Genomic DNA, 57,671 nt, shown 5'->3' on the forward strand with positions numbered 1-57,671 from the left:
ACACCCCCGCCCAGAGCGCGTCCTCATATCGTGCCATGCGATTTTCGATCAGGCCAACGATCCTGTCGCGTGAGGCTTCAAACCGCTGCTGTACTTTGATTTCGGTTTGATGCTTTGTGTATTGCCAAATGGTAAAGGTCACCGAAAACGACAAGGCGATGACGACAAGATGCAGCGGCGTAATCTGGCCACGATGAGGTTGCATTTTCATAGCAACGAGTCCGAACAGGTTGTTGGATGAGAATACATTTCCGCAGGATAAAGAGCAGAAGATAAGAAGCGGTTAAGTGTTTGCAGGGATCTTGGTGACCTGTGGGCGTAGCGTCTCAAAGGGGCGCTGACTGAGGCGTTGGCTGGCGGCATTACCAAAATGACACGGGCATCCGTGACGCTTGTGTGACTATCCTGCGTAGCCGAAAAGCCGGGGCAGCCAGAGGACGATGTCGGGCCAAATGACCAGCCCCATTAAGGCCATCAGAAGCGCGATCAGAAACGGCCAGATTTCGCGGATGATTTCGGAGAGAGGAATACGCGTTACCGCATTGAGAACGAATAGCAAAATACCATAGGGTGGCGTGATCAGGCCAATCATGCAATTGACTACGGCGACAACGCCGAAATGCACCAGATCAATGCCCAATTCGCGACAGGTTGGCAGGAACAGCGGAATGATCACCAGGATGATGGTGGTCGCATCCAGCACGCATCCCAACAGCAGGAACAGCAGGTTCACACCCAGCAGGAACAGCAGAGGATCGACGTCCAGACCCACCAGTTGCTGGGCCAGAACGCTGGGGATGTTTTCGGAAGCGACCACGTAGTTGAGGATCAATGCACCGCCGATGACGAGGCCCACGGCGGCAGAAGAACGCGCGCTTTCCACCAATATCCCATAGAGCGCGTGAAAGCTCAGGGCGCGGTAAAACAGCGCCGCCAGCACCAGCGCATAGAAGGCCGCCACGGCTGCGGCCTCCGTGGGCGTCGTGACGCCGCCGTAGATCCCGTAAAGCAGGATCGCGGGCATCAGGAGGGCGGGGAAGGCGTTGATTGTACGCCCCGGTAATTCAGAGAGGGGCACGGGATCTTCGAGCGCAAAGCCGCGCCGGTGGGACAGGAAGCTGTTCATCGCCATCAGAACCAGGCCCATCATCAGGCCGGGGATAATGCCGCCCAGAAACAAATAACCGATGGAGGTGTTGGACACCAAAGCATAGAGCACCATCGGGATTGAGGGGGGGATGATCGGGCCGATTGTAGCGGAAGCCGCCGTGATCGCAGCGGCGTAACCGCGGGTGTAATGGCCGGATTTGGTCATCATTTCGATGATGATCTTGCCGATCCCCGCCGCATCGGCGACAGCCGAGCCTGACATGCCCGAAAAGATCAGCGAGGCGACGACGTTGACATGCCCCAACCCGCCCCTGAAGCGACCGACCAGGGCGACACAGAACGCCAGCAGCCGGTCGCTGATGGTGCCCGCGTTCATGATGTTGGCCGCAACGATAAAAAGTGGGACGGCCAGCAGGATGAAGCTCTGATAAAGCCCATCCATCAGGACTTTGCCCGCGATACCAATGCCCTGACCCGATACCGTCAGATACCCCATGGAGGCGATCAGAATGGCGTAGGCAATCGGCGCACCGATCCCGGCCAGAAAGAACAGCAAGCCGATACAGACCAGAAATTCAGTGCTCATGCGCGCGGGTCTCGCGCTGGTTCTTCGACGCCGTAGCGGATGGCGCGGTAAACGGCCCAGGCGTATCGGAGCGACACGGCGATGAGAAAGAGAATATAGATTGAATAGATGTCGCGCATGCGGATCCAATCGCCAAGGATCGAGGACAACGTGGCGGTCTTTTTCAACCGCAGGATGTGGAATTTCGCCAGCGTGGGTTCGATGGAGGCGATCAGGCCGATTGAGATCGTCAGCCCGGAGATGATAATAAACCAGCGCCGCAGCGCGGGGCGCACATTCAGGAATATGATATCGAAAGTGACGTGATCGCGGTCCCGGACCACAAAGGCATTGCCCCAGAAGATCAGCCACACCCAGAGCAGCAGGCAAAATTCCAGCGTCCACCCGTAAAGTGAGGGTTCCAGCAAAGGAAAGCGCGCGGGCAGCCATTCCAGACGCGCAGAATAGCGCACTGTGATCTGGAGAATGAACGTCAGAAACATCAGCGCCATCATGCTGGCGGCCACGGCTTGTGCCATGTGGCGCAGGGCGGAGGTGAGTGACGTCATTGAGTATCCGAAAGCGAGGGCGCGGGGATCACGCCGGACAGGAGGTGCGCGTCATGCGCCCCTCCCTGGTTTTATTTGGCCTTATCAATTGCCAAGTGCATTGATCTTGTCGAGCGCGCCCTCAGGCCAGCTTGCCGCCAGTTCTGAGCCTGCGTATTGGCCCTGAACATGGGTGCGGAACGCCTTGAGGTCCGGTTCATAGACGGCCAAACCCTGCTCCTTGAGGAAGGACACGAGGTCTTCTTCTTTCTGGAGCTGTTTGTTGCGCCCGCTTTCAGCGGCGGCATCGGCGGCTGCCTGAACCTGTGCTTGCTGCTCCGCGCTCAACCCGTCCCAAACCGTCTTGGAAAATGCCACGTAATTCAGGTCGACCAGATGCGAGGTCAGGGCGATCTGGTTTGTCACCTCGTAGAATTTCGCATCTACGACTGTTGGTAAGGGGTTGTCCTGCCCATCCACGGATCCGGTCTGAAGCGCGGTGTAAACTTCGGTAAAGGACATCGGCGTGGGGTTCGCACCCAGCGCCTTGCCCAGGAACTGCCAGGCATCCGTGCCGGGCATCCGCAGGTTGACCCCGGCCAGATCGGCGGGCGTCATGACGGTCAATTCGTCTTTGGTCTGGCGCAGGTTCACATGGCGCCGTCCCAAATACATGACAGACAAAAGCTTGACGCCAAGCTCGTCTTCGGCGGTTTGCTTGAAGGAATCCATCAGCGGGTCATTGAACACCGCCACCTGATGCGCTGCATCCTGATGCACGTAACCGGTCGCAAAGATCGAGAATTCCGGGAAGAATTGTGCCAGTTCCTGCGCCGAGGCAATCGACATTTCCAGATCCCCCGAGGCGATGGCCTCAAGCTCTGAGCCCTGCGCGATCAGCGAGCCGTTGTAATGCGGCTCATAGGTGGCAAACCCCGCAACGGCGGGCGCGAAAACCTCTGCCAGCGCGACCGAGCGTTGATCGGTTTCGGACGCGGGGGTCGACATGCGCAGTGTGATCGTATCTGCCGCATAGGCCGGCAGGGCGATGGTTGCGGCTGTCAGGGCCATCAGCGCGCGTCTTGTGAATTTCATCATGGTAAGGTCTCCTCCGTTTAGATCGCGGTGTTGCAACCGCTTGTTTATTCGCGAGGCCACGCCCCGTCGAAATCTGTGTCACATCCCCAGGGCGCGCCTTTTTGCGCTGTCGACATGGGTGTGGATGGCGGCGATGGCGGCGCTATTGTCCCGCGCCTCCAGCGCCGCGCAGATCGCCAGATGTTCATCCAGCACCGGCACCACCAATTCGGGTAACATGCGGGTATCTGAATTGCGGATCAGTCTGATTTTGATCGCATTGACCCGGTGAATGTCCGAAATGATCGCATTGCCCATCGCGTCGATGATGCGGTCATGAAAGGCCCAATCAATCTGCTGTGCCCTTTGCAGGACCTCTGTTGTGACGCCTTGGGTGGCCTGCGCGCGGATCTCTTGATGCTCTGCCAGAAGCTGTGCGATATCTTCGTCGCTGGCAGTGCGGCAATAGATCGAAACGGCCTCACCCTCGATGATATGGCGCAGTTGGAAGGCATTGCGCACGAGCTCCAGATCAATGGACAACACCTGGAGTCCGCGTTTTGGGACGGTTTTGATCAAGCCATCCGCCTCCAGACGCGGGATCATTTCGCGGATCGCTCCGAGCGGCATACCCGTCAGAGCGACCAATTCGCGTTGCGATACGATCTGGCCGGGATCGATGTCGCGCGCCAGCAGTTTCTGGGTGAAGTTGGAATAGGCGTGATCGCGCAGGCGCAGGGGCGTTGAGGGCGTCACGCCAGCACCTTTCCCGCAAAAGCCGACAGGATTGCGGCGCGCGCCTCCCCGCGTAAGGGCTTTAGGGGCGGGCGGAGGCGCGCCCAATCCGCGTTGTCGCTGCGCTGTGACGAAATCAGTTTCAACGCGGGGATGACCGGTACAGAGACAATATGTGCAACCTCGGCGGATAAGGCTTGATCCTCATTTTGCGTTTCAAAAAGCCGCGCCATGCGTTCGGGATAGAGGTTCGCCATGCCGCAGATGGAGCCCACCGCCCCCAGCGCCGCCGCCTTGTGCAACAGGCGTTCATCCCCTACCAGCACCGGGATTTGTCCGCTTTCAATAAGGGCGCGCGTGTTATCCCAACTTCCTGAACTGTCCTTGATCGCCATGATCCTCTCCGGGAAGCCCGCGCTCAGGCGCATTACCAGATCGACCGGCAGGGGCGCATGGCTGACTTGCGGAATGTGATAGAGAATAAAGCGGGCGCGATGATCCGCTGCGTTGAAAAGCCGGGCGTGCCAGTCAAAAAGCCCGTCCTCTTCAACGCATTTGAAGTAGAAAGGCGGGAGCAGCAGGAAATCTGTGATCCCCGCGTCGATGCCCTGCTGTATCTGCGCAAGGGCATCATCAAGCGCGCTGCTGCTGACACCCAGAGTGATTTTTGACGCAGATATGCCGGAGGCCAACAGTGCTGATATGGCCGCGGCACGCTCTTTCAGGCCGATGGAGGCACCTTCGCCCGTTGTGCCAAAGGCCGTGACCCCCTCTATGCCGCGTTTCAGAAGGTCACGCGCATGGGTGCAAAACAGCGAAAGGTTGATGCTGCCGTCTGCCCCAAATGGCGTTAGCAAGGCCGCCGAAATCCCAAAATGCGCCATATCACCCCCATGTTGGTCTGTCCCACGACGCCAATCTTCATATGGAGGTTAAAGAATACACGTTGACTGTCAATCTGACATGTCAGACCCTTGATAAGATTTTTACGCCGATCTGTGGAGGTTGAAACCGCATGGCAAGGGTTCTGTGCGCGGGGTTGATCGCGGCTGATCTGGTTTTTGATATGCCCTCCTTTCCAGTGGAGGGCGACAAGCACCGCGCGCGCGCCTCGCATTTGATCGGGGGTGGTGGGGCGTTGAATGCGGCCTGTGCGATTGCAGCACTTGGTGGTGAGGTCAGCCTTGCCGGCGCTGTTGGAGCGGATGTTTTCGGCATATTCCTGCGTCAAAAGATGCACGACCGAGGGATTGACGACACTCTGGTGCGCGACGTGCCGGGGGTTACCACGTCGCGCTCCACGATCCTGCTCTCGGCGGGAGGGGAGCGTACGATTATCAATCACCGGGAGGCCGCGCTTATGCAGGGCGATGTCGAGGTGCCAGAGACGTTTTCCCATGACGCGATGCTCGTGGATACGCGCTGGCCGCAGGGTGTGGTGAAAATCGCCCAGATGGCCCGGCGCGCAGGCAAGCCGGTTGTCGTGGATGGCGAAGCCCCCGTGAAATTGGCGATGCAGGTCCTGAAAACGGCAAGCCATATCGTCTTTTCCCAGCAAGGCCTCAAGGATTTTGCCGGATCATATGATGCGGATGCGCTGCAAAGCGTGGCCACAGATTTGGGCGTATGGTGTGCGGTGACGCGGGGGGCCTTGCCAACCGTCTGTTGCGTCGGCGAGGGGATCATGGAAATTCCGGTACCCGCTGTTGAGGCAAAGAACACCCTTGGCGCCGGGGATGCCTGGCACGGGGCGTTTACGTTGGCTTTGGCGAAGGGATACGCGGAACTGCAGGCCGTGCGATGGGCCAATGCTGCGGCCTCTCATAAGGTCCGTTTTGCGATAGAAACCGAAACCTTCGCAAGTACTGCGCAAACCGACGCTTTGATGGCGCAAATGCGCGATTGAAAATACCGAAAGGCACCGGCATTGAAGGCACCGGCATGGAAGGCATCGTTCCCAGTCTCAACACGCCCTTTGCGCAGGATGGATCGGTGGATCATGCATCCCTGCGCCGCTTGGTCGATCACACCGTTGCGGCGGGCTGTGGTGGCATGCTCGGGCTGGCCGTCGCGGGCGAATATGCGATGTTGGGATTTGAGGAAAAGACCGCGATGATCGAAACCATCGCCGCGACAAATTCAGATCGCATTCCCTTCATTGTGAGCGTCACTGCGCCGGATTTGGCGGAGACGCTTGACCTTTCATCTGTTGCGCGCTCGGCGGGTGCGCGAGGCGTCTGCGTACAGGTGCCCGCCGGTTTCGCGCGCCATGAAGCACTGGTGTTTCTCAACGATGTTGCGGCGCGCGGGCCCGGTTTGCTGATGGTGCAGGATCTGGATTGGGCAGGTCCGGGCAGGACGCTTGAAGATATCGTGTTTCTGCATGAAAACATCGAAGCGTTTTCATGGCTAAAGATCGAAACATCACAGGCCGGGGTGAAATATACCGCTGTCTTAAACGCCACAAACGGTGCCTTGAACGTCTGCGGCGGGTGGGCGGTTACGCAATTGATGGATGCCCTGGCGCGCGGGGTGCAGGCGTTTATCCCGACGGGGATGGAGCGTATTTACGTCGCCATTTTTCGCCGGTTCAAATCGGGTGATGTCGCGGGTGCACGGGCGCTGTTTGAGCGCGTTTTGCCGGTCCTGAATTTCTCAAACCAACATATCGACATCAGCATTCGGTTCTTTAAGGAACTCAGAAAAGCCGAGGGCCTGTTTGAGAGCGGTAAGTGTCGGCAACCGGGGGCGGTGTTTGATCCGGTGCAGGAAAGCGAAGCGGCGATTGCGATGGGCAGAGCGCTTGTTTTGGCAAGAGAGATTGACATGGACGTGGCTGGCCTGTCGTCCTAGCATTGTGCCGCTTTGAGGATGGTTTTGGAGATGACAACGGCGTTCAGAACAGGAAAAGCCCGGCAAATGCGGCACCGAACCCGAAACAAATCAAACTGGCCCGGCGCAGGATGCTCCCGCGTCCGATCAATCCGTAGGACATGCAGGACAACCCGGCACCCACATGCACAAATGCGATGAGCGCCCCAAAGGGTTCCGTGGAAAGCCGGATCAGGGCGGGGCTGGCGATCATGCTGAGCGGGATGATGTAGAGACCCAGCCCCAGAGCCATGGCGGTCAGGGCGACCTTGAGCCAGTTTTCCTCGATCATGCCAGCGGCGATGAAGACCGCGCCGCAAACGGGCGGTGTGATGGTGGAGAGAAGGGCGAACCAGAAGACAAAGAGATGCGCTTGCAGCGGTTCCAGGCCCAGATTGATCAAGGCCGGTCCGGCAACGGAGACGCAGATGACATAGGCCGCCGTGGTGGGCACCTCCATCCCCAAAAGCAGGCAGGCAAGGGCGGTTAACAGCAGCGCAGGCCAGAGCGCGCCGCCGGAACCAGATAAGATCACGGAGGTGATTTTAACGCCCAAACCGGTGATGCCCAAGACGCCGATGATGATCGAGGCACACAGGATAATCGCCGCGATCATGGCGACTTGTTTTCCGGCGTTGATCATCGCGCTGCCCAATCGCTCAAAGCCCTGCGCGATGTTGATCCGAGGCGTGGCGTCACAGAATAGCGCGAGCGTGGCGGCGAAGATCGCAAGGGCGGCGGCATATTGCGGGGTGAAGCCGAGAGCAAACATGGCGAACAGCAGGACCGAGAATGGCACCATGAAAAAGCCGGAGGTGATCAGCACCGCACGGCGTGTCGGACGTTGGTCTTCGGGGATGGCTTTGAGGTCATAGCGCTCTGCATAGGCGTTGATGCCCATCCAGACCGCCAGAAAATAAAGGATCGCGGGCAAAAGAGCGGCCAGCATGATCTGCGCATAAGGCACACCGGTCAGTTCTACCATGACAAAGGCCCCGGCCCCCATGAGGGGGGGCATGATCTGGCCGCCCGAGGAGGCGACGGCTTCCACCGCCGCCGCCAGTCGTTTGGGATAGCCCAGTTTTTTCATCGCGGGCAGGGTGATCGCCCCCGTCGAGGCCACATTCGCCGAGGCAGACCCGGAAATAGAGCCAAAGAGAGCAGAGGATAGCACTGAGACCTTGGCCGCGCCGCCCTTGAGGCGCCCGGCAGCGGCGGAGGCGACATTCATGAAGCCCTGACCGGCTTCGCCGGCGTTCAGCACCGCGCCAAAGATCACAAAGATTGCCACGACGCCAACCGACACCCCCGTGAGGCTGCCCCATATGCCGCCCTCTGCCACGACCAATGTGCCCAGAAAGCTGCGCAATGGGGTTCCGGCGTGACCGAATTCACCGGGGATATATTGGCCATAGAGCCCGTAGAGCAGTGCGGCCAGCGCCACCATTGGCAGGGGCCAGCCGATCATGCGCCGCGCGCCTTCCATGACAATCAGCAGGAGGGTGATGGCGAGCGCGACCTGAAAGCGGTCCTCCAGAAACCCATATTGATTGCGCAGCATCTGGTGATTGAGCGCGATCCACAGGCACCCTGCAAGGCCCACCGCCGCGATCACAGCGCCGGACAGGGTGGCCAGACGCGAGGTGCTGCCGAAGACAAACACCCAGGGCAGGATCAGCGCCATATGCAGCGGGCGCGCCACGAGATTTGGCACCAGACCATAGAAGATCAGCCCGATATGGAACACACAAGAGAACGCCCCGAGGGCAATCCATCCGTGCCGCGCAGAGAGGTTTTGCATTGTTGTAAGCCTTGATGCGCCCGGTCCCGCCGATCACGGAACCGGGCAGCGCATTACATGTGAGCGTCGTTCAATGCCGCGCCGATTTCTTTGTAATAGCGGATCGCACCGGGGTGGATCTGCGTGGTGATGTTGCTGAGCATGTCAAGTGACACGCCTGCCCACCAGGCGGCATCCCCGGCCATATCGGCTTTGGTTTCCCAATAGGTTTTGGTCAGAAGGTAGGCGGTGTCCTCGTCCATCTTTTCCGTCGTATAGGCGACAACGGGCAGCGATGTGGTGGTGATATCGCCGTCCTGACCGGTATAGGTGCCTGCGGGGATGATCAATTCGGTGCGCTTGGTCTGCGCGATCTGATCTGGGTCCAGCGACAAGACCGTCACACCGGTGGATGCGGCCGCTTCGATCACATTTGGTGCGGGGTAGGAGCCTGCGGTCACGAAGCCGTCGATCTGCCCGTTCTTGAGGGCGTTCACGGCGTTGGACAGTTCGGAATCCGCCACTGTGACCTTGCCTTCCAGCCCGAAGAGTTCGATGTATTTCGCCCCTTCACGCGCCCCAAAAGACCCGCTGCCCAGAAGCACCGTCTTGCCTTCCATCTGCGCGAAGGACGTCACCCCGCTGGCCTCTGACATGACGAAATGCATGGTCAAGGACGGAATCGGGAAAAGCGCGCGGATGCCTTCAAAAGAGGGGTCGGATTTACCCTCGAACATGGCTTTGCCACCCTGCGCCAGACCGATCAGGGCGGGGGGCGTGGTAAAGACGTAATCGCCGCCCCGCGCGCGCACTTCCATGACGTTTTGCACGGAGCCCTGGCTTTCCTCCACTGTGACGGACACATCGCCACCGGTGCCTGCTTTCATGGCTTCGGCGAATTGCACGGCCATCTGGAAGTAAGAGGAACCTGCCTTGGCCGATTTATAGGTTACGCGAGTTTCGGCGCTGGCCGCGGAGCCGAGCAGCATCACGGTTGCGGCGATCACGCCGATGGATTTGAAAAATGTCATAAGATGTCTCCCTGAAGTCTGTGCGCACAGTCTCTTGTTATGAGTGGAAGCGCAAGATTTCTTGTAAACCGATAGATTGGAAAACCGGGCGAAATCCCATTGGGGTCAAGGTGCAAAAATCGACCATAAACAGGGCCCGTTTGCGCGAGTGCATGCCTCTGTGGAATCGGCGGATCTTTGGGGTCTGAGCGCCGGGCTCGCCCCAAACACGCAATCGCCTGCGCGATACCGGGCCTTGTTTCGCAGGCCCGTGCCGTCATTGTCGGGTGAGCGGCGTCAGGTTTTGCCGTTGAGCGGCAATGTCACCCGCCCCATCTGCGCCAGCGTTAAACCGACTTCTTCTGTGATCAAATTCCAGTATTGTGCCAACCCGGCTTCGCCACCAGCGGCGATCGCAAATTGCAAGGCGCGGCCAAAGAAAACGTAACTCGCCCCCATGGCATAGGCTTTCACGACGTCTTCGCCCGACCGGATGCCAGTGTCGTAGAACAGCGGATAATCATCGCCGAGCGCCGCGCGGATTTTCGGGAGCGCCAAAATCGGGGGCGGGGCGCTATCCAATTGTCGCCCGCCATGGCTCGAGACCTGAATGGCATCGACGCCTTCTGCTTTCAGACGCTTGGCGTCCTCGACATGGGTGACGCCCTTGGCAACCAGGTTCCCGTCCCAGCTGTCGCGCAATTCCTTGAGGAAATCCCAATCCGCCAGCGCGCGGCTTTCGGTGCGATCAAAGGTGAAGCCATCCTGCTGAAAATTCGCCAAATCAGGCGCGCCCGCAAGTAGGCTGGAAATCGACCATTGCGGGTGCAGCGCGAAGTCGATGAATTGCATCGGCCCGATGCGGAATGGCATTTTGAAACCCCGGCGCAATTCACGCGGACGGCGTCCGACTTCAGGCACGTCGAGCGTCATCACAAGGGTGCGGTAGCCTGCGGATTTGGCGCGCTGCACCAGCTTTTTGGTGCCACTGCCGTCGCCGCTGAAATAAAGCTGGAACCAGGCGTGACCCTCGGCCACCTCGATGATTTTTTCCAGCGTGGTGGAGGCGACGGTCGACACGCCATGCGGCACCTGATGTTTCGCGGCCATGCGCGCCAGCATGAGATCGGCACCGGGACCAGAAAGATTGCACATGCCCATCGGGCTGATCCCAAACGGGGACACCCCCGCATGATCAAACACCGGCACCCGCAGATCGCGGTTGGTCACATTGACGAGCACGCGCGTCTGCAATTCAATCTCGCGCAGGGCGGCGAGATTGCGCGCTTCTGCAACGCCGTTTCCCGCCGCCCCGTCGATATAATCAAACACCATCCAGGGCAGACGCCGGCGCGCGAGGCGCCGGGCGTCGTCGTACGAATGGATGGCGCTTGCACCCATGATGGCTATGCCTGAACCGATTTCATGAAGCGATCCCGGATCACGACAGGGTCCATGGTGATGACCGGCAGCTTGATGTTGCCGCTGTCACATTTCACCACGATCACGGTCATCTTCTTGCTGTCGATGGCCGCTTGCAGCACCTTGCCGGTGTCCACGTCCTTGCAGGTGACGACGTTTTCGCATCCGCACGCAGCAGCGACGGCTTCGAGCTTGGTCTTCTTGCCCGCATAGGTGGGCTGATCGCCGGTCGAGCCATAAGAGCCATTATCGATGATCATCAGGATGTAGTTATCCGCCACGTTGTTGGCAATCGTGGGCAAGGTGCCAAGGTTGGTCAGAACCGAGCCGTCCCCATCAATGGAGATCACGGTTTTGTCTTGCGCAAGCGCCAGGCCAAGACCGATGGAGGAGGATAGACCCATGGTGCCCAACATGTAGAAGTTGGTGGGTTGGTCATCAATCATATGCAGCTCTTGGCTGGGCAGACCGATGTTACAGACGACCAGTTGGTCACGCAGGATAGGCGCGATTTCGCGCAGGATTTCAGAACGTATCATTGGTCGCCGTAGCCTCCCCAGAAGGACGCATCCGTCAGGATCGCCACAGGTTTGTTGCACATGAAAGTGTATTTCAGGATCGCGTCCATCTCATCCGCGTCCGATTCCTTGTGGAAATGATAGGTCGGGATCAGCATCTGTTGCAGCAGCGCCTTGGTATGCACGGCCATTTCGACCTGGCACGCCACCGGCTCGCGCAATTCCCCGCGATAGGAAATCAGCATCGGCAAAGGCATACGGTAGTATTGCGTCAGCGTCGCCAGCGTGTTGATCGTAACCCCGATGGCGGTGTTCTGCATGATGATCGCGGGGCGTTTGCCCCCCATGAAGGCCCCGGCGCATAGGCCCATGCCCTCGTCTTCCTTGTTGGAAGGAATATGGTAGATCTCCGGGCGCGCTTCGACCTCGTCAATGACGCCGGCCAATTGCTTGCAAGGCACGGTGGTGATGAAATCGACGCCATTGGCGACAAAGTCATCCACAATTTTAGTGCTGATGGACACGTGTATACTCCTCGTGTGCGTGAAGTGAATAAAATCAGTATGTTGTCGTGTAAATCTAACGTATTACGTAAACCGAGCAGGGCGCATGGCGTACCACCCGGGACGATGTCGAGCCCAGAAAGTAATCGCTCAATCCTGGCTTGTGAGATCCGATAATGATGCAATCGGCATCGATTTTTTCGGCGTATTCCGTGAGCGTGCGACCCGACGGACCTTGCAGCATCACCGCCTCCACATCACGCGTCCCGGCAATGCGTTCCGCCAGTTTCTGTTTGGCGGCACCAAAGGCATTTTGGATCGCGTCTGCGGGGATAAAGGCGTTGACGGAACTGCTGGGGGCCTCGTGAACGTGAACAGCCAGGATTTCGCCATCATCACCGCGCAGATGGCGCGCCATATCCAGAGCCTCCTTGCTAATGCCATGATCAAGCGCGAGGGCTACGATGATTTTCTTATGCATGTTCGATCCTTTTTTCGTCCGGTTGGGAGCAGTTTACGTCAGCTGGGGTCGGGGGTCAGGATGACTTTTGGGGCTGCGACAGCACCGGCGCGGATGTCCCTGAAAGCGGCGTGACCGTCGCAAAGGGGCCGTTCCTCAATCCAGTCCAGCGCTCCGAGACGACCGTCGAAAATGGCAGCGGCAGTCGCGGCGAAATCCGCCGCAGTATAGGTATAGGTGCCGATGAAGGTGATTTCCTGGAGCGTCATGCGACGCACATCAAGACCGCCCGTCGCTTCGCCCAGACCGATATGCGCGATCACGCCGCCAGTGCGTGCAAGCGCGCTGCATGTCGCACGGGTCGCGGCAAATCCGACGCCATCAATGACAAAATCCACGGACCCCTCTTCGGGCATTGCCGCTTCATCGGGCGCGCAGACTTCAAACCCGGCCACATCCGCAAGGGTCGAGCGGCGCAGCTCGTTTGGTTCCACCACGGTGATGTCGCGCGCGCCCTGAGCGGCCAGCGCCAGAGCCGCACCGACACCGATTGCACCCCCCCCGATGACCGCGCAGCGCAGATGCGACATGTCCCCGCCCAGCACCGATTTGCCCAAACGCACCGCATGCCAGCCACAGGCGATCGGTTCGGACAGCGCCGCATGGGCGAGGGGGACGTGATCCGGGACGGTGATCAGGTTGCGCAGCGGCATGGCGACATATTCGGCAAAGGCCCCTTCGCGCGGTTGCATCGAGATAATCTGGCGGTTGGGGCAGAGGTTTTCGCGTTTGCTGCGGCAAAATTCGCAGGTTTGGCAGGCCACGAGCGGGTTGATCGTGACGCGGCGCCCGTCTTCAGGTCCGCCGGAAATAACACCCGCCGCTTCATGGCCCAGGGTAAGAGGAAAGGGGCGGCGCGCATCATGGCCGAGATAGGCATGCATGTCAGAGCCGCAAATGCCCGAAGCCATCACGCGCACCAGCGCCTCGCCGGTTTGGGGGTCGGGCAGGGGGCGATCCATATAGGTCAGCATCTCGACATCGGTATACACTAGGGCTTTCATTTGGCTGTAAAACCTCCATCGACAAAAAGAGTTTGCCCGGTCACGTAATCGGACGCTTTCGAGCAGAAAAACATCAAGGGTCCGTCCAGATCGCTAGGCTCGCCATTGCGCCCGATGCAGGTTTGATCCGCATTGCGTTGCGCCAGAACCGGGTCGGCAAAAACCGGTCCCGTCAATTCAGTTCTGAAAAAACCGGGTGCAAGGGCGTTGGCGGTGATGCCGTCGCCGGACCAGGCTTCGGCCATGGCGCGTGTCATCTGTTCCACGCCACCCTTGGAGGCTCCGTAGCTGATCCCGCCCGGAAAGGCGCGGCGCGATTGCAGCGAGGCAAAATTTATGATCCGTCCCCACCCGTGATGTTTCATACCCACAGCCATCGCCTGCGCCAGGAAAAACGGTGCAGCCAGGTTGAGGTTCAGCGTCACATCCCAGCCCTCATCCGTTACATCATCGGCTTTCTGGCGGGTGTTGATCCCCGCCGCATTGATCAGGATGTGGATGTCACCAAACGGCTTGGCGGCGTCGCGTGCCACATCGCGCAGGATTTTGCGGTCCGATAGATCCGCAATCAGGCTGGCGGTGTCACCCGGCGTATTTTCACGCCAGCTTTCCAGTTCCTCACCGCGCCGTGCCAGCCCAACAACACGCGCCCCGGCACCGGCCAAAAGACTGGCCGCCTGGCGACCCAGGCCACTGCTGGCCCCGGTCACGCAGACATTCAACCCGGTGATATCAAAGAGCGGTTGCATGGTCTCAATCTTCCGGCGAGAGGTCGAAATTCTCGTTCGGGAAGTATTTATGCAGCCGTGCATCGGCGGTGCGTGCATGGCCTTCCATTCCTTCAAGACGCGAAATCCGGGCGGTGGCCACGGCAACCGGCTTGGCACCATCGCGGGTTGCGCGCTGCCATGTCACGATTTTCATGTATTTGTGCACAGACAGACCACCAGTGTATTTGGCCGATTGCGAGGTGGGCAGCACGTGGTTGGTCCCGGAAGCCTTGTCGCCGAAAGCCACGGTGGTTTCCTCCCCGAGAAACAGCGAGCCGTAGCATTGCAAACGTTCCAGCCACCACGGCAGGTCTGCGGCTTGCACCGTCAGGTGCTCGGGGGCGTAATCATCCGAACAGGCGGCCATTTCTTCGCGGTCCGCGCAGACGATGACTTCGGCGTAATCGCGCCAGGCCGCTTCGGCGTTGGTGCGGTTCAATTCGGGCAGGTCCGCGATCAGGCCGGGCACAAGTTCCATGACCTTCTCTGCAAGCGCGCGGCTGTCGGTTACCAACCAGACGGGTGAATTATACCCGTGCTCTGCCTGGCCCACCAGATCGGTCGCAGCGATGAAGGGATCCGCGTCCTTATCCGCAAGGATCAGGCTATCGGTGGGGCCTGCGATCATATCAATGCCGACGCGCCCAAACAGGATGCGCTTGGCTTCGGCCACAAACTGGTTGCCCGGACCGACCAGGATATCGGCCTTTGGCAGCCCGAAAAGGCCGAATGTCATGGCGGCCACACCCTGCACACCACCCATAGAGAGGATGTTATCGGCACCGCACAGGTTTGCAGCATAAACGATCGCGGGGTTGATACCGACGTCCGGGCGGGGCGGGGAACAAGCGGTGATGTGCTGGCAGCCGGCAACCTTGGCAGTGGTCACGGTCATGATTGCGCTGGCGATATGGCTATACCGTCCACCGGGGACATAGCAGCCAGCGGCCCGGCAAGGGATCGCTTTTTGACCGGCGATAAGACCGGGAACGATCTCCAGTTCAACGTCCTTCATGGTGGATTTCTGGGTTTCAGCGAACCGGCGCACGTTGTCATGCGCGAAGGCGATATCGTCTTTGAGCTTTTGGGACACCAGATCAGAGGCCGCTGCGATCTCTTCTGCACTCAGCAGGATGCTACCCTGATAATTATCAAATTTCTCGGCGTATTTCAAAGCTGCCGCGTCACCGCCCGCCTCGATGTCGTTGAGAATGTTCTGAACGGTTTCACGCACATCACCGGCGTCTGTCATCGCGGTTTTGGCGGCTTTTTTAAGATACTCACGTGCCATCGTCAGGGGTCCTATTCATTTAGTTCGTTTGGAAGGTGATTTGAAAAACGTTTTCAAGCGCTTGGGAAGGCCGGATTGTCAGGGTCCGAGTCCATGCGCCCTGTCCGGCGCGTCGTTGATAAAAGCTGCACGACAGACCATCTGGGAAACCATATTGATCTGGCGTCCGATCGCCTAATGCGCATGGCTGAGATCGAAGGTGCGATCCAACGCCCTTCACGGCTGGTTTCTCTATGTATTCTAGGGTTTGCAAGTCCAGAGTCCCATGTCTTTGAAAAGGGTCGGCGTCGCATTTATTATCTCTTCGTTAATCTTCTGTAAGCGCTTACATCGATTCTTGCAAGAGATTTAATTTAGTGTTTTCCAATTAGAGGGGAAGCGCATAAGCTGGCTCGACCGGGTCAGGATGGCGGGAGGCGACACAGCCGATGAACAAAAGAACTGCTCCCACTCTCGAGGATGTCGCGCGGATGGCGAAGGTGTCCACGGCGAGCATTTCACGCGCCCTCAATGATCCGGACAAGGTCTCCAAAACCACGCGGGAGCGCATTGAAAAGGCGATTGACGCGCTGGGCTATACGCCTCATTTTGGCGGACGCGTGCTGGCCATGAGCCGGACCAACACGGTGGGTGCGATTATCCCCAGCATGGCGAACGCCATGTTTGCCAGCGGCTTGCAAGCCTTTCAGGAGGTTCTGGCGGAGGCCGGTGTGAACATGTTGGTGGCGAGTACCGGCTATGATCCCCAGCAGGAATTGCGTCAGATCAAATCGCTGATGGCGCGCGGGGCGGATGGGTTGTTGTTGATCGGCAGTGAGCGCCCGCCCCAGACGCGGGACTTCTTGATGAAACGTCATGTGCCCTATGTCCTGTCATGGTGTTTCAAGCCGGGTGATGATCAGCTTTGCGTCGGTTTTGACAATCATCAAGCCGCCTATGATGCCACCTCGCAGGTCCTGGCCAAGGGGCACCGGCGGATAGCGATGATTTGCGGTGTGCGCGCGGGCAATGACCGGGCGCAAGATCGGTATGATGGCGTCCGCACAGCGATTGAGGATTTTGGTGCGCCGGCTGCTTTGGTCCAGGTTTGTGAGGCAAAATACCGCCTTGAATATGGCGCGGAGGCTTTTGCGGCGATCATGTCCGGCAACAGGGCGGCGACGGCAGTGATTTGCGGCAATGACGTTCTGGCGGCAGGTGCTTTGATGCGGGCGCGTGATCTTGGCATTGATGTGCCGGGGCAGGTGTCGTTGATTGGGTTTGACGACATCGGATTGGCCAGCGTCGTCACCCCGCCGCTGGCGACGGTGCGTGTGCCACAAATCGAAATGGGGCGCCATGCCGCGCGGGTTTTATTGGCGCGTCTGTCCGGCGGCACCCAGCCGGAAAGCGTCCAATTGCCCGCCGATTTTATCCACCGCGCCTCGCTGGCCGCGCCCCCGGATTGAAATCCGTCCTGAACGGTTCGATTGCGCGCGCCTTGGCTTGACATAACGGCGTTCTGGCTTTCTGTGTGGGGCAAACATATTGAAGGATGATTGTTATGCGCACCCGAGCTGCTGTTGCTGTTTCTGCTGGCCAGCCATTGGAGATCATGGAGGTGAACCTTGAAGGTCCGCGTGCGGGCGAGGTTCTGGTGGAGATCAAGGCCACGGGTCTGTGCCATACGGATGAATTCACGCGTTCGGGCGATGATCCTGAGGGGATTTTCCCGGCCATTCTGGGCCATGAGGGCGCGGGCGTGGTGATCGAGATCGGCGAAGGCGTCACCAGCCTGGAGGTGGGCGATCACGTGATCCCGCTTTATACGCCGGAATGTCGCGAGTGTGACTATTGTCTGAACCCCAAAACCAACCTCTGCCAGTCGATCCGCAGCACGCAGGGTCAGGGGCTGTTGCCCGATGGCTCCACGCGGTTTTCGATGCTGGATGGCACGCCGATCCACCATTACATGGGCTGCTCGACCTTCGCCAATCACACGGTTGTGCCCGAAATCGCGCTGGCCAAAGTGCGCAAGGACGCGCCTTTTGACAAGATTTGCTACATCGGCTGCGGCGTGACCACGGGCATCGGGGCGGTGATTAACACGGCAAAGGTTGAGATTGGGTCAACGGCGGCTGTTTTCGGGCTGGGCGGCATCGGGTTGAACGTGATCCAGGGTCTGCGGCTGGCGGGCGCGGATCAGATCATCGGCGTGGATCTCAACGATGCCAAGATCGAGATGGCGACGCATTTCGGCATGACCGATTTCGTGAACCCGTCCAAGGTGGAGGGCGATCTGGTCGCGCATCTGGTCGAACTCTCGGGCGGGGGCTGTGATTATACGTTCGACGCAACCGGCAATGTGGGTGTGATGCGCACGGCTTTGGAGGCCGCGCATAAGGGCTGGGGCGAGAGCATCATCATCGGCGTGGCCCCGGCGGGGGCGGAGATTTCGACGCGTCCCTTCCAGCTGGTGACCGGGCGCAGCTGGCGCGGCACGGCGTTTGGCGGGGCATCGGGGCGCACGGATGTGCCCAAGATTGTCGATTGGTACATGGACGGCAAGATCGAGATCGACCCGATGATCACGCATAAGCTGACGCTCGATGAGATCAACCACGGGTTTGATCTGATGCATAAGGGCGAGAGCATCCGGGCCGTGGTGGAGTTTTAGGGATGGAATTCCTGCCCACCGGACGCCGTCGGCTGAGAGGCCATAAACATGGATCTGATTGTCAATGGCATTGCGCACTGCGGATGATATGCGGCTCTGGCCAGGCGGCGGGCAACCCGGTTGGTTTGACTGATTCTACACGCTCACAAGGCCAAGGCCGGACACGGCCTTGAGCTGATCCAATACCGCGTCAACGCCCTCGCCGTGGCGCAATGCGGCAAAGACAAACGGCCGTCCCGCGCGCATTTTCGTCGCATCCCGCGCCATGACCTCCAATGATGCCCCGACATGGGGCGCAAGATCGGTCTTGTTGATGATGAGGATGTCCGAGCGGGTGATCGCAGGCCCGCCTTTGCGCGGGATTTCTTCGCCCGCCGCCACGTCGATCACATAGAGCGTCACATCCGCCAGTTCCGGCGAGAAGGTCGCGCTCAGGTTGTCACCGCCGCTCTCGATCAGAATGGCCTCGATGTCGGGGTGACGCACTTGCATTTCGGCGACGGCGGCAAGGTTGATCGAGGCATCTTCGCGGATCGCCGTATGCGGGCAGCCGCCGGTTTCAACGCCGATGATCCGGTCACGCGGCAGGATTTGCATCCGCATCAAGGCCTCGGCGTCTTCCTGCGTATAGATGTCATTGGTGATCACGCCGATGGAATGCTGCGGGCTCAGCGCGCGCGCCAAGCAGGCGGCCAGCGTTGTTTTGCCAGCCCCGACAGGACCACCGATACCGATACGAAGAGGGCCGTTCAACTGGGTCATGTGCGAAATACCTTTGAGTATTGGGTTTCGTGCTGCATCGCTGCGATGTCCCCGGCAAAGCAGTGAGAGGCCAAATCGCTCAGAGGTGTGTCGACAGCCTCTTGCGCGGTGGATTGGATGAGCGGTACCAATCTTGCCAGCAATGCCTGGCCCTCGGTTTGACCCAGCGGGATCAGTCGCACGGCGGCGGAGATCAGATTGGCCGCAAAGGCATGCAGGTACATGCGCGCTGTAAGGGCAAGCGGGATGTGATGGATGCAAGCGGCATGTCCCACAGCCACGGGATAGGTCAATGCGCCAAGCTTGGTGTTCCAGACCGCATCAAGGGTTCGGCAAAACGCGCCGCCCTGTTGATCCGTTTCCAGCAGGCGCTCGGCGCTGGCGGCAAAGGCGCGAGACACTGTATCGGCTTCATGCGTCACATTGAGATCGAGGCTATAGGATGCGGATAATAATACGATATCTGTTCTGCCACTGCCGTGTTTGATCAGATCGACAAGCCATATTTCCAGATCCTGGATGGAGCGTATTTCACCCGTTTCGATCACAGTTTCCAGCCCGTGGGAATAGGCGAAGGCACCAACCGGAAAGCCGGGGGACAGCCATTGCGTCAGGGTCATGACCGCATCAGTGCTCATGCGAATGCGCTGTATCGGGTCCGTGTTGCGCGCCGTGATCATGCCCATGCGTGCGACCATGCCCATAGGCACCACCCTCAGGCGTGAAGGGCAAAGTGACCGCGCGAACATGCGCGCCCAATTGCGCGAGCATCTGCGCCATGACGTGGTTTTGCTGGATGAACAGGCGTGTGTCCTCAATCTGGCAAGGCGTGTGGCGATTGCCGATGTGCCAGGCGATGCGGTGCAGACCCTGCCCGGTGATTTCCAGCAAGGGTTCGGGTGCCGCACAGATACCTATCCGTAAACCATCGTTTGTTTCCAGCGCATCGCCATCCATCAGCGAGGTCGTTTTGGGCAAATCGACCAGAACCTCCAGACCGCTTTGTGTCTTTAGCATTTTGCGGCGCAGAAACCGCGCGTCGTAATCGAGCGTGACGTGGTCCGTGACGTCATGGGCGTTCGGAACCACCTTCTGTGCTGTCGGTATCATTTCAGGCCTCAAAACAGGAAATAGCGTTGCGCCATAGGCAGGATTTCAGCGGGCTGGCAGGTCAATAATTCACCATCCGCGCGGACCTCATAGGTCTCGGGATTGACCTCGATCTGGGGCAGGGCGTCGTTCAGGATCAGGTCCTTTTTGCCGATGTTGCGCGTGTTCTTCACCGCGATCACATCCTTGTTCAACCCCAATGTCTTGCCGATCCCCGCGGCTTCGGCTGCGGCACTCACAAAGGTGACGGCGGAGCGCTCAACCGCCCGGCCAAAGCTGCCAAACATGGGGCGCGTATAAACCGGTTGCGGCGTCGGGATGGAGGCATTGGGATCACCCATCTGCGCACAAACGATGGTGCCCGCCATCAGAACCATCTCAGGCTTCACCCCAAAAAACGCGGGGTTCCAGAGCACCAGATCCGCGCGCTTGCCCACTTCAATCGAGCCGATTTCGTGGCTGATCCCATGCGCAATCGCCGGGTTGATCGTATATTTCGCAATATAGCGGCGCACGCGGAAATTATCGTTTTCGCCGACCTCCTCGGCCAGACGCCCGCGTTGCTTGCGCATCTTATCCGCCGTTTGCCAGGTGCGGATCAACACTTCGCCGACGCGGCCCATCGCCTGGCTGTCCGAGGCGATGATCGAAAAGGCCCCCATATCATGCAGGATATCTTCGGCGGCGATGGTTTCGCGCCGGATGCGGCTTTCGGCAAAGGCCACGTCCTCGGGGATGGATTTATCCAGATGATGGCAGACCATCAGCATGTCCAGATGCTCTTCGAGTGTGTTTACGGTGAAGGGGCGGGTTGGATTGGTTGAGGAGGGCAAGACATTGGCATCACCGCATATTTTGATGATGTCCGGCGCGTGCCCCCCGCCCGCGCCCTCGGTGTGAAAGGCGTGGATCGTGCGGCCCTTCATCGCGGCCACGGTGTTCTCCACAAAGCCGCTTTCATTGAGCGTATCGGTGTGGATCATCACTTGAACGTCCATGTCATCGGCCACGGAGAGACAGCAATCAATCGCGCCGGGGGTGGTGCCCCAATCCTCGTGCAGCTTCATCGCACAGGCACCGCCCTCAATCATTTCCACCAATGCTTCGGGCTGGCTCGCGTTGCCCTTGCCCGACAGGCCGATGTTCATTGCGAACCCGTCAACCGATTGCAGCATGCGCCCGATATGCCAGGGGCCCGGCGTGCAGGTCGTGGCCAATGTCCCATGTGCCGGACCCGTGCCACCGCCCAGCATTGTGGTCACGCCGGAATGCAGCGCGTCCTCGATCTGTTGCGGACAGATGAAATGGATGTGGCTGTCAAACCCGCCTGCGGTCAGGATTTTGCCTTCTCCGGCAATGGCTTCGGTGCCGGGGCCGATGATGATATCGACACCCGGTTGCGTGTCCGGATTGCCTGCCTTGCCGATTTTATGGATGCGCCCGTCTTTGAGGCCGACATCGGCCTTATAGATGCCGGTATGATCCACGATCAGCGCGTTGGTGATGACCGTATCGACCGCGCCGCCTGCGCGCGTGACTTGGCTTTGGCCCATCCCGTCGCGGATTACCTTGCCGCCGCCAAACTTGACCTCCTCGCCGTAGGTCGTCAGATCGCGCTCGACCTCAATCACTAGGTCGGTATCGGCCAGGCGAACCCGATCCCCGGTCGTGGGGCCGAACATGGCGGCGTAGCTGGAACGCGAGATCGTTGCGGGCATACGGATCAGTCCTTCTTGAATTCAGGATCGATGGGAACTTGAAGAGCGTTGACCAAACCATTGGTTTGCATGGCTATTCCGATCACGCTCAATAACTCACCATATTGCTCGGGTGTCATACCCTTGGCCCTTGCGGCGGCTGTGTGAGAATGTACGCAATACTCACAGCCATTTGCCGCAGAGACCGCAACATAGATCATCTCCTTAACCAGCGGGTCGAGCGTCCCCGATCCCATCACGTGTTTCAACCGGTCCCAGGTGGCCGCGAGCAAGGCCGGATCATTGGCCAGCGCGCGCCAGAAGTTATTGATGAAATCCGTGCCGCGCGTGGCTCGGATGTCGTTGAAGACGGCCAGCACCTCTGCGCTGGCCGTATCGTCGGATATCAACGAAACTGTTGCCATCATACCATCGCAAAGATGCGCGCGGGACCACCGGTGCCACCGACGTGGTTTGGCGCGCCAACGACCAGCGTTGCCCCCGCGGCGGGCACTTGATCCAAACCGGCGAGGTTTTCGATGCCATAGCGACCCGCCGGCAACCACGCGTAATGCGTCGCGAAATCGGGCGAGGGGCCGTGATCGAGCGACAGCGTATCGACCGCCATGGCCGCTGCCGTGGTTTCTTCCAGCAACATCTGAGTTGCCTCAACATGAAAACCGGGGAAATGCTTCACGCCGTCGGCGTCATTGCCCACATAATCGGGGCTTGCAGTCTTGCCCGCCCAGCCGGAATGCATCGCGATACAGGCGCGGTCGGGGATTGCGCCATGGGCGGCAATCCAGGCCTTCAGATCATCCGGTGTTACCTGCGCATCAGCGTTTTCGGCGGATTTGGCGGCGATGTCGATGACGCAAAGCGGCACCACCAGATCGCTTACCGGAATTTCATCCACCGAATTGCCATCCGCCGAAAAATGCAGAGGCGCATCGACATGGGTGGCCGTGTGCTCATTTATGCTCAGGTTCATCAGGTTGAAACCATGTTCGGCAAAATTGAACTGCTGCTCCATCGAGATGCCGGGGACGCCGAAAAACGTGGGGAATTCGGGGCTAAGCTTATGGGTCATGTCGAACACGCCGCCGTGGCCCGCCGCCATCGCCGCGGGTGCCGTCGCCATGCCGCCCAGCGTGGCCGCCGCTCCGACCGCAGCGCTGGCCTTGAACAGGTCGCGCCTTGAAAGCATACGTTCTTTCACCGAATTGATCACACAGATATCACACATGGTCGTTCCTCCTCCAAGGGGCGGGCGATCTCAAAGATCTCCCATGACGTGTTGGTTGAAGCCAAAAACGCGACGTTTCCCCGAAAGCGGGATCAATTGAACCTCGCGCCGCTGGCCCGGCTCAAAGCGTACCGCCGTCCCGGCTGCAATATCAAGCCGCATGCCGCGCGCCGCTGTGCGATCAAACTCCAGCGCCGGGTTGCTTTCGGCGAAATGGTAATGGCTGCCGACCTGCACGGGCCGGTCGCCGGTATTGGCGACCATCAGGGTGATGACTTGCGCGCTTTCGTTCAACGTGATGTCGCCTGTTGCGGGCATGATTTCACCGGGGATCATCGCGGCCTCCTATCGGATCGGGTTGTGGACGGTCACCAGTTTGGTGCCATCGGGAAAGGTCGCCTCGACCTGCACATCGTGGATCATCTCCGGCACACCTTGCATGCATTGATCACGGGTGATTACGGCGGCCCCGGCCTGCATCATATCGGCGACGGATCGCCCGTCACGTGCACCCTCGACAACCGCGTCCGTAATCAGGGCAATGGCCTCGGGGTAGTTCAATTTCACGCCGCGCGCCAAACGCTTGCGGGCAACCTCGGCGGCCATGGCCACCAGCAGCTTGTCTTTTTCACGCGGGGTCAGTTGCACGTTTTACAGTCTCCAGCTTTGGGGCAATTTGTTGTCGCTGAGCCGATCAAGGATGGGCAGCAGGGTTTTGCGCAGCCCATAGCCGTCCTCGCCCAGCAAGCGCGCGACCAGAACGCCGGGGCGCAGCAGGCTTGCGCCCCCCTTCGGCCCCAGCATGTCGCGCACCGGTGCGAGATGGCCCTCGGCCTCTGGCGTCACGAACACGATGCTTGCCATGGCGCCTGCGCCGCCCGCGATGGCCGGTCGCTCCAGCATCGCCGCCACATCACCGTGCAAAGACAGACCGTCGCGATAAAGGATGTCGCCCGCTTGCCGGATGCTGATCCGATCCTCAAAACGCACATCGTGCAGCTCTTCGCCCATCGCGCGGCGTCCGAACAGGATGGGTTCAACCATCAGGAACCGCGCGCCTGCGGCCAGATCAACGTCGAGGCTGCGGCGTAGCGCGCAGCCCTCAAAAAGGATGGTTTCCTGCGGCAACCAATCAAGCCGCGCATCCGCCGCAACCTTTAATCGGGTGCCCAGATGTCCGGTCTGGCCCGGTTGGGAGCGATAGGCGCGCTCGGCTGCTTGCGTCGTCACGCAAAGATGTGACCCATCCCCGGCCGTCGCGGATAGGGTAAAATCATCGCCACCGGTAATACCGCCAGCCGTATTGATCAGGATCGCCTCAAGCGGACCGGCGCGGCGCGGGAACAGCAGTTTGAACGCACCGGATTGGTGCAGGTCATCGATATGCGAATGACCGGCGCGCTGTTTGCTGGATACCATCGCGGTGCCAATCGCGCGGGGCTGGTCCAGCAAGGTGGGGGTTCGCATCAGCACAGCTCAGGCCTTGATCATCATGAAAACATCCGCAAAACGTCACATGCGCCGAAGGTGTTGGCTATGGCTGCGGGCACCATCGGTGATCCGCTTCCAGTATTTGCTCGAAACTTAAGCGTTGTGCCTGCGAAAGCAGCAGCTACGGTTTTGAGGCCGCCGTGCAGGGTGTTGTAATTTGCGCGTCAGAATGCCCCGCTACTGACGATCACCCTGGGTGTGTCCGGGCCGTGATCCAGCCGCCAGATATGATCGGCCATCGCACGCGGAAAAGCTTTGGTCACCAGCGGATCATGACCCGGCACGATTAATTCGCGCTTTGAGGCCAACCGCGCCAGAATATCGAACCCATCGAGCATGTTTTGCAGGTCCACAACAATCGGGAAGGGTTTGCGGGCAAAGACGTTTTCGTAATAATGCGCCGCATCCGAGGCCAGCACCATCCAACCCGCAGCCGTGCGCACCCGCACCGCCTGCAAACCGCGCGAATGACCCCCGATGCAATGCACGCTCACCCCTTCGGCCACCGCACCGTCCCCCTCGTGAAACACCACCTGGCCCGAATAAAGCCGCTTGACCGCCTCACAAATATGCCCCGCCGTAAAAGGCATGCGCAGCGTGTCGTGACACATGCAAGGCCCTGTGGCATAGGCCATCTCCGCCACCTGCATGTGCAATTTCGCGTTGGGAAAAAGATGCAAGCCGCCCGCGTGATCATAGTGCAGATGCGTAACGATCACGCAGGTGATGTCCTCGGGCTTCAAGCCCAGCGGCGCAAGCGAGGCCGCCGGGTCCTGGCGGATCGGGCGATCCCGCAAGGAAGCCTCAGCGGCATCATAGCCGGTGTCGACAAGGATGACCTCCGCACCGCGCCGCAGCACCCACATGAAATAATCCATCGGATGGGGGGCATCGTGGTTGTCATCGAAAATGAAACTGTCCCGACGCGTGCGGCTGTTGCGATCCGCATATTTGACGGCAAAGACCTCCCAATCGTTCATTGGCGTACCGATGTGTAGGTTTTGACGGATTTTTCGGCGATCATGGCGGCGGTTGCCTTATCGAAGGCCTGGAAATGGAGGGTGGAGAGATGCGCCCTGAACGCGGCTTCGTCACTATAGAGTTCGTAGAGGAATACCTCATCGGGGCGCGCGGGATCGGTGGCGATGTCAAACCGGTGGCACCCCGGCTCATCGGCAAGCGAGGTTGCCGCATTCTGCTGCATCAAGGGCATGAACTGTGCAAAATGCTCGGGTGGAATGGAAAAGGTAACGACAACTGCGAACATGATATTCCTTGCTTGTGAGGGCTTTCAAATCAACGTATGCATTAATGCATACATTAAATGCGCGATTGGCGTCATCCCAAATCTGACCTTGATCGTTTCGCCCATTACCAAAGACCAAGGGATTGCAAAGATCAATGAAAGATAACTTCGACATTGCTGTTTTTCACGGCGACGGAATAGGGCCGGAAATCATGGCTCCGACGTTGGATATCCTGCGCGATCTGGCCAGCCTTGGGGGGTATCGGTTATCGTTTCATGACTGCGCGGCGGGGGCGGCGCATTACGCCAAGACAGGGGAGTCGTTGCCCGCCATGTCGATGCAGACCGCGCGCCAGTCCGATGCGATCTTATTGTCTGCAATGGGGCTCCCATCGGTGCGGTATAAGGATGGCACTGAAATTTCACCGCAGATCGAGCTGCGCAAGGCCTTGAACCTCTTTGCTGGTGTGCGCCCGGTGCGTATTTTTCCCGGACAAAAGACACCCCTGAACATGCCCGAAGGCCGTGAGGTGGATTTCGTTCTGATCCGCGAAAGTACCGAAGGGCTGTTTCATACGCAGGGGCGGGGCGAGGTGTCCCAAAACGAGGCCCGCGAAACGCTTCTGATCACGCGTGAGACCTCGGAGCTTTTGTTCAGGTTTGCCTTCAACCTGGCACGCGAACGCAAGGCCGCCGGGCGCGGCAAAGGGCTTGTGACCTGTGTGGACAAGGCCAATGTCTTTCGCGCCTTCGCGTTTTTCCGCGAGATCTTTGATGCGCAAGCCGCGAACTATCCCGATCTGCAAAACGATCACGCCTATGTCGATGCGATGGCGCTCTGGTTTGTGCAGCGGCCCTGGGATTTTGATGTTCTGGTCACCGAAAACATGTTTGGTGACATTCTCTCCGATCTGGGGGCCGGTCTGATGGGGGGGCTGGGTGTGGCACCTTCCGCCGATATCGGGTTGCATCACGCGGTGTTCCAGCCCTGCCACGGCTCGGCGCCCGATATCGCGGGGCAGGGGATTGCGAACCCGCTGGCGATGATCCTGTCGGCGGCGATGATGCTGGAATGGCTGGGGCTGCGTGAAGGCCATGCGCGGATGGCGGCGGATGGGGCGCAACTGCGCGATGCGACCGAGGCGGTGATTGCGCAGGGCGATGTGTTGACCGGTGATCTTGGAGGCTCTGCGCGCACGCTTGAAGCTGCGGGGGCCGTCAGCGCGGCCCTGAAGGGGGCATGATGGCGCGCGCGCCGCTGCGTGTCGCCTGCGTCGGGGCGGGATATTTCAGCCAGTTCAATTACGGCGCATGGGCGCGTCTGAATGAGGTCACCTGTGTGGGAGCCGCCGATCACGATATCGCGCGGGCAAAAGCCACCGGTCTGCCCGCCTTTGACGATCTGGGTGACATGCTGGCCCGCACAAGCCCCGATATCCTAGACATTATCCTGCCGCCCATGGCCCATCATGCGGCCGTTTCCACCGCTGTGACGGCGGGTATCAAAACGATCATCTGCCAGAAACCGTTTTGTCAGGATCTCAGGGAGGCAACGGCGCTGGTGGCACTGGCCAAGCAGCATGGCGCGCGGCTGGTGATCCATGAGAATTTCCGTTTCATGCCGTGGTACCGCGCGATCAAGACCGAAATTGACGCCGGGCGCATCGGCACGCCCTTGCAGGCCAGTTTCCGTCTGCGCCCCGGTGACGGGCAGGGCGCGCGGGCTTATCTCGACCGCCAGCCCTATTTCCAGCAGATGCCGCGCTTCCTGATCCATGAAACGGGTGTGCATTGGGTTGACACCTTCCGGTTTCTCTTTGGCAACCCATTGGCGGTCTATGCAGACCTGCGCCGTATCAATCCGGCGATCCGGGGCGAGGATGCGGGCTTCGTGATTTTCGATCACCCCGCAGGCGTGCGCACGCTCTTTGATGGCAACCGCCATTGCGACCACCGCGCTGACAATCAGCGCCGCACGATGGGAGAGGCGTTTTTCGAGGGCAGCGACGGGGTTTTGACGCTTTTGGGCGATGGCAGTGTTACTTTCCGTGGGCAGGGCGACATGGCGCAGGAAACGGTTTTGCCGCCTGATACCCGGGAGGGATTTGGCGGGGATTGTGTTTATCATCTGCAACATCACGTGGTCCGTGCGCTGTTGGACAATGCCCCACTGGAGAATGAGGCGCGCGATTATCTGGAAGTGATCCGGATCAAGGATGCGATCTACGCCTCCGCCGAAACGGGCCGGAAAATCGACCTTTTTGAGGCTGGCGCGTAGCGATTATATCACCACTCGATCGCGCTTGCGGTTGATCTCGCGGATGACGCTGTAAACCGTGGCGCGCGACGTCTTGGCATTGTCCGGCGAGGCGGCGTTTTCGATTGTCATGGAAAAACGCCCGGCGGGGCTTTCCACACTACAGCTGTGACAATTGCCTGTGGCTGCGGGGTCCGCGATCAATGCCACACGCGTGGCCTCAAACCCCGCGCCAGCAAGGGCGAGGGTTGCGGCGACATTGGCGTTTTTGGGATAGGATGTGGCGGCCTTGCGGGCATTCCCCTCAAAGAAGACATGCGCCTCGCGCAACCCATCAAGATCACAGGCCTGCGCCGCTGGCGTTCCGGCCCATGCGGCGGGGGGCTTGGTGCCGCGGTAGGTGACGTTTACCCCGCCCGCCAAGGCCAGAGCCGACAAAAGGTCAATGCCGCCGATAGCCCCCGAGGGCAGGATCAGTTGCGCATTGCCAGCCTGAGCGGCTTGTTGCAAGCGCTGTGCCAAATCGGAATCGGCCATGGCACCGATGGAAACAAGAACAAGATCAAACCCCGCGTGCAGCACCGCGACCCCGGCCTCTGCAACGGCGTGATGTCCGGCGCATTCCACCACCAGATCCGGGGCACCCTGCAAAAGATCTGACAGCTGGTCGGTCACCTGAACCACAGGGGCCGCGTGCTTGAGAGCGGCGTCGTCCTGCGCCCGGCCAAGCGATGTCGGCCGCACCAGGACCGTCAGACGGGCAACCGGGCGCTCTGCGAGCCATGCCACGGTCGATTGTGCGATATTGCCATATCCGATAAGTGCCAGATGCATGCCGGTTCCCCCGTTTTAACGGCTTTTATATGCCACATTTTGCCGATTATATGCCACATTTTGCCGATGTGCGATGTGGTTGAAAAACCGCGGTTCCAGGGAGGCGGCCAGAACCGATGGCGAAACCCGTTTTATAGTGCAACGATATGGCACATAGTGAACAGATGTTTTTGCCCTGGTGCAGAGATCATAGATGGAGATTGAACACATGGCGCAAAAAGTTGCGGTCATCGGCTTGGGCTCGATGGGTTTCGGAATTGCAGCTTCACTGCTGCGGGCGGGGCATGAAACCTTTGGTTTCGATGTCAGCGCGGCACGGGTGGCGGATTTCATAGCTCAAGGGGGGGCTGTGGGCGATCTCTCCGAAGTTGCGGGTGATCTGGATGCGGTGGTCGTCGTGGTGCTCAATGCCGCGCAAACCGAGGATGTGCTATTTGGCGCAGAAGGCGTCGTGCCAAGGCTCAAGCCCGGCGCGGTCGTGCTGGCTTGTGCCACGGTCGCGCCCGACGTGGCGCGCCGCCTGGCCGCCCACGCCTCAGAGCATGGCGTGCAATATATCGACGGGCCGATTTCTGGCGGGGCGGTGAAGGCGGCTGCGGGCCAGCTCTCGGTCATGGCCTCCGGCAGTACGGCGGCATTTGCAGCCGCGCGCCCCGTGCTGGATGCCATCGCGCAGACGGTGTTTGAATTGGGCGATGAGGCGGGTGCCGGATCGGCCATGAAGGCCGTCAATCAAATGCTCGCGGGCGTTCACATCGCGACCATGGCCGAAGCCTTGACCTTTGGCATGACCCAAGGGATCAGCCCGGATAAATTCGTTGAGGTGATCAGTAAATGCGCCGGTACCAGCTGGATGCTGGAAAACCGCGCGCCCCATATCGTGGCGGGTGATTACACGCCCCATAGCGCGGTCAATATCTGGCTCAAGGATCTCGGGATCGTGCTGGATATCGCCAAAGGTGACAATTTCAGCGCGCCAATTACTGCCGCCGCCTTGCAGCAATTCATCGCCGCCGCCGGGCAGGGCTTGGGCGGTGAGGATGATGCCGCCGTGGCCAAGGTTTATGCCCGAAACGCGGGATTGAAACTGCCGGGCGCGCAATCATGACAGGGTACGCAATGAACGGAACGGGGTATTCATGACAACGCTTCTGGGCTGTATCGCCGATGATTTTACCGGGGCCACGGATCTGGCCGGATTGCTGGCGCGCAGCGGGGTAAAGGTCTCGCTGCGCATCGGTGTGCCTGCTGAACCGCCCAAGGATACCGCCGCCTTTGAGGTCATCGCGCTGAAATCGCGCACTGCGCCTGTGGACGCGGCGGTGGCTGAATGTCGCGCCGCGCTCGCGTGGTTGCAGGCGGCAGGAGCCAAGCGGTTTTTCTGGAAGTATTGCTCGACCTTTGACAGCACAGCGCAGGGTAATATCGGACCCGTGGCGGAGGCGCTGATGCGCGACATTGACACCGCGCAGACGATCTATTGCCCTGCATTCCCCGAAAACGGGCGGTCAATCTTCATGGGCAATCTCTTTGTGGGACAACAACCGCTGAATGAAAGCCCGATGAAGGATCACCCGTTGACCCCGATGCGGGACAGCAACCTGATGCGCTTGCTGAGCCCCCAGGTGACCCAGCCGGTCGGTCTGGTGGACCGCTTGACCGTGGCGCGCGGGGCAGGGGCCATCAAGGCCGCCCTTGCGCAATTGGCGGATCAGAACATCGCGCATGTGGTGGTGGATGCGGTGGCGGATGCGGACCTTGTGCAGATCGCGTCGGCTTGTCGGGATATGCCGTTGATGACGGGCGGCAGTGCTGTGGCGATGCCGCTGCCGGATCTTTATGTGCAGGACGGATTGTTGAGCCGTGAGGCAGCACAGGCACAGGTCCACAAGGTCGATCCGGGGGCGGTTATCCTGTCAGGCAGTTGTTCGGCAATGACCCGGAGCCAGGTCGCGCAATATTGCCGGACCGCGCCGGGGTTTCGCCTTGATCCGCTGGCGTTGGCGCAGGAGGGGGCTGGACCAGCACTGGCTTGGCTCGCGGCGCAGACGTTGGAGACCACCCCCATACTCTATGCGACGGCGGAACCGGATGAGGTGCGCCGCGCGCAACACGCGCTTGGCACCGCCCGCGCGGGTGACATCGTCGAAGACGCCCTGGCGCAGATCGCCCTGGCCGCATTGGAGCGCGGCAGGCGTCGTTTCGTTGTGGCGGGCGGGGAAACATCAGGGGCGGTCACCAAGGCGCTGGGCGTGGACCGGCTTGATATCGGGGCGGAAATTGCGCCGGGTGTGCCCTGGACCTATTGCCAAAGCGGCGGACATTCTATCGCGCTGGCGCTGAAATCTGGGAATTTTGGGGCGGTGGATTTCTTTGCTGAGGCGCTGGCCTGTCTGGAGGCCACATGAGCCCGGACAGCGCCCTGCGCGAAGACATTTGCAGGCTGGCCAAATCGCTCTTTGAGCGCGGGCTGACCGGGGGCAGCACCGGCAATATCTCCGCGCGCACCCAGGACGGTGGTTTGCTGGTCTCACCGACGAGCACAAGCTTCGGCAGGCTCGATCCCGCGCGCCTCAGCCATTTCGACCCCACAGGGGCGTTGATCGAAGGCGACCCGCCCACAAAGGAAATGCCATTGCATTCCGCGTTTTACGATACACGCAGCACGGCAGGGGCGGTGGTGCATCTGCATTCCTGCCACGCCGTTGCCTGGTCGATGATGCCCGGCGTGGACCCCGATAACTTCCTGCCGCCGATGACGCCCTATGCGATCATGAAGCTGGGACGGGTCAAGCTGCTGCCATTTTATCGCCCCGGTGATCCGGCCATGGGGGCGGCGGTGCGCGGGCTGGCAGGCAAGCGTAGCGCGGTCATGCTGGCCAATCACGGGCCGGTGGTTGCGGGCAAGGATGTCGAGGCCGCCTGCAATGCCATCGAGGAACTCGAAGACACCGCGCGGCTGGCCATGTTGATGCGCGGCTTTGACGCGCGGATGCTGAGCGCGGGCCAAATCAATGACGTGGTGACGCATTTTGAAGTGGAGTGGGACGCATGATCCGCTTTTCGGCCAACCTTGGGTTTTTATGGGCGGATCGCGCGCTGCCTGACGCTATCCGCGCCGCTCATGCGGCGGGGTTTGATGCGGTGGAATGTCACTGGCCCTATGCCTTCGCGGCTGCGGATGTGGTCGCGGCGCTTGAGGACACCGGATTGACGATGCTGGGGTTGAACACGCGGCGGGGCGATGTGGCGGGGGGCGAGAACGGGCTGTCGGCGCTGCCCGGGCGCGCCGCAGAGGCGCGGGCGGCCATTGATGAAGCACTCGCCTATGCCGACCAAACGCGGACCGGTGCCGTGCATGTCATGGCGGGTTTCGCGCAGGGTGCTCAGGCCGCCGCTTGTTTCGAGGCCAACCTGGAGTATGCCTGCACGCAGGCGGCTCCGTTGGGCATCACGATCCTGATCGAACCGCTCAACCATTATGATGCGCCGGGGTATTTCCTGAGCACGACGCGGCAGGCAGAAGACATCATTGCGCGCGTTGTGCGTCCCAACCTCAAGCTGATGTTTGATTGCTATCATGTGCAACTGATGGAGGGGGATCTGTCGCACCGTCTGACCCGATTGCAGCCTCTGATCGGTCATATTCAATTTGCCAGCGTGCCTGACCGGGGCACACCGGATCACGGCGAGATCAACTATCAGCATATCTTCGAGGTGATCGAAAACATGGGCTATGACCGCCCGCTCGGGGCGGAATATAAATCAAACCTGCCAAGCGATCAGACCTTGCAATGGATGCAAGCCTACAGAGGTTGAGGGTGCGGTGGCGGGGAATCGTCAAGCGGATGCGCCTGTTTCTCAGTCCCACCGGAGGGGCGAAAAATTGGCTTTGCCGGTAGAGATAAAACAGCCCTGCGGGCGAGGGTGCTATTTGGAGCCGCCTCACCAGGGTCCTCGCGCTCGTGAGGCACGCACCCTGGTTGAAAAATGATCATGGCGGTAGTTTTTTAACTCACGCAATACATTAATAAAGCTCAATAGTGAACTGTTATATATAGAATTAAATTCCATAAAACGCCATCCTGATCGCGCATAGAGCACCGATATTCTGACGGTGAAAGAACCCGCTATCCTGCACCCACGCCAGAAAACCTCACCGCATCCAAAGCGCTTCGAAGGTTGGTGTCACCCCTATGGCACCGCCGCTGGCAAAAGAAATTCTTGACTGAGAAGGTTAATGGAACGTTTACTCATAGTTGAATTTACGACTTTATTTCCGACGCTTCGGGGTTTTTCCACATGTATTCCTTGCTCAAGGCGCTTTCGTTCAAAGACGTTCTGGAGCGCGAGTTCATTCCGTTTCTGGCGGCTCTGATTGTTGCGCAGCTCTACTTTAAATGGGGCAGCTTCGCGTTAGAGCTTGTGGGCTTTATTTTTACCTGGCTGGTGCTTGGCTTCGTTTTGCAGAAAATTCTGAGCGCAATCCGTAAGTAAAGATCCGCCGTGATCCAAACCGGATGCTGCCTTCGCGCGTCCCCGACGACATGAGCTGTGCGAAACGCTGCACCTGCGCTCTATATTTGGGAGAGACCGTTATGGTGCGCCGACCCACATCACGACGCGGGCTTGATCTTGGCTCTGTTTTATCCGGCACGCGCCTGCGCGATTTGGGCGGCCTGTCGGGAGTGTCCGCGCGCGACCGTGAGCGGCTTGAACGGATCATCAAAGACGCTGGCGATTTGAGCGGCATCCGCGCCGAAGACCTTGTGATCAGCCGGGACAAACCACCAGTCTTTGACGATTTGGGCGATTTCATCGGCAATATCGTCAAACCCAGAGAGGTGACTGACCTGCTGGAGGAGGTGGTGCGCCAACCGGTTCTGTCGGGAAAAGACCCGCTGCACGGTGTGACCACATCGCTGATGGCGAGGCTACGCAAGAAACGGCCCGAAGCCTTGCCGCAGGTGCCTGTCGCGACCGGCAAAAAGGGCGCGGAAGTACCGGTGAGCACAAAGGGTCTGACGCAATTGCTGCGACTGGCCGCCGTGCGGATCTGCGCGGGTGAGCCAAGCGTGATCTGGGATGACGGCATCAACCAATTGATCGTGCATGGCTCAAAGATCAGCGCAACAGTCACGGATGGCATGGTGCGCATTGACATCAAGGTCGAAGCCGATGGCCTGTCCACCACAATGCAAATCCCCTTCGCGCTTGGCAGCGAAGAGCGCCTTTCGGGGCTTGTGATGGCGACGACTGACCGACCGGCGGGCAATGCGCTGGTGGCGCAGGTCTGGGGGGATGCGTTGATCGCGCTGGCGCATGGCGCACTTGTGGCGGTGAGCGAGAGCCTTGCTGGGGCCTCCGGGCGGGATGTGATCAACAAGCGTCTGGTGCCGCGTGCTTTGCGCGCCAAACGCGGTAGCCTCGTGGTGGAAAGCCAGGCGCGGTTCCTCTTCAAGGAGGACGGGCGATGAATGCTTTTTCAGCAGATGAGTTCGGCGATACGGCGGATCTTTTGCGCGCGCTTGGGCTGGTCGATGCGGCCGGGGAATTCAACAGCGATTGGCTGGGCAATCCCGAAGCCTATCTGAAAACCATGCTGGCCGATGATGCGCAGCGTCAGGCGCTGTTTGATTTCGTGGCCACGCTGCGCGGGGGAGACACCGAACGCGATCCCGAGGGGCGTTTGTGGATCGAGCTTTTTGCTGAAGATCTGGGCGGTGGGTCGCGTATCAGCTTCTTTGTCATCGCCGATGATACGCCCGCCAGCGAAGTGCATTTGTTTCTGGGTGTGCGCTTTGGGACCGGCGCGCCCCTGGTCGAAAGCCAATCCTCGCTGATGTTTCCGCTGTTTCGGGCGGGCAAGACCGGGCCTGCGCCGGACACGCCCGAACTGATCGGCAACAGGGGCGGCGTGATCGCCCTGACCAGCGATGTGACTGTTTCGGACACACCCGCCCCCCCCGGTGAGGCCGGGTTGCAGGGCGTCGGGTTGCGGTTGCTGATCCCGACACTGGCCACGGATGGAGCTCCTCAAATCGGTCTGACCCTGCGCGGGATGCAATTGCCCGGTCAATCCAGCGGACGCGATGTGATCCTGTCGCTGAGCGATCCTGACAGCCTGCGCGAGTCCGGGCTCGAATTGATTATCGCGCTGTTGCAGGCGCGGGTCGGGACTGCGGCGGGCGCGCAGATCGCGGGTTTTGCCAAGCTGATCGGTCTGGGGGATGATCCTGCGATCCCGCCGCTGCCGGTAGCGGAATTTTTCGAGCGCGGTGTGGAGGCGCTTGGCGACTGGCTGGCGCAGGTGCTGGGCGATGCGCCGCGCCGCTCCGCTTGGTTGCAGGCGCTGGCGGATGTCTTTGGCGGTGCCGCTTTGGTGCAGGGCGATGAGGTTCTCATCACCCTTGGCGCGAGCGTTCTGCGCCTTGGCCTGCGCGCCGAAGCCGGGGCCTCGGGCAAGCCGGTGCTGACAGTCTCCTGCGCCTTCGGGCTGCGGGATGGACCAGCGGAGGTCGCCTTGCGCGCCGATCTGGTGCGCCTTGATCTCGGGCTTGGCACGGCGCTGGCCGTTCCGATGCTGCGCGGGGAAGCGCGGTTTGATCTGTCGGGCGTGGTGATGCCGGATGTCTCTGTCGAGACGCTGGTGATCGGGTTCGGCCTGAATGCGGACCGCCGACCCATTCTGGTTGTGGAACTGCTCAACGCGGTTCTGTTCAACACCGCCCATCCGCGTCTTGATCTGACCAATCCCGATGCGCTGGCCGCGACGGCCTCGGCCGCAATCACGGACGCGCTGGCCGAAGTGCTGGGCAACCTCGGACCGGGTGGGGATTTGATCGCGACCGTTCTGGGCTGGCAGGCCCCGCCCGGCGCAACGCCCACTTATCCGCGTATCGATCTGCTGGCGTTCCTGGGCGATCCTCTGGGCCGTTTGCGTACCCATTGGGAGGCGGTTCTGAACGGTCCGGCGGCGGATGTCACCGCAGGCCTTGCCGCTCTGCGCCATTTGCTGACGGGGGATGGCAGCCCCACTGCGATCACCGGGACGGGCACGGCGGGCGAGCCATGGGTGCTGCCGCTTGTGGCGGGGCTGCATGTGGCGCTGTGGCGTGACGCGCGCGCGCGGCTCGTCATCGGGCTTGCGTTCCTGCGACAGGTCGATTCACTGGGTCAGCGTTGCACCGTTCTGGAAACACGGCTGCGCGTCGGCATCGTCGCGCTCGATTTGCAAAGCGGGGCTGCCGGTTTCCTGCCCGAAATTACCCTGCGGGGCTTGGGGCGCGCGCGCGGTGGAGGGCGGTTGCGCACCGATCAGGGGGATTTTCGCCTGGAGGTGGATCACCTTGGCCTGCGCGCGCTCTGGACCCCGGAGGATGGGCTCGGGGTTACGATCGAGGCTCCAAAACCAACGGTCTATATCAATGGGGTGCCGGTGCCGCTGGACATACCGGATTTTTCCGGCGGTCTGGCGCAGAGCATCGCCTCCTTTACCAATGAGCAATGGGACGCGATTGAGCGCCTTGTGTCGCTGTTGGTCCACAAGATCGGGCAGGATTGGCTGAACGATCTGATCGAGGCAGTAGGATGGCGGCGCAAGACCCCGATCCTGGGCGCGCCGCAGCGTCACCGATTGCGACTGGCCGATCTGATCGCCGATCCCGCCGAGGCCCTGCGCGGCTGGCTGGCGCGTATTCTGGCGGATGCGGACGCGCGGATCGAACAGCAAATCCAACCTCTGGCGCGATTCCTGTCGGGCCGCCCGGCCGCACGGATCAGCGTGACAGGTCGCGGTACGCTGCGCGACCCCTGGCGTATTGCGCTTTCGGATGCGCCACAGATGCCCGCCATCGCCGTCTGGCGTCAGCCCGACGCGCCGCTGCCTGTGCCAAATGCCTTTGCGTCCCTGCCGCTGCGCCGCTGGCGACCGGGTCGGGCGGGCTTGCCACCGGGCAAGCTGGCCCGCGCGATCCTGACCGAATTCCCGGACATAACCGGGCCTTTTGGCGCAGGTCTGGCACAGGAGGCGGTGAGCACCGGGCTCGCGGGGCTTGCGCGGCTCTGGCAGGGCAGCGATGGGCGTCTGCGTCCTCCGGCGGTTCCGATACCGGGCGCGACGGTGCATCTGATCCAGAACCAGACCGCCCGCGCCATTTTTACAAACCTTGACCCTGCGCAGATCCTCGGGGTGCAGGTCGCGACCCGGATCACCGTTCGCGTGCAGCGCGCGAGCGCCGCAGTGGATGCCACCCTTAATCCCGCGCGGGTGTTGGATTTGCGCGAGGCAGGGCGCGATCCGCTGGCCTTCACGCCCTTGCCTGCGCAAAGCGGGGAATGGCATGTGTTGCTGGCCCCGCGCGATGCGGCCCGCTTGCCGAGCGGGGATGCCGATGGTGTTGCCGGACAGATCGCGCGGCTGCGCCATGCCCTGTCGCTGATTGCGGCGCAGCCGGATGTCTGCGTGATTGCGGATGCCGCCGCGTCGCATGCCTGCTGGCTGACACTTGATGCGATGGGCAGTGGTATTGACCGGTTGATCACCGTCGGGATGCCGGTTGTCGCGCAACAGGTGCCCGTGACGCTCCCTGCAGTGCAGGGAGAGATGCTGCGCCGACTTGCCGAGTTTTTGCCCGATCTGGACCCTGCGGTACCGGATGACGATGATCTGGCGCGGGCGCGCGATCTTATCGGGACCTATCTGTCCGTGGATGCCACGTTGCTGGAGGATCTCGCTCTGCCGTTTGGTTGGTCGATGGAGACCCGCGCCGATTTGTCCCGGCATCTGGTCCATGGTGCCTTTGACACGGACGCAATCGCGCGTGCGATGAGTGCTGCGGTGGCCGCAGGGCTCAGCCTGAACGCGCAAACCCGCAACGCGCAACGTAAATTGCAGGACATGACTTCTGCGTCGCTGGGTGTCTGGCTGCCGCTGGCCAGTGCGCCGGGTACTACGGGGATACGTCTGCGCGGACATGGCCTGGCTGAAATCATCGGTATTGATCTGGAGCCTTCCGCCGCCCTCCCAGAAACCAAGCCGCGCCCTGCGCGGGTGATTTCCGCGGCATTGGAGATTGCTCATTCGGGCGGCTGGTTGATTGGTGGGCCGGAGCGCGCCCCAAGGCCGCTTGATCTGGAATTGCGCTCGCTTGAGATCGAACTGAGCCTGACGCTCGGGACTGCGGGTGCGCCAAAACTCAACCGCGCGCGCCTCGTGATGCACGGTGTACGCATCCGCGGGCGCAGTTTTCCGCGTCTGGTCCTGTCGCCTGATCTCGCAGTGGCGGATCTTGGCATAGACGGGCAGGCCGCGCCCAGCATGCCCGAAATACAGGATATGTTGGGCCAGGTCTTTGCGCAAATGAGCGCGGCGGCGGACCCGAGCCTTGCCAAACTCGCCGATGCTGTGCGGGCCGCGGGCATCCTTGGCGCGGGCGATGCGCTGGATCCGCTTTCGCTGTCGAACTGGCTGGATGATCCGGCCGCGCGTCTGCGCGATGTGCTGGACAATCCGGACCTGCGCAACCGACTGTTGGACTGGGTGGCACAGGTCACAGGTGATGTGACGGGCCTCAGCTTTGATCCGGTGCGCCAGCAGGTCACGGTCGCGCTGTCGGGGGACACGGGCATGCCTGTCTTCACCGAATGGGCCGTGTCGAGCGTTATTGGTCCCGCAGGAGTGAGCAGTGCAGCGCTGCGGCTGGGGGCGCAGAGCGACACGCATCTGGCCGTGCCCTTGATGCCTTTTGCGGCCTCACTGACCCTTGGGAGGTCCCATGCCGACGCCCTTGGCGGCTTGCCGGCCGTTGTGCCGCTCTGGCCCGCGCCTGACGTGACGCGCCTGCTGGCAACCTCCGCACCGGCGCTGGCAAGCCACGCGATGGCCCGCCTGCTTGAAGGGTTGCGCGCCTCTGATCCCGGTGTGCGCCCCGTCGTTGATGCGGCCCTGAACGCGTTGGGGATGCTGGATAGCGCATCCGGCACGCCGCGCGTGGCGATCCCGCCCTTGATGTTCATCAACCCCGGTGCCTGGCTGCGTCTGGGGACGGTTCTGGGTACGCTGGACGGCGCGACCATCCGCCCGGAACGTGCCATTGCGCTGATGGAGGCGCTTAAGCCGCTGGTGGGTCTCTCGGGCGCGCCGGGCGTGTGGGACATTGCGCCGGGGCTGTCGCTGCGCGCGCGCAGTGCGGCTGGGCTCATCGTGGAATTCACGCTGGATCCGGCGCTGTTCATGCCGGGGGCGGATGTTGATTTCGGCGGCGCAATCGGGCTGCACATCGGGTCAGATGGGCGGGTTCTGCCTGCGCTTGCAGTATTTGTCGGGCTTAGCGGCGGCGTAGCAGGCCAGCGTGCCGTACATCTCGCCGTGGCCGGTGGGAGCACACGTCTCTTCCTGCGCAACGGCGCGGGCAGTGATCTGGAAATCTATCCCAACCCGGCGGGGCTTGGCCAATTGGCCACGCAGGGCGTGACGGCGGCACTTCCTGCGGCTTTGGACGCAATTGTTGATACCAATTCACCTGCGGGCGATGTGCTGGGCGATATCGGGGATGCCTTACTGCTGCGCGTGGGCGGGAATTTCGATGGTGCCGCGATGATCTCCTGGGTCACGGATCCTGCGGGCACGCTTGAGGCCAGATGGATAGCGCTTTTGACGTCCGGGCTTGTCCGGCTTGGGGCGGCCTTGCCGAGCGATATCACTCTGACGGTCACCGCCGCCGGGGTGCGGCTTGAAATACCCGACGCTGGAACATCCGGTTCCACGGTGCATGTTGCGCTGAATGCCAGCCCGGTATCGCTCGAAGTCGGCGCGAACATCACAACAATTCCCTTTGTGCGCACTGTCTCAACCACGCTCAAGTTTGACGCCTCGGGCCTCGCGCTTTCGCAAGCCGGTGTGGGCCCCGCAGATATCCCGCTCAGCGATGGTATCAGCCTGCGCCCGATTTTTGCGCTTGATGTCGGCAGTGAGGCCATGGACCCCTTCGTGTCCATCGGGCTGGCGGTGGCGGCCGACAACGCACAGGCGCTTGCATTGCGCTATGCGTTCAACAGCGAGAGCTTCGATCTGGGCTTTGGCAGCAATTCGCCCGAAGACATCGCCAGCGGGATCATGCATTTCGCCATTGATCTGATCGGCTCATTCCTGCTGGAGCTTGAGGCCATCAACGACGTGCTGGATGAAACCATCGGTCCGGCAAATAGCACAAGCATCCGCGATCTGCTGACCGGGGTGCTGCTCAAACCGGGCGGTGGGCTTGATCCCGATCTGTTCCGTGTGATCATGAAACCGGGTGAAAGCCTTGAGGATCTGCTGGAGGATAAGCTTGCGCGGGTCATCACGCTGATCGCCAATGTGGCGGATGCCAACCCGACAGTGCGAGTGGGCGGCGAACTTGACATTGGCATCGCGCGTACCGGCGAAGTGATTGGCTTCTCGCTGGGGTTGGCGGGCCGCTTGCCGCTGGTGGAGGGCGATATCGCGCTCTGGCTGGAAAACGATAGCCGCTGGATCATCGGCGGGCCAACGGCGGGGCTGAAAATCGGGCTGCTGCGCGAGAGCAGTGGCGCTTTGGCTTTTGAGCCGACCTTGTCCGTAGATGGTGTGGGCCTGCGCATCGGGCGTTCAAACGGGCCACTCCTGGAAAGCCCGATTGCCATCGGGTCTATCGCGCTGCATGGGTTTGCGCGCTTGGGGGACGGCCAAAAACTGGGCGGTGCGCAGGTGCAGCTCTCTGAAATCGCCGTCGCCGTGGGCAGCGCTTCGGGCGACGAGGAGGGCGGTAACGCGGTCGCACAAGGCATGCTGGCGGAAACCAATGACGGGGACGCGGCCCTCGCGCCCGCCTTCAGCCCCGCGCTGTCGGTGCAGACCCGCCCGAGTGCCGATGGCGGCGGCGTCGCGTTCCGCTTTGTCGCGGGCGAGGGGGAGGGGCCCTGGTGGCTGCCGATCCGCAGCCAGTTTGGCCCGATCTATATCGACCAGATCGGCCTTGGCACTCAGATGTCGGAGGATACGCTGCAAGCGATTTCGCTGCTCTTTGATGGTAATGTCTCCATCGCCGGGTTGCAGGCGGCGGTGGATGATCTGGAACTGCGCTACCGGTTGGACGCGGGTGGCATCTTTGATCCGGCCTCCTGGTCGGTCGATCTGGCCGGGTTGGCGGTTTCGGCGGATATGTCCGGTGTCGTGCTGGCGGGGGGCTTGCGTAAATTCGAGATCGAAGGCACCGACAGCATTGATTATATCGGCATGCTGGCCGCGCGCTTTGGCACCTATGGGTTGTCGCTTTACGGCGGCTATTCCGCGATCAAGGGCGATGATCCCTATTCAGCGTTCTTTGTCTATGGCGCGGTGCTGGGGCCTTTTGGCGGGGTGCCTGCGTTTTTCCTCACCGGCATCGGGGGCGGCTTTGGCATCAACCGCGATCTGATCCCCCCGACCAGCCCCGGTGATTTTGACGATTTCATCATGATCGCGGCCCTTGATCCGGCCTTCAGCCCGGATGGCGACCTCAACGCAGACCTCGCCGTGATCCGTGGCAATTTCCCCGAAAAGAAAGGCAAGTTCTGGTTCGCCGCTGGCATCAGCTTCACCTCCTTCGCGCTGGTGGATGGGATCGCCGTGGTGGCCGTGGAATTCGGGCAGGGCTTTGAGCTGTCGATCTTCGGACTCGCGCGCATGGCCCTGCCGCGCCCGCAAGTGGCGCTTGTTTCCATCGAACTCGGCCTCATCGCGCGGTTTTCGACCGAGGAAGGCGTGATCTGGATACAGGCGCAATTGACTGATAACTCGTGGCTTTTGCACACAAGCGCGCGGCTGACGGGCGGGTTTGCCTATGTCAGCTGGTTCAAGGGCGACAAGGCGGGTCAATTTGTCATCACGCTGGGCGGGTATCACCCCAATTTCCACCGCGACGGATACCCCGTGGTGCCCCGGCTTGGGTTTAACTGGTCCGTTTCCAGCAATATCGTCATCAAGGCGGAGGTGTATTTCGCCCTGACGTCCGAGGCGATCATGGCGGGCGGGCTGTTTGAGGCCAGCGCCAAATTCGGCCCTGCCTTTGCGCATCTCAGCTTTGGCGGCAATGCCATCGTCTATTTCGACCCGTTCAATTATGAGGCGGATGCCCATGCGCGCATTTCGGCGGGCATCCGGATTTCGACGTGGTTCGGGACCATCCGGCTTTCGTTCAGCCTTGGGGCCTATATCGAAGTGCGCGGCCCCGAATTTCACGGCACGGCGCGCATTGAGATCGGACCCATCGACATCCATGTGCGGTTTGGGGATAGCTCGAAACCCCGTGGGGCGTTGGTGTCCTGGAGCGCGTTCTGCGAGAAATATCTGGAACTGGCCACCAATGACAGCGCGCGCGCCATCAGCGCAATCGCCGGTCGCGGTGCTTTGCCCCCGGCGTCAAGCGACGGCGAGGAGGCGGGCAGTGCCGATGGCAGTGCTGCGCATCCCTATGATGTCACAAGCGAATTTGAGCTGTCCTTTACCTCTACGATCCCGCTGACGGCGATCCTGTGTGACGGGCGTGTCGTGGCCACGGGGGCCAAGCCAAATCTGGGCGTGACGCCTTCGGGCAAGGCGGTCAAGGTCAGCCGGCTGATCCTGAGCCTGAGGCGCACGGATGGAGGGGCTGCAAGCCTGAACCTGCCTGACAGGATCTTCCTGAGCGCGCGCAGGACCGGCAAATTCCCCATCGGGGTCTGGGGTCCGCCGCAGGATGATGACACGCGCAAAATGCCCAAAGGTGATGTGATCACCGCGACCGAGGGGCTGGATCTCCAGTTCAAATCCGTGCGCTCCAGACGCATCCCGAATGATGCATCCGGCGGTGTGGGCTTTGATCAGGTCGAGCCCGGACAGCGCAAACCCTTGCCGTTGCGCGCGGCGGGTGCTTTGCGCGCCAGCCTCCTGCGGGTCGCAAAAGAACAGCGCGCCCTGCTCAGTGCCATGAACCCGGATAAAATGCCGCAATTTGCCTCCGACTGGCACGGTGCGGCGCGCCAGGCGACGGCGCAACGCTCTTTCGCGCGCGCCCGCGCCGTTCCCATGCGGATCGGGCTCCTGTCTGAACGCATTATCGGGACGGCGGCGGCGGGTAAAAAACGCGTGAAACTGGCCCCCGGACAATCCACCAAGACCGTAACATTTGGCAAGGCGCGGTTGCGCGGGCTGATGGTGCAGCCGGTCCGCATGGCGCGCAAGACGGCCGTGGATGCGGTCACAAGCGTGACGATGACCGCATCGATTGCCAAGAACCTGAAGCGCATGTCGCCCCCCGCGTTGGTGCTTAATCCACAAATCGCCGGGATCACGCCGGTCCTGTTACGCGCCCAGATCGGTGCGCCCAAATCCGCCAAAACGCTGGTGGCCGCCACTGTTGTGCCCGAGACAGTTTCAGCTCTTTCGTCTTTCTCCTCAGGGCGCAGGGGGGCCGGTTCCGCAGACCGCAAAACCTTGGCCGGTATCGAAAACATGGTGCAACCCCGCTCGGCCAACCGGGGCGAGACCCGCGCGCTGATGCCCGGTGAAATTGCCGTTTTCGACCTGCCGGGTGCGGGCGGCACCTTGCGGTTTGAAAGCGCTGGCGCGGTTGCTCTCAAAGGGGTAGCGCGGCTCATCGCGATTGGCGGTGGCGGGCATGTCATCGTGAACAACGCCGATGCCGGGCGTGCCGTCCTGCCTGCCGAAACGCGCGCCTTTGCGGTCATCGCCGGAGAAGAGCCCGCGCCGGGTGATCTTGCCGGATGGCTTGAAACCACGCAAATCGCCTATCTGGGCTATGGCACCGCGCGCTGTCCGGGCGGGTTCGTGCGCGCCGAGGGCGCAAGCCGTGCGCGGGCGGGTAAAAAGGCAGGGTGTGGTTGGATGCAGGCGCGCGATCTGACGGATCAATCGGCGCTGGTTGAGACCCAGTTTGATCGCGGTGCGCGGAGTGTTGCGCTGATGATAGACGGTGCCTTGCAGAAAGAGGACCTTGAAACGCTGGCGCTGCATTTTGACGGGTTGGACATGGAGGAGGGCGCGCCGCAACTGGTGCCTTTCGATGGCAAGACGCTGATCGTCTATTCCTCCGAAAAACCCGCCAGCGTCAAGCCGTTCTCGCTGAGCATCGGCGGGCGTACCGACGATCGCCTTGACGGTGTGATCGCCGCACAGATCAGCGCGGATCGCCTGATTGCGCGCCTGCTTAACGCCGCCCTGCGCCTCGATCTTGAAACCGGAAGCGGGCAGAGCAGCAAAACAACAAGCATCACGTGGAAAGCGCCCGCCAATTTGCGCGTGACGCAGCCGGAATAGGACAGGGATATGGTCGCCAGAGGCAAATTCTTTTTATACGACTACATCGTGCCGCCTTTGCCAGCGGGCCGTTACAAATTGAATGCCACGCTTGATCTGAGCGTTACCGATGGTACCGATACGGCGGTAGCACCGCATGATTTGCATTTCAACGTCACCGCCCCGCGCCTGAAATTGCCACCCGATCAGGCGCTGATGACCTTTCCCCCGGCGCATTCTGAAGGGGCCTATGAGGCCCGCTTGCCGCAGATCGTCTTGAAAAAACGCACGCTGCCATGGGATCGCCAAGCGGCCCCCGTGGGCAGCGTGTTTCATGAGCAAAGGGTGGAGGAGAGTACGCCCTGGATGGCGCTGGTGGTGATCGCCGAAGGGGAGGGCGAGATCCAGCACGACCAACCCGCCGCCGATTGCATCACCGCGCCCAGGACCTTGCCCGGCAATTTCGACACCCCGCGTGCGAGTTGTCTGTCGGTGCCGCAATCCACTGTGGATAAGGTGTTTCCGACGGTTCAGGACCTGTCGCTGCTCAGCCATGTGCGCGAAGTCAATGTGGATGATACCGAAAACGCCATGGGCGATGATGACGGGTTTCTGGCCGTGGTCATTGCCAACCGGATGCCGCAATATGATCACGACACCTGCAAGCCCAAGGCCTATACCGCCTGTCTGATCAACCTTGAAGGCCAATTGGATGTCTTGCCGCCGCCTGCACCCCCGCGGAGCTTCTACGAGTTGTCGGACCTGTTCCTGAGCGCTGAAATCGCGCGGTTCGCGACATCTGTGGGGTCCGGCACGGCGGTGCCGCAAACCCTCACCATGGAGCCGCGCCTGCTCGATCTGGGCGATGCCGGTGCCATGGTGGATGCCGTTCGGCGCGGCGAGGTGGTGTTTCATGACGGCACGGTCGTGGATAGGGCTGGCGGCACAGCGGAGGGGCTGAACGTACTGGGGCGTATGGATTCGGCCGCCTTCCTGGAGGGCGATTTCGCATCGCTTTCCGGCGTGAGCGAGGATGTTGGCGCGATGGCCGTGCGCCGCGTCGAGGGGACGTTTTCGGGGTTCAACTTCCCGCTGGAACGGCTTGTCACGGAAAAGATTTACCGCTTTCCGGTCCTGACATCCTGGCGTTTCACCTGTTCAGGCGCGGGCAGCTTTCAGCAATTGATGAGTTCGCTTGATGTTGGCCTGTTGGGGACCGTGACGCCGGGGGGCTACAAGCGCGCCTTGCCCGATTGTGTGACAAAGGTGAAGGGCAGCGACCCCGGCGCGCCCCCCGTGACAAAATTGCCGCTGGAAATGGCGGAGACCGGTCACGTCGGCCTGCCGCATCTGACGCGTACCGGGGAAAACGCCAATGCATGGTATCGCGGGGCTTTGTCGCCACATCAATTGCTGCGCAACCCGCTGGCGCAGGAAGCGCAGTTCCCGGTGCTGGCCCATATCAGCGATCATTTGCGGATGATGACGCCGGATGGGCGCGAGGATGTGTCGCTCGCGGTGGCCTTTGAAACCGGGCGTCTTCTGGCGATGTCCCAACCCTCCTTCGTGGCCGCGCTGCAACGCTGGCGTGCCGATAAGTTCGGAGCGCGTCGTCGGCAGTTCGCACAGGAGGCCGCGTTTCGCGACGGCCCTGATCTGCTCGATACGTTGATCAGCGATTTCGATAATGACGCCATTCTTGAGGCGATCAAGGCCGGGCTGATCCCGCAACTCATTGAGGGCGGGCTGATGCGTGCGCTGGACCTGCGCCGTGAACGCACGATTTCCACACCTGTCGAATTGGTTAACCCCGGCGTTGAAGCGCAGGGGCTGGTGGGCGATTTTAATGCCTTCCTGGCAGATGGGCTTGGCATGGACCGCGCCATGGTGGATCAGATCGCGGCCCAGCCGGAAAACATGGATGCCTTCGCGCGCCTGCAGGCCGCAGAACCCGGTGGGATCAGCACCCGCGAGATTAACCTGAACGGGGACATAGACGCCCAGCTTGGCGATGTTCTGGACAGTGGCATCGCGGATCTGGCCAGCGCCACGATCGGCACGCGCGACATCCGCGAAGATACCATCAAGGACCTGAATGAATTCTCCTCCTTTGACCTCTTTGTCAAAGACCGGTTTGAGAGGAACTGATATGGCGCTCGCCCAATACATGACCCTGCAACTGCTGGCCAATGCGGTGGTGGATACTGTCGCAACAGATGGCGGACGGATCACACCGCCCGAAATCCTGACATTTCTGGGCAAACTGCGGATGCTGGAAGGGGTGCCGTTCAACAATCTGGTGCCGGATGAAGAGCTGTTGCCCAATGAATCGATCCGGTTCTTTCATCTGGATCGGGCCTGGAGCGATGCTTTGGTTCAGGGCGCCTTGAGTGTGGCAACGACCAATTCTGTTGAACGCGCGCAGCTCGAGCAGCTCTATCCGACCATCGAGAGCGAAGTGGATGAGGTGGAACGCGAATACCGCGCGCCGGGGGGCGAGCCGGTGTTGCGCGGGCCTGCGGGTCCGGTCTCGGGGTTTTTGTTGCGCTCGGCCGCCGTGGCGGGATGGCCGGGTCTGCATGTGCGCGCCTATAAGAACGAGCCCGAGGCGGGGGATACGGAGATTGCGGATGAGGGCGACCCATCCCGCATCAAGCTGTTGCGTCTGGAACGTTTGTCGCCTGCGGTTCTGTTGGCACTGTTTGATGGCATTCCCAAGGTGCTGCACATTGAGGAGCCGCGTCAGGGTATCCAGTTTGGCGTAAACCTTGAGACCAACGCGCGCACCAAGCGTACCAGCGCTACGGTGCCCGCGCGCAATGTGGAGACCGGCAATTACGTCAATGGCGCAGGGGTCGAGCAGGAATTACCCACGCGGGCCGCGCAAATCCCGGTGCGGTTTCGTCGCGGTGCGGCGGGTGTGCTGGACCTGTCCAACACCGCGCGGGGTTTTGCGGATGCGAGCGCCACGGGGATGAGCACGGCGCCCGGTGATCCGGTGAACGGTGCGGAGTTTGCCATGCAGATGATCCGTTTCCCCTACCGGCAGATTTTTGCACAGGACGTGGCCACGACCGCCACGCAGAATGACGCCTTCAAGCCGACGCTCGCCAGTGTTTCTGCGCGCTATACATCTGTTCTGAAAAAGAAAATACGGGAGGATTGAGCATGGCAGACCGGATCAAACCAGGCCTGATGAAATCCATCCTCTCCAGTGGAAACTGGGCGTTGGCCAGCGGCGTTCAGGAACAGGTGCTGGATGCGCAACAACTGTTTGCGAAACCCACACCAAAACCGGATCCCGCCTTGTTGGTGCCTGTCGATGTGCAGGCGCTTTACGTGCCGACATCGCATAGCGAACGCTATGTGCGCCTGCCTTTGGAGCTGGGCGAAGGGGCGAAAAAAGGGGAACACATCGCGCCGTTTTCGATCCCGCGCGCGCGTTCAAAGGGGGTGCATCTGCACTGGGCCTTGCCGGATGGGTTGTTGCGCGGCGAGATGGTGGAGGATGCCGACACACCCGTAAAAATGCGCGCCCTGCCCAACAGGTGGCTTGTGGTGCGCATGAGCGGGCGGCAGGGGCGCAGCAAGCTTGATCTGCGCACGTGGCTGATCGAATCCGATAAAGGCCGCGTGTTCGATCTGCCCAAATACCCCGCGGATGCCGCGTCGATCTCGCCCCATGCGCTCGATCCTGAGCAATTGACCGGGATTATGGGCGGCTCGCCCAACTGGACGGCCTCCTATGACGCCAGCCTTAACCGTTTTGCCTTCCATGATCCGCTGGATGATATCGACGCCGGGCAAGTGATGACAAAACAGGCCAGCTATGTCGTGATTGGATGGTGGTCCGAGCGCAACCTCGATCCGCTGGCCGGGCTGACCTTGCCCTACGGCGTGCCGCGCCGGATCGCGGGGTTCAACTGGACCGCTTCCACGGCCCCCTTTATCACCGCGTGGCAATCGCCCAAAGCCGTATTGGCCTCGACGCAAACCGAGGCGGTGGATATTGAGCGCGTCGATATGCGCAGCGCCTTGAAGCTGAGCACCTCGCAGATTGGCCTCGCGGCAGGTTTCCGCGAATATGAATTGGACGAGGTCGTGTTGCAGCGTATCCGTGCGCGCTACCAGACCGTGCTGCACGGCGCGGTCTACGGTGTGCCGATCATGGGCGGTGTGGGCAAGGACGCAGCACCACGTGCGCGCGACATCAACCTGTCCATGGCACCGACATTGGAGCGGTTGATTGCCGCACAGGCCGCCAGCGGTATGGGGATAAGATCGGCCGCGAAAAAGGAGTATTTCGAGGCACTGATCACGGCGGTGGCCAATACATCGTTGATGAACGTCGCCACCAGTGACGGTGTGGTGGCCTTGGATGAGGCCGAACACGGCGATGGGTTTGAGGCGTTTCAGGGTCCCGAAACCTATGAGGATGTCATCATCACACGCCAGCAATCCGCCCTGAAGGCGGGCAGGCCGCTGCGCACGAAAGAGGCCAAGGCGACAACCCCTGAGGCGCTGCGCGCGCAGGTGATCTGGAACGGTCGGGTGCGCGGCAAGACCATGTCCACGCGCGACGCGCTGCGCCGCAAGAGCGAAGACATCAAATACCGGATCAAACCCGGCGAGGTTGTGGAGGACGGACCCGAAACGCGCAAGGTGCGCCGCCCCGGTCCGCGCTATCATCGTCCCACTTCGCCGGTCATCGGTTTGCGCAACTATGGGCGCGCACAACGGTTTCTGGGGGATGGCCGGTTTAACGATGAGAACAAGCTGGTCTGTCGCTGGTCCGATGAAATGACCGTGCAATATGGCGAGGGCTATGAGGCCAAAACCTATGTGCCGCCGCTGGTGAACAGCGCCGTTCCGGCAATTGCCAACCGCATCATCCAGAACAGTTTCATGGGCGATCTCTATATGATGCCGTGGATTTTCGATGCGATCAAAGCGGTGGTGCGCGGCGACGCGGTAGGGCAGACGCAGAACCGGTTGCGTGGGGAAATGGCGCTGCGTTATTCGCCGGATGGGGTCTATGATGGCATTGTTCCTCTGGCGCGCAAGAACCCCGAAACACCCCGTTCCGCGCAGATCGCGGTGAGCGATGCGATGCGCCGGTTTTCGCTGGCCGAGGGGCGCGAGCCGAGCCCGGTGGCCGTGACCAGCTGGGTGCAACCCTGGTCGCCGGTCTGGCTGGAATGGGAGGTCGAACTAGCACCGGGGCGCGGGTTTGAGGGCTGGTCGCTGGGGCGTATCGAATTTGACGGCGCGCCGGTGCCGCAGGGCGAAACGCTGACCCTGCTCGGGCGTTCGGCCATCACCTCAGGCGTGGCGCGGACCTACCAGGCAGTGATCGACACCTATCTGATCGCCGAAAACCAACGCGATGCGGCGGATGCGGGGGAGATTGGAGAGCTTCACGAGGGGACGCTGTCCCGGCTCGCGGCATATCTGAAAAATGCCGATCTGGGCTCGGTGACGCTGGACCGGATTAACGATCTGTGGCTCGCCATCGAGACCGGTCCGGATGGCCAGGTGATGCCTGCGCCCGCCGCCGTGTCCGATGCGCTGCGCGCGGCGGGTTTGCCCAACCTGATCGCGGACGGCACCCTGCGCCTGACGCGCGCCCGCATCGTGGATAGTTTCGGGCGGTTTCGTGATGTGAATACCTCAGGGATCACACTGCCCACCGCGCTGGCCACCAAAACGGAAGGTGGCGATACCGCATTGGCGATGCCGCCGCGGCTCTCCTTGCCCGCGCGGCTGATGTGGCGATTTGTGGATCCCGGTGATACCTCTGCGCGGCCCGCTGAGGGGCGGCTGGATCAAGCCACGCCCGCCAATATGGTGAACCCGATCTCGGGGTATGTGCTGCCCGATTTCATTGATGAATCGCTGGAGTTCTTCGACCAGACCGGCCAGCCGCTGGGTGAGGTTTTGCATGATCCGATCACCGGCGGGTTGATCTGGGAGGGCGGTGTGGGGCGTGAGGGGCCTGCTTCCGGCTCGCCGCGCGCGGATTTGCCCAAATCGGCGCGGCTGTGCGGTGAAATCGCTCAAGGCATGATCGAAGCGGATGTGTTTCAGCGCAACACCCCAGAGCATCGCGACAAGGAAAGCCCGCTGAGTGCGTTTTTGCGCGCGGTGGATACCACCAGCTGGAGCGTGGACAGCAGCCTGATGTCGGCGGGCGCGACCATTGCCGGTCTGGTCGGGCGGCCCGTGGCGGTGGTGATGACGCAGCTTTGGCTCGATATCCCCGAGGACCTTGCCAAAACCGGTGCTTTTGGGGACAGCGGGGATGATATCCGTGACCATCTGGTGCGCGAGGCGGTGTTTGACGCGGTCAAATCGCGGGCCTTCAAGGTGCGTCTGGGCGAAATCGCCAAGGGGCATGACGGGCTTTACGGATTCTTCATCGGGGAGGATTACGCGCATTTCCACCTGATCGAAAAGGAAGTGGCACAGGCCGCTCTGATCAGTCGCAGCGGTTCCGGTTTCCGCGCGCTTCTGGGCGGGGTGGGCGATCAGATGGGGTCCAATGCGCTGCCAGCGCCCAGCCCGCTGGACACACCCTATATCGGTGCAGGCGAGCCGCTGAGCGTGCATGTCGGGCAGAAACTGCGCCTGACGTTGCTGATGCATCCCACGGCGCGGGTGCATGCCACCACGGGCTTTTTGCCGCGCAAGTCACTGGAATTACTGAATGACTGGGTGTCGCCGGGGCTGGGGCGTGTGGCACCTTCGGTACGTATCGGGCCGGTGATCATTGATCCTGACCGGGTGCGTTTGCCCAAAATCGCCGCTTTTGGCGCGGATCAAACCTGGACGCGGCGCAATACGCCGATCACCTGGCGCGACGATCCCATTCTGGCCGCGACCCAGGCCGCGCTGCTGCCAGGCGGGCGCGCGAGCGTGCAGGAGGGCTACATCCGCATCACGCCGGAGGGCGGTGCCAAGATCGGGGAGGAGTCCTGATGACCCGCTATAACTGGCCCCGCGAATTCAGGAAATCGCCCGATAGGCTGGCGCGTCGCCAGGAACATGCGCTGCGCGATACGGGCATCCCTTTGCCGGAGGGGGCCTTGGGCGATCTTGACCTGCTTGATGAGGTGATCGCGGCCAATTTCGACGCGGCGCGCAGCTGGATACCGATTGGCCCCTCGATCATGACCAATGGTCAGGCGACCGGTGATCCCATTGTCGCGGGGCGGGTGCGCGCCATCAATGTCAGCCCCGACGGGGAGCGCATCTATGTCGGCAGCGCCAATGGTGGCGTGTGGTATTCGCGGGATGCGGGGGTCTCCTGGGATCCGTTGGGGGCGGGGGGTCTGGCGACGGGTGCGAACCGCTCGGATCTATCCCTGACCACGGGCGCGCTTTGGGTGGAATTCGGCGCAACCGGGGGCGTGGATGAACCCGCCAAGGATGTGGTTTATGTCGCCACGGGCGAGGGCATACCGCAATTTGGCGAAATTCCGGGCAGAAAAATGGGCGGCATCGGCGTGTTGCGGCTGGACGTGCCCTTACCCGAGGCGCTGGCAAACCCGCTGCAAAACCCCTGGAAACGCGAAGCGCGCAACCTCGCAGGGCAGGGCATTTTCCGTCTGGCGCGCGACCCCGGCGTGACACCGACGCTGGGCGGGGATGCAACGCTTGTGGCGGCGACATCGACCGGGCTTTGGTCGCGCAGCGGTGGTTTCATTGAGGACGCTGATTGGCAACGGGTTGAATTGACGCCCACGCCTTTTGCGGATTTGTCTGAGTGGTCCTATTGCTCGGATGTGATCTGGAATGACAAGGGGCTTTGGGTCACGCTGGTGGACAGCGCGGCGCAGGACGGGCTTTACCATGCGCCCAACGGCCGGGCCGGGCCGTTCCGCCGGATCGCGCTGCCGGGCCTCGAGACCGGTACACGTCTCAGCATCGCGGCGGCACCGGACACGGACCGGCTCTATGTGCTGGGTAAGGTTCCGTGCCCCTTTGTCCCCGGCACCAACCCCGGATACGCAGCCCTGTGGCGCGTCGATCTGACCAATAGCACCACACAGGCGCGATTGGTGCGCAACATGCCCATCGGGCTTTTTGTACCAGGGGTCACGCCGGATAACGCGGGCAATCGGATCAATGATGGCGGAGATCAAAGCGCGCATGATCAGGCGATCTCGGTTCGCCAGGTCGGGGCGAATGATGTGGTCACGGTGGGCGGCTCGATGGAGGATAACGGAGCATTTGATGCTGCGCTCTTTGATCTGACCATTACCGGGCCCGCCACAAATCCGACCACTGATTTTCTTGACACCAACCAAACCACGCCAGCGGCTGATCCGACCTTCATCGGGGAGGGGATTCACCCGGATGTGCATGCGGTGACACAGGCAGGCACGACGCTTTGGGTGGGTTGCGATGGCGGCGTTTTTCGCCGCAACGGCGGGGTGAACCAAGCAATGAATGCAGGTCTGGCGCTGGCTGAACCGGGTTACATTGCTTCCCACCCCGGCCTTGACGGCCCCGTGATGGCAGGCACACAGGATAACGGCACGATCCAGCGGATTGGCGATACGGTCTGGAGCCTGGTCGTCAAGGCGGATGGCGGCGGGTGCCTTTTTCATCCTACAAAGCCGCATATGCGCGTGATGCAATACGTCCATGCCACATGGAGTTTTGAGCCGGATCAAATGGTGCCCCTTGGCCCGGTGATCCGCACGGAACCGGCCACCGATGATGAAAACAGTGAGGATGCGCGGTCGTCGTTTTATTCGCAATGTGCTGTTGCGCGCGCGACGCTTGATGAGGATGCGCGGCTTTTCATCGGCACGGACCGGATCTGGTATTCGCAGCGCTGGAACGACCGGACCATCGATATGGGGTGGGTGACGATCCCCACCTTAACCGATGGGGCTCCCACGGCCCTTCTGACCCAGGATCAGCTGACGCAGGGGGGCAACCCGGATTTTGTTCTGGCGATCGATATCCTGCAGGAGGGAGATCGGGCGGATGCCTATGAGGGGACGGCGTTGCTCGTGCTTTGCGCGCGTAGTATCAGGATTTTCCGTTCTGCGCGCACCACGCCCTCGGGGCCGCAGGTCTGGACCGTCCCGAACGCTTCCATCATCAGCAACCCCTCGAGTGCCGAGCGTCCCAAGAGCAAATATCTTGACGACGACGAACCCAACCCGTTTCTTAACTACCTGCCGGACCCGCATATGAGCGCCTGGACCGATATCGCCGTGCATGACACGTCGGTTGCGGGACAGGAAACATTCTATGTCTCTACCACGGGGCAGCGCTCGGAGGATGCCAGCGGTGCCCTGCTCAGCGATCCCTTATATGACACGCTGTGGTGGTTTGACGGGCAGGGGCGTTGGTATCCGACGGGCCTGCGCAACGCGCCGCTGGATGCGGGTGCCGGGACGGGCGGCTCGCCCACGGCGGCGCATTGCGTGATCGTGAACCCCGAAGCGCCCGACAACGTCTATGTGGGCAATCGCATTGGCGTGTGGCAGGGCGTGATTGATCAAAGCGGGGAGCATCCCACATGGACCTGGCGTCCGGCGATGGAAGGTTTGCCGCAGACGCAGGTGCAGGATCTGAACATTTCCGCAACAGAGGCGGGGACATTCCTGCGCGCAGCCCTTGTGTCGCGCGGGGTGTGGGAGCGTGATATTTCCCTTCTGCCGGCCTCCGTGGGGCGCAGCTATATCCGGACCGTGCCGCATGACACCGGGCGCGTGATCCTGCCCAATGAGGTCAAGAACCCGCTGGATGATACGGTCCTGACTTTCCACCAAAGCCCCGACCTGATCCTGTTGCCCAGCGGCGCGCATCGCTGGGATCCGGGTTTTCCCAATGAGGCGGATATGCTGGGCGCGCCGTCACCTGCGCGCTATGACAGGGTGATGCACGATGTCTTTGTGATGATCCATCACCGTCACACGACTGCCCTTGCCGCGGGGGATGCCAATATCGACGTTTTCCTGCAAAAGGACGCGCCCGCCGGGCCGCTGAGCGACTTTGCCATGACGCCCCCCTGGCGCAGTTTCATTGAACAGACCGTACTTGGCAACGCCCCTGCACCCGTGGCGGGGTTGACGCATTTGGGGCGGCGTAATCCGAGCCTGCCGGTGGATGCGCGCACGCCGCGCGCGGTGAAACTCTCGCTTGATCTGGGCTATGCAGGGGGCGGGCGGCACGGGATGCTGATTGCGGTGGTGACCTCGCCGGGCAACCTGCTGGCCAGCGCCGATCTGGCACCGGCGAACCTCAAGGTGGTGGTGCGCAGATCGGCACAAATTGCCGTCCGCAGGTTTCTCCGCCGTTAAAACACGTCTTGAATTGCCCGGTGGATTTCCGCCTGATCGAATGCCCACAGGCCCCGGAGTAGAGAAAGGTGACTGTGGTTTCCCGATCTGGAAGGGGCCGCGCCGTCCCTAGGGTTCATCCGGCACCAGTCCGGGTTTTTGCGGCGGGGTGATGGCATCCTGCGCGGCCGCCGACACGGCCCTGCGCTCGCCTTCGCTCAGATACTCATCCCCGGCGATTTCGACCTTCACGTTGCGCTCGGCCATGCGTATGCCATTTGCCTCAAAGGCATCGCGCACTTTCTGATAGGCGTCGCGCCGCACCAGCCATTGCTCTCCCGGACGGGTCATGAATTTGACGCCGACCACCATGTTGAACTCCTCCATCCGTCGCACGCCCTGTGATTTCAGCGTATCCAGGATCGCATCGCCGTAATGCTCATTGGCCTTAAGCTCCGCGCCGACCTTCTTGATCAGTTTCTTGACCAATTGCAGGTCAGTATCAAAGGGGACCCGGAATTCGAGTTTCATGATCACCCAGTCGCGCGAATAATTGGTCATGGATTTCAATTCGCCAAAGGGCAGGGTGTGCACGGCCCCGCGGTGATGGCGGATTTGCAGCGAGCGGATCGAGATTTTCTCCACCGTCCCGCGCAGCTGGTCTATCTCGACATATTCCCCGACGCGAAAGGCATCATCGATCAGGAAGAAAATACCCGATACCACATCCTTGACCAGCGATTGCGCGCCAAAGCCGATGGCAATGCCCAAGACGCTGGCACCGGCGAGGATCGGCGCGATATTCACGCCCATCGAATAGAGCACTGACATCATTACCATGCTCAAAAGCGTCACCAGCAAGACCACGCGCAGCAGCGGCAGCAGTGTCGCCATGCGCGCCTCCGGGCCGGGGGCCTGTCCGTCCTCGGGCGGAACATAGGCGGCGAGGCGGCGGTCAATTGAGGTCTTGCCCCAGGTCCAGACCAGATCCGCAATCAACACCGCAGCGGCACTGTCGATCAGTACGGAGAAGACCCGCTGCACGATGCTGGGCTTGTCGGGGTCCTCGAAAATGCCCGCGTTCCAGATCAGCGCCAGGGTCAGCCCCAGCGTCACAAAGACACCAAACCGGATCAGCCGTTGCGCCAGGGGGCGGTAGGTTTCATAGGGATCATCCGGAGGCTCGACCGGCTCCACGGGCTCGGCGTCTTCTTGCGTCTCCACTGTGGCGGTATCTTGCGGCGGGTGTTGCGGATCCGTGCGGTGCCTGAAATCAGCGATGGCGCGATCGAAGGTCATATCGGTCCAGCCGCGCAGGAGTTGCAGGGCAGGGATGGCCAGCCCGATCGCCGCAAATGTCCACATCAGGGAGCGTGTGTCAAAGAGCCAGCTCACAAAGACAAGCGCGCTGAGCACGCCCAGATAGCTGCGCCAGCGCGTCAGCGTGCGCGTCGGCAGAGTTTGGCAGTGTTTTTTGGCCTGGGCAAAACAGACGCCAATGGTGATCAGCCCCGCCCCCAGCAAAAGCGTCGCAAAAAGCACGGCTATGGCCAGTGTTTCCGGCGATCCCGGCGGGGTGAGTTGCGCAAAAACGTCAATGAAGGACATGGCGAAAATGAACACCCCAGAGAAGATCATCAGCGCATATCCGATCACGCGCGCCATATGGTTGCCCACCGGCACAAGGCGTAGTTGGGCCACGCGGGGGGCCAGAAACAGCTTGATCAGGGCGTTGGTCAGGCGCACCAGCACAATGGCGATCAGCGTGGCCGTGATCAGCGTCGAGAGCAACGGTGGCCAGCTCAGCGCGGAAAATGCGCCGATACTGCCGACCGCAAACAGGCTCAACCCTGCAAGCGTCAGCGCCGTGCGGGTCAGGGCGGCGGCGAGGCGTTCTCTGGGGCGCGTGAAATAGCCAAATTCGATCCGCCGCCGCAATGGGGCGACGTATTGGCGAAACAGCCATTCCAGACCCGCCCCAACAAACAGAAAGATCAGCGCAAATGTCAGGCTGCGCACGCGCCTTTCCGGGGTCATTTGCGCGCGCCATTGCGCGGCCAGCACATCGGGCGCGCGATCAAAATTGGCCCATGCCGCAGCCAGATCATCCACCCGCCCGCGCGTGCGTTGCATGGCCTCGGTCACCTGCTCGCGCAGGGTGGTGGCGTCCTGATTGGTTGTGTCATCGGCATCCTGCGCCTGTTCTGCGATCCAGTTCTGAATGCGCTCATCCGCCAGAAGCCGCGTGAATTCATGCAGATCATTTGGAGACGGCGCGGCAATCTGCACGCTCTCTTGGGCGGTAGCGTTCTGCGCCGTTGCCAGGGTTAAGGCGAGGATGACCCCCCTTGCGATATGTTTGAGCCGCATCATGTTTGCGCCTGTTTCATGTCTGGAGGGGGTATCGGATGCGCGTGCTCTGACTCCTCGAACGTAAAATCCGCAGGATATACCGGCTCGACGCTCAGATGCCCTCCCGCCGGCGTCAATTGACACGCCAGACGCATATCTTCTGTCGCCCCGATGCGGCGCAGGGTCTTGATCTCCAGCGCCGTTGGCTCTGGAAGGGGATATTCGAAACCCGTCACCCGTACTGCGCAGGTGCCACAACGCCCGCGCCCTTCACACAGGCTGGCGTGGGGCTGGTGATGCGCCCTGAAACTGTCCAGCACACTCAATTGCGATGTGCTGGCCAGCGCCGGGGCATTTCCGCGCCGGATCACAACGACCTGGCTCGATTGGACGCGCACCCTGACTTCGCGTGCGATTAAGGTCAGTGCGGCGAGGGCGATGGACCACCAGATAATGCCGTTTGTGATCCGTTTTACCTGCTCGTAGGGCAACCTGATTGGTTCTGTGCGGGCCGGTTGCGGGATGGAGGTGCTGGCAGCGGGTTCTGTCTCGTAATACCCGGATGGCGCGGCTTGGCTCTGAACCTCGATGAGGACTTGACGCCCGACCTCTGCATAGCCGGTCAGAGCCATGACGGGGACGGCAACGGCCAGCGGATAAAGCCAGCCCAGCACATTGCGCATGTCGCTTTTGGAGCGCA

Annotated in this window: 46 protein-coding genes (2 of these 46 cut by a window edge); 17 read left to right on the forward strand and 29 right to left on the reverse strand. The window is 61.1% G+C overall.

The features are described 5' to 3' along the window. From ROLI_RS07545 to ROLI_RS07570, 6 genes are all read right to left on the reverse strand, one after another. Window positions 1–211 carry the start of a CHASE domain-containing protein gene (locus ROLI_RS07545; protein ID WP_187429811.1) on the reverse strand. 1,559 nt of this gene lie to the left of the window's left edge, so the window shows 211 of its 1,770 coding nt (coding positions 1–211); its start codon is at window positions 209–211; its stop codon lies off the left edge, out of view. A gap of 189 nt (window positions 212–400) precedes the next feature. Continuing rightward, a complete protein-coding gene (locus ROLI_RS07550) occupies window positions 401–1,696 on the reverse strand; it encodes a TRAP transporter large permease (protein ID WP_187429810.1) in 1,296 nt (431 codons plus the stop codon). Further along, a complete protein-coding gene (locus tag ROLI_RS07555) occupies window positions 1,693–2,244 on the reverse strand; it encodes a TRAP transporter small permease (protein WP_187429809.1) in 552 nt (183 codons plus the stop codon). Before ROLI_RS07555 ends, ROLI_RS07550 begins: the two co-directional genes overlap by 4 nt. Window positions 2,245–2,328: 84 nt before the next feature. After that, window positions 2,329–3,321: a TRAP transporter substrate-binding protein DctP gene (dctP, locus tag ROLI_RS07560; RefSeq protein WP_187429808.1), complete on the reverse strand. Its 993-nt coding sequence runs from the start codon at window positions 3,319–3,321 to the stop codon at window positions 2,329–2,331. A gap of 78 nt (window positions 3,322–3,399) precedes the next feature. Beyond that, a complete protein-coding gene (locus ROLI_RS07565; RefSeq protein ID WP_187429807.1) occupies window positions 3,400–4,056 on the reverse strand; it encodes a GntR family transcriptional regulator in 657 nt (218 codons plus the stop codon). After that, window positions 4,053–4,919 carry a dihydrodipicolinate synthase family protein gene (locus tag ROLI_RS07570; protein WP_187429806.1) on the reverse strand — a complete coding sequence of 289 codons (867 nt, stop codon included), beginning with the start codon at window positions 4,917–4,919 and terminating at the stop codon, window positions 4,053–4,055. The genes ROLI_RS07565 and ROLI_RS07570 overlap by 4 nt, the downstream gene beginning before the upstream one ends. A 131-nt stretch (window positions 4,920–5,050) precedes the next feature. On the opposite strand from ROLI_RS07570, the gene ROLI_RS07575 reads away from it, so the two are divergent. Further along, window positions 5,051–5,941: a carbohydrate kinase family protein gene (locus ROLI_RS07575; RefSeq protein WP_187429805.1), complete on the forward strand. Its 891-nt coding sequence runs from the start codon at window positions 5,051–5,053 to the stop codon at window positions 5,939–5,941. Continuing rightward, a complete protein-coding gene (locus ROLI_RS07580; protein WP_187429804.1) occupies window positions 5,938–6,888 on the forward strand; it encodes a dihydrodipicolinate synthase family protein in 951 nt (316 codons plus the stop codon). The genes ROLI_RS07575 and ROLI_RS07580 overlap by 4 nt, the downstream gene beginning before the upstream one ends. A gap of 43 nt (window positions 6,889–6,931) precedes the next feature. On the opposite strand, the gene ROLI_RS07585 is transcribed toward ROLI_RS07580, so the two are convergent. The 9 genes from ROLI_RS07585 to hisD form a co-directional block, all read right to left on the reverse strand. Next, window positions 6,932–8,707, reverse strand: a complete 1,776-nt coding sequence (locus ROLI_RS07585; RefSeq protein ID WP_187429803.1) for a TRAP transporter fused permease subunit — start codon at window positions 8,705–8,707, stop codon at window positions 6,932–6,934. A gap of 53 nt (window positions 8,708–8,760) precedes the next feature. Next, window positions 8,761–9,717 carry a TAXI family TRAP transporter solute-binding subunit gene (locus ROLI_RS07590; RefSeq protein WP_187429802.1) on the reverse strand — a complete coding sequence of 319 codons (957 nt, stop codon included), beginning with the start codon at window positions 9,715–9,717 and terminating at the stop codon, window positions 8,761–8,763. A gap of 276 nt (window positions 9,718–9,993) precedes the next feature. Continuing rightward, a complete protein-coding gene (locus tag ROLI_RS07595; RefSeq protein WP_187429801.1) occupies window positions 9,994–11,097 on the reverse strand; it encodes an alpha-hydroxy acid oxidase in 1,104 nt (367 codons plus the stop codon). 5 nt (window positions 11,098–11,102) lie between these two features. Further along, window positions 11,103–11,657, reverse strand: a complete 555-nt coding sequence (comE, locus tag ROLI_RS07600; protein ID WP_187429800.1) for a sulfopyruvate decarboxylase subunit beta — start codon at window positions 11,655–11,657, stop codon at window positions 11,103–11,105. Beyond that, entirely contained in the window at window positions 11,654–12,160 is a 507-nt protein-coding gene (gene comD / locus ROLI_RS07605) for a sulfopyruvate decarboxylase subunit alpha (protein WP_187429799.1), read from the reverse strand. The genes comE and comD overlap by 4 nt, the downstream gene beginning before the upstream one ends. Before the next feature lie 55 nt (window positions 12,161–12,215). Next, window positions 12,216–12,620, reverse strand: a complete 405-nt coding sequence (locus ROLI_RS07610) for a universal stress protein (protein ID WP_187429798.1) — start codon at window positions 12,618–12,620, stop codon at window positions 12,216–12,218. Between the two features lie 38 nt (window positions 12,621–12,658). Beyond that, entirely contained in the window at window positions 12,659–13,663 is a 1,005-nt protein-coding gene (locus tag ROLI_RS07615) for an alcohol dehydrogenase catalytic domain-containing protein (protein ID WP_187429797.1), read from the reverse strand. After that, window positions 13,660–14,412, reverse strand: a complete 753-nt coding sequence (locus ROLI_RS07620) for an SDR family NAD(P)-dependent oxidoreductase (RefSeq protein WP_187429796.1) — start codon at window positions 14,410–14,412, stop codon at window positions 13,660–13,662. The genes ROLI_RS07615 and ROLI_RS07620 overlap by 4 nt, the downstream gene beginning before the upstream one ends. Before the next feature lie 4 nt (window positions 14,413–14,416). Next, window positions 14,417–15,724 (reverse strand): histidinol dehydrogenase, encoded by a 1,308-nt coding sequence (gene hisD, locus ROLI_RS07625; protein WP_187429795.1) that lies wholly within the window; start codon window positions 15,722–15,724, stop codon window positions 14,417–14,419. A gap of 428 nt (window positions 15,725–16,152) precedes the next feature. Between hisD and ROLI_RS07630 the strand changes: the two genes are divergently transcribed. Both ROLI_RS07630 and ROLI_RS07635 read left to right on the forward strand, forming a co-directional pair. After that, on the forward strand, window positions 16,153–17,172 hold the full coding sequence (locus ROLI_RS07630; protein ID WP_187429794.1) for a LacI family DNA-binding transcriptional regulator: 1,020 nt from the start codon (window positions 16,153–16,155) through the stop codon (window positions 17,170–17,172). A gap of 95 nt (window positions 17,173–17,267) precedes the next feature. Then, window positions 17,268–18,380, forward strand: a complete 1,113-nt coding sequence (locus ROLI_RS07635; protein WP_187429793.1) for an S-(hydroxymethyl)glutathione dehydrogenase/class III alcohol dehydrogenase — start codon at window positions 17,268–17,270, stop codon at window positions 18,378–18,380. Between the two features lie 135 nt (window positions 18,381–18,515). Here ROLI_RS07635 and ureG read toward each other — a convergent pair whose 3' ends face one another. From ureG to ROLI_RS07690, 11 genes are all read right to left on the reverse strand, one after another. After that, window positions 18,516–19,142: an urease accessory protein UreG gene (ureG, locus tag ROLI_RS07640; RefSeq protein ID WP_187429792.1), complete on the reverse strand. Its 627-nt coding sequence runs from the start codon at window positions 19,140–19,142 to the stop codon at window positions 18,516–18,518. Beyond that, window positions 19,139–19,846: an urease accessory protein UreF gene (locus ROLI_RS07645; RefSeq protein ID WP_316247436.1), complete on the reverse strand. Its 708-nt coding sequence runs from the start codon at window positions 19,844–19,846 to the stop codon at window positions 19,139–19,141. The genes ureG and ROLI_RS07645 overlap by 4 nt, the downstream gene beginning before the upstream one ends. Continuing rightward, window positions 19,770–20,252: an urease accessory protein UreE gene (locus ROLI_RS07650; protein ID WP_187429791.1), complete on the reverse strand. Its 483-nt coding sequence runs from the start codon at window positions 20,250–20,252 to the stop codon at window positions 19,770–19,772. Before ROLI_RS07650 ends, ROLI_RS07645 begins: the two co-directional genes overlap by 77 nt. 8 nt (window positions 20,253–20,260) lie before the next feature. After that, window positions 20,261–21,970 (reverse strand): urease subunit alpha, encoded by a 1,710-nt coding sequence (gene ureC / locus ROLI_RS07655; protein ID WP_187429790.1) that lies wholly within the window; start codon window positions 21,968–21,970, stop codon window positions 20,261–20,263. Window positions 21,971–21,975: 5 nt separating this feature from the next. Beyond that, a complete protein-coding gene (locus ROLI_RS07660) occupies window positions 21,976–22,374 on the reverse strand; it encodes a carboxymuconolactone decarboxylase family protein (RefSeq protein ID WP_187429835.1) in 399 nt (132 codons plus the stop codon). Then, the gene (locus tag ROLI_RS07665; RefSeq protein WP_187429789.1) at window positions 22,374–23,195 is read right to left on the reverse strand and encodes a cyclase family protein; all 822 of its coding nucleotides are present in this window, start codon (window positions 23,193–23,195) and stop codon (window positions 22,374–22,376) included. The genes ROLI_RS07660 and ROLI_RS07665 overlap by 1 nt, the downstream gene beginning before the upstream one ends. A gap of 30 nt (window positions 23,196–23,225) precedes the next feature. Next, the gene (locus ROLI_RS07670) at window positions 23,226–23,531 is read right to left on the reverse strand and encodes an urease subunit beta (RefSeq protein ID WP_187429788.1); all 306 of its coding nucleotides are present in this window, start codon (window positions 23,529–23,531) and stop codon (window positions 23,226–23,228) included. A gap of 9 nt (window positions 23,532–23,540) precedes the next feature. Then, entirely contained in the window at window positions 23,541–23,843 is a 303-nt protein-coding gene (locus tag ROLI_RS07675; RefSeq protein WP_187429787.1) for an urease subunit gamma, read from the reverse strand. 3 nt (window positions 23,844–23,846) lie between these two features. Then, entirely contained in the window at window positions 23,847–24,662 is an 816-nt protein-coding gene (locus ROLI_RS07680; RefSeq protein WP_187429786.1) for an urease accessory protein UreD, read from the reverse strand. 188 nt (window positions 24,663–24,850) lie between these two features. After that, a complete protein-coding gene (locus ROLI_RS07685; RefSeq protein ID WP_187429785.1) occupies window positions 24,851–25,666 on the reverse strand; it encodes an N-acyl homoserine lactonase family protein in 816 nt (271 codons plus the stop codon). Beyond that, window positions 25,663–25,953 (reverse strand): putative quinol monooxygenase, encoded by a 291-nt coding sequence (locus ROLI_RS07690; protein WP_187429784.1) that lies wholly within the window; start codon window positions 25,951–25,953, stop codon window positions 25,663–25,665. The genes ROLI_RS07685 and ROLI_RS07690 overlap by 4 nt, the downstream gene beginning before the upstream one ends. Window positions 25,954–26,087: 134 nt before the next feature. Here ROLI_RS07690 and ROLI_RS07695 point away from each other — a divergent pair, with 134 nt between their 5' ends. Beyond that, the gene (locus ROLI_RS07695) at window positions 26,088–27,176 is read left to right on the forward strand and encodes an isocitrate/isopropylmalate dehydrogenase family protein (protein WP_187429783.1); all 1,089 of its coding nucleotides are present in this window, start codon (window positions 26,088–26,090) and stop codon (window positions 27,174–27,176) included. Further along, entirely contained in the window at window positions 27,176–28,210 is a 1,035-nt protein-coding gene (locus tag ROLI_RS07700) for a Gfo/Idh/MocA family protein (RefSeq protein WP_222869486.1), read from the forward strand. Before ROLI_RS07695 ends, ROLI_RS07700 begins: the two co-directional genes overlap by 1 nt. A 3-nt stretch (window positions 28,211–28,213) precedes the next feature. Here the strand turns inward: ROLI_RS07700 and ROLI_RS07705 are convergent, their stop codons facing one another. After that, window positions 28,214–29,023: an aspartate dehydrogenase gene (locus tag ROLI_RS07705; protein WP_187429781.1), complete on the reverse strand. Its 810-nt coding sequence runs from the start codon at window positions 29,021–29,023 to the stop codon at window positions 28,214–28,216. Between the two features lie 208 nt (window positions 29,024–29,231). Between ROLI_RS07705 and ltnD the strand changes: the two genes are divergently transcribed. The 11 genes from ltnD (at window position 29,232) to ROLI_RS07760 (ending at window position 54,640) form a co-directional block, all read left to right on the forward strand. Further along, complete coding sequence (gene ltnD, locus ROLI_RS07710; protein WP_262386483.1) at window positions 29,232–30,131, forward strand: L-threonate dehydrogenase; 900 nt, start codon at window positions 29,232–29,234, stop codon at window positions 30,129–30,131. Between the two features lie 31 nt (window positions 30,132–30,162). After that, the gene (otnK, locus tag ROLI_RS07715; protein WP_187429779.1) at window positions 30,163–31,431 is read left to right on the forward strand and encodes a 3-oxo-tetronate kinase; all 1,269 of its coding nucleotides are present in this window, start codon (window positions 30,163–30,165) and stop codon (window positions 31,429–31,431) included. After that, the gene (locus tag ROLI_RS07720) at window positions 31,428–32,078 is read left to right on the forward strand and encodes an aldolase (protein WP_187429778.1); all 651 of its coding nucleotides are present in this window, start codon (window positions 31,428–31,430) and stop codon (window positions 32,076–32,078) included. Before otnK ends, ROLI_RS07720 begins: the two co-directional genes overlap by 4 nt. Further along, window positions 32,078–32,842, forward strand: coding sequence for a TIM barrel protein (locus tag ROLI_RS07725; RefSeq protein WP_187429834.1), 765 nt, complete (start codon window positions 32,078–32,080; stop codon window positions 32,840–32,842). Before ROLI_RS07720 ends, ROLI_RS07725 begins: the two co-directional genes overlap by 1 nt. Window positions 32,843–33,325: 483 nt before the next feature. Beyond that, a complete protein-coding gene (locus ROLI_RS07730; RefSeq protein ID WP_187429777.1) occupies window positions 33,326–33,520 on the forward strand; it encodes a hypothetical protein in 195 nt (64 codons plus the stop codon). Between the two features lie 101 nt (window positions 33,521–33,621). Beyond that, a complete protein-coding gene (locus tag ROLI_RS07735; protein ID WP_187429776.1) occupies window positions 33,622–34,500 on the forward strand; it encodes a hypothetical protein in 879 nt (292 codons plus the stop codon). Continuing rightward, entirely contained in the window at window positions 34,497–44,339 is a 9,843-nt protein-coding gene (locus tag ROLI_RS07740) for a DUF6603 domain-containing protein (protein WP_187429775.1), read from the forward strand. Before ROLI_RS07735 ends, ROLI_RS07740 begins: the two co-directional genes overlap by 4 nt. Before the next feature lie 9 nt (window positions 44,340–44,348). Then, the gene (locus tag ROLI_RS07745) at window positions 44,349–46,466 is read left to right on the forward strand and encodes a hypothetical protein (RefSeq protein WP_187429774.1); all 2,118 of its coding nucleotides are present in this window, start codon (window positions 44,349–44,351) and stop codon (window positions 46,464–46,466) included. A gap of 1 nt (window position 46,467) precedes the next feature. Beyond that, on the forward strand, window positions 46,468–47,484 hold the full coding sequence (locus ROLI_RS07750) for a hypothetical protein (RefSeq protein ID WP_187429773.1): 1,017 nt from the start codon (window positions 46,468–46,470) through the stop codon (window positions 47,482–47,484). Between the two features lie 2 nt (window positions 47,485–47,486). After that, on the forward strand, window positions 47,487–51,296 hold the full coding sequence (locus ROLI_RS07755) for a hypothetical protein (RefSeq protein WP_187429772.1): 3,810 nt from the start codon (window positions 47,487–47,489) through the stop codon (window positions 51,294–51,296). Continuing rightward, complete coding sequence (locus ROLI_RS07760) at window positions 51,296–54,640, forward strand: hypothetical protein (protein WP_187429771.1); 3,345 nt, start codon at window positions 51,296–51,298, stop codon at window positions 54,638–54,640. Before ROLI_RS07755 ends, ROLI_RS07760 begins: the two co-directional genes overlap by 1 nt. Window positions 54,641–54,748: 108 nt before the next feature. Here ROLI_RS07760 and ROLI_RS07765 read toward each other — a convergent pair whose 3' ends face one another. Together ROLI_RS07765 and ROLI_RS07770 are read right to left on the reverse strand one after the other, a co-directional pair. Beyond that, window positions 54,749–56,992, reverse strand: coding sequence for a mechanosensitive ion channel family protein (locus tag ROLI_RS07765; protein ID WP_187429770.1), 2,244 nt, complete (start codon window positions 56,990–56,992; stop codon window positions 54,749–54,751). Further along, window positions 56,989–57,671, reverse strand: the 3' portion of a protein-coding gene (locus ROLI_RS07770) for a 2Fe-2S iron-sulfur cluster-binding protein (RefSeq protein WP_187429769.1). 484 nt of this gene lie beyond the right edge of the window; only the last 683 of its 1,167 coding nucleotides appear in the window; the start codon falls outside the window, past its right edge; the stop codon is at window positions 56,989–56,991. The genes ROLI_RS07765 and ROLI_RS07770 overlap by 4 nt, the downstream gene beginning before the upstream one ends.

Source organism: Roseobacter fucihabitans, from assembly GCF_014337925.2.
In the GTDB taxonomy this organism is placed as follows: domain Bacteria; phylum Pseudomonadota; class Alphaproteobacteria; order Rhodobacterales; family Rhodobacteraceae; genus Roseobacter; species Roseobacter fucihabitans.

Coding starts and splice junctions, on each gene's coding strand:
- ROLI_RS07610 (WP_187429798.1), bottom strand. CDS start 12,620: ATGCATAAGAAAATCATCGTAGCCCTCGCGCTTGATCATGGCATTAGC.
- ROLI_RS07635 (WP_187429793.1), top strand. CDS start 17,268: ATGCGCACCCGAGCTGCTGTTGCTGTTTCTGCTGGCCAGCCATTGGAG.
- ROLI_RS07585 (WP_187429803.1), bottom strand. CDS start 8,707: ATGCAAAACCTCTCTGCGCGGCACGGATGGATTGCCCTCGGGGCGTTC.
- ROLI_RS07650 (WP_187429791.1), bottom strand. CDS start 20,252: ATGATACCGACAGCACAGAAGGTGGTTCCGAACGCCCATGACGTCACG.
- ROLI_RS07700 (WP_222869486.1), top strand. CDS start 27,176: ATGGCGCGCGCGCCGCTGCGTGTCGCCTGCGTCGGGGCGGGATATTTC.
- ureG (WP_187429792.1), bottom strand. CDS start 19,142: ATGACCCAGTTGAACGGCCCTCTTCGTATCGGTATCGGTGGTCCTGTC.
- ROLI_RS07765 (WP_187429770.1), bottom strand. CDS start 56,992: ATGATGCGGCTCAAACATATCGCAAGGGGGGTCATCCTCGCCTTAACC.
- ROLI_RS07685 (WP_187429785.1), bottom strand. CDS start 25,666: ATGAACGATTGGGAGGTCTTTGCCGTCAAATATGCGGATCGCAACAGC.
- ROLI_RS07735 (WP_187429776.1), top strand. CDS start 33,622: ATGGTGCGCCGACCCACATCACGACGCGGGCTTGATCTTGGCTCTGTT.
- dctP (WP_187429808.1), bottom strand. CDS start 3,321: ATGATGAAATTCACAAGACGCGCGCTGATGGCCCTGACAGCCGCAACC.
- ROLI_RS07645 (WP_316247436.1), bottom strand. CDS start 19,846: ATGGGCATGGTCGCACGCATGGGCATGATCACGGCGCGCAACACGGAC.
- ROLI_RS07575 (WP_187429805.1), top strand. CDS start 5,051: ATGGCAAGGGTTCTGTGCGCGGGGTTGATCGCGGCTGATCTGGTTTTT.
- ROLI_RS07690 (WP_187429784.1), bottom strand. CDS start 25,953: ATGTTCGCAGTTGTCGTTACCTTTTCCATTCCACCCGAGCATTTTGCA.
- ROLI_RS07705 (WP_187429781.1), bottom strand. CDS start 29,023: ATGCATCTGGCACTTATCGGATATGGCAATATCGCACAATCGACCGTG.
- ROLI_RS07695 (WP_187429783.1), top strand. CDS start 26,088: ATGAAAGATAACTTCGACATTGCTGTTTTTCACGGCGACGGAATAGGG.
- ROLI_RS07745 (WP_187429774.1), top strand. CDS start 44,349: ATGGTCGCCAGAGGCAAATTCTTTTTATACGACTACATCGTGCCGCCT.
- ROLI_RS07550 (WP_187429810.1), bottom strand. CDS start 1,696: ATGAGCACTGAATTTCTGGTCTGTATCGGCTTGCTGTTCTTTCTGGCC.
- ROLI_RS07680 (WP_187429786.1), bottom strand. CDS start 24,662: ATGCGAACCCCCACCTTGCTGGACCAGCCCCGCGCGATTGGCACCGCG.
- ROLI_RS07570 (WP_187429806.1), bottom strand. CDS start 4,919: ATGGCGCATTTTGGGATTTCGGCGGCCTTGCTAACGCCATTTGGGGCA.
- ROLI_RS07555 (WP_187429809.1), bottom strand. CDS start 2,244: ATGACGTCACTCACCTCCGCCCTGCGCCACATGGCACAAGCCGTGGCC.
- ROLI_RS07670 (WP_187429788.1), bottom strand. CDS start 23,531: ATGATCCCCGGTGAAATCATGCCCGCAACAGGCGACATCACGTTGAAC.
- ROLI_RS07615 (WP_187429797.1), bottom strand. CDS start 13,663: ATGAAAGCCCTAGTGTATACCGATGTCGAGATGCTGACCTATATGGAT.
- ROLI_RS07750 (WP_187429773.1), top strand. CDS start 46,468: ATGGCGCTCGCCCAATACATGACCCTGCAACTGCTGGCCAATGCGGTG.
- ROLI_RS07595 (WP_187429801.1), bottom strand. CDS start 11,097: ATGGGTGCAAGCGCCATCCATTCGTACGACGACGCCCGGCGCCTCGCG.
- hisD (WP_187429795.1), bottom strand. CDS start 15,724: ATGGCACGTGAGTATCTTAAAAAAGCCGCCAAAACCGCGATGACAGAC.
- ROLI_RS07755 (WP_187429772.1), top strand. CDS start 47,487: ATGGCAGACCGGATCAAACCAGGCCTGATGAAATCCATCCTCTCCAGT.
- ROLI_RS07720 (WP_187429778.1), top strand. CDS start 31,428: ATGAGCCCGGACAGCGCCCTGCGCGAAGACATTTGCAGGCTGGCCAAA.
- ltnD (WP_262386483.1), top strand. CDS start 29,232: ATGGCGCAAAAAGTTGCGGTCATCGGCTTGGGCTCGATGGGTTTCGGA.
- ROLI_RS07665 (WP_187429789.1), bottom strand. CDS start 23,195: ATGTGTGATATCTGTGTGATCAATTCGGTGAAAGAACGTATGCTTTCA.
- ROLI_RS07660 (WP_187429835.1), bottom strand. CDS start 22,374: ATGGCAACAGTTTCGTTGATATCCGACGATACGGCCAGCGCAGAGGTG.
- ROLI_RS07740 (WP_187429775.1), top strand. CDS start 34,497: ATGAATGCTTTTTCAGCAGATGAGTTCGGCGATACGGCGGATCTTTTG.
- ROLI_RS07730 (WP_187429777.1), top strand. CDS start 33,326: ATGTATTCCTTGCTCAAGGCGCTTTCGTTCAAAGACGTTCTGGAGCGC.
- otnK (WP_187429779.1), top strand. CDS start 30,163: ATGACAACGCTTCTGGGCTGTATCGCCGATGATTTTACCGGGGCCACG.
- comE (WP_187429800.1), bottom strand. CDS start 11,657: ATGATACGTTCTGAAATCCTGCGCGAAATCGCGCCTATCCTGCGTGAC.
- ROLI_RS07620 (WP_187429796.1), bottom strand. CDS start 14,412: ATGCAACCGCTCTTTGATATCACCGGGTTGAATGTCTGCGTGACCGGG.
- ureC (WP_187429790.1), bottom strand. CDS start 21,970: ATGCCCGCAACGATCTCGCGTTCCAGCTACGCCGCCATGTTCGGCCCC.
- ROLI_RS07760 (WP_187429771.1), top strand. CDS start 51,296: ATGACCCGCTATAACTGGCCCCGCGAATTCAGGAAATCGCCCGATAGG.
- ROLI_RS07590 (WP_187429802.1), bottom strand. CDS start 9,717: ATGACATTTTTCAAATCCATCGGCGTGATCGCCGCAACCGTGATGCTG.
- ROLI_RS07630 (WP_187429794.1), top strand. CDS start 16,153: ATGAACAAAAGAACTGCTCCCACTCTCGAGGATGTCGCGCGGATGGCG.